The organism is Azospirillum thiophilum (genome assembly GCF_001305595.1).
GTDB classification, from domain to species: Bacteria; Pseudomonadota; Alphaproteobacteria; order Azospirillales; family Azospirillaceae; genus Azospirillum; species Azospirillum thiophilum.
Genome location: NZ_CP012405.1, coordinates 57,672 through 100,000 on the forward strand (window position 1 = coordinate 57,672; position 42,329 = coordinate 100,000).

Below are 42,329 nucleotides of genomic sequence, written 5' to 3' on the forward strand. Positions count from 1 at the left end.
CGGGCGGCCGTGTGCCCGTCGGCACCGGCGGCCCGCAATCTGGCGATGATGCGGTCGCTGATCCGCAGCACATTGTCCATCATCGGAAAGGTGCCGGCATAGAACCGCGCGCCGTCGCGCCGCGATTTCAGGGTGCGGCGGAACTCCACCGCCATCGCTTTCACCCATGCATCCCAGGGCAGCCCGTCGTCGGGCGGCAGCACCATCCCTGCCAGCAGGGCGTCGGCCATGGCGTCCAGCAGCGCCTGCTTGTTGGCGAAATGCCAGTAGAGCGACGGCGCCTGGATGTTCAGCGCCCCGGCGAGCCGCCGCATCGTCAGCCCATCCACCCCGACCTCGTCCAGCAAGGCCATGGCGGCATCGATAATGTCCTGTCGCTGCACCCGCATGGCCGCTTCCCCGCCGTCCTCGTCGTGGTTGACAATCTAACGGCGTTAGGCAAATCTAACAACGTTAGTTTTGCGGAAAGCCATCGAGGAAAGCCCATGGATCCCCATCGCATCCTTACCGTCGAGGCGCTGCGGCAGCTCTACGACATGCCGACCGAGCGCATGCAGAAGACGACCTTCCCGTTCCTGGACGATCACTGCCTGCGCTTCGTCGCGGAATCGCCGCTGGTCTTCGTCGCCACCGCGAGCGGCGGCGGAATGGCTGGCGGTATGGATTGTTCACCCCGCGGCGGGCGGCCCGGCTTCGTCCATGCGGAGGACCGCCGGACGCTGGCCCTGCCCGACTGGCCCGGCAACAACAAGCTGTCGTCGATCACCAACATCCTGACCTCCGACGGGGCCTGCGGGCTGGTGTTCCTGGTGCCGGAGATGGACATCTTCCTGCGGGTGAACGGCATCGCCACCGTCACCACCGACCCGGCGCTGCTCGGACGGCTGACCGAGGAGGGACGCACGCCGAAGGCCGCCATCCGGCTGGCCGTGCAGGAAGCCTTCTTCCATTGCGGCAAGGCGCTGCGCCGGTCCCATCTGTGGCAGCCCGACGCCTGGGTCATCCCGCAGGACATGCCGTCGCCGGGGCAGGTGGTGAAGGACCAGACGGGGCTGGCGGAGCTGTCGGTCGAGCAGATCGATGCGATGTACGAGAAGGCGCTGGCCGAACAGCTCTATCGCGAGTCGAAGGTATGATACCAGCGGCACTGGTCATTGACCAATGCCGCTGGAGGGCCGCGACGGCGGCCCCGCGGGCCCATGCCCGCGAAGCCAAGCGGGCGGACGCCCGCGCCGGCGACTGAGGAAATGGCTTTTGATGGGTCACCAGCAAAAGCCGTTGGTCTGAACTGTCAGGCTGCCGCCCCAGGCCCGGGGACCGCGCCCGGCGGGCATTTGCCGAGGATGATCATGCCCAGCACCTCGTCCTTGGTGACGTCGGCGACGCTGGCGCTGCCGACCAGCTTGCCGTTCTTCATCACATGGATGCGGTCGGCCAGGTCGAAGACGTCGTGGATGTCGTGGGAGATCAGGAAGATGCCGATCCCCTCCTGCTTCAGCTGCTTCACCAGCTCGCCGACCTGCCGGGTCTCGGCCGGGCCAAGCGCCGCGGTCGGCTCGTCCATGATCAGGACGCGGGCGTCGAAATGGATGGCGCGGGCAATGGCGACCGACTGGCGCTGGCCGCCCGACAGAGCCTTCACCGGCTCCTTGAAGCGGCGGAAATGGGGATTGAGGCGGCCCATCACCTTGCGCGCCTCCGCCTCCATCGCGTGGTCGTCCAGCGTGCCCCAGGCGGTCAGCTTCTCCCGCCCGAGGAAGATGTTGGCGGCGGCGTCGACATTGTCGGCCAGCGCCAGCGTCTGGTAGATCGTCTCGATGCCGCAGCGCTTGGCATCGCGCGGGCTGGCTATGTGGACCGGCTCGCCGTTCACCCGGATCTCGCCATGGTCGGCGGCATAGGCGCCCGACAGGATCTTGATCAGCGTCGATTTGCCGGCCCCGTTGTGGCCCAGCAGCCCGACCACCTCGCCGGCGTGCAAATCGATGCTGACGCCGTCCACCGCCTTGATGCCGCCGAAGGCGATGGAGACGTCGCGCATCTCCACCAGCGGCACCGCCTGCGGCGTCGTTCCGAGGCCGGTCATTTCATCCCCCTGCGATAGAGCGTGTCGACATAGACCGCGGCGACCAGCACCACGCCGACGACGATGTTCTGCATCGGCGCGTCCACCCCGAGCAGCACCATGCCGGACTGGAGCGACTGCATCACCAGCGCTCCCAGCATCGCGCCCAGGATGGTGCCGACGCCGCCGGCCATCGAGGTGCCGCCGATGATCGCCGCGGCGATGACATACAGCTCGTCCAACGTGCCGTTGGCGTTGGTGGCGGCGTTCAGCCTTGCGGTGGCGATGCAGGCGGACAGGCCGCACAGCGCCCCCATCAGGGCGAACACCATCACCAGCACGCGGCGGGTGTTGATGCCCGACAGCTCCGCCGCCTCCGGATTGCCGCCGATGGCGAAGACATAGCGGCCGAAGCGCGTGCGCCGCGACAGAAAGGTCACCGCCACCCCGACCGCCAGCGCGATCAGCACCGGGATGGCGAAGCCGTGGGCGATGACCGGCAACTGCCCGTCCGTCGCCAAGCCCTGGGCCTCCATCATCCGCCGCACCACCGGCATCGGCAGCGGATAGGCGTTGACCACCAGCACCGCCCCGACGATGGCGGCGGTCACCAGCAGGATCACCACCCCTTCCGCCCACAGCGGCCGGACGGGAAAGCCGAAGCCGGCCCTGCGCCGCCGCGTCACCAGGATGGCGGCGACCGACAGCAGGATGGCGGCGAGGCCGACCGCCCAGCTCGGGCCGGCGCCGATCGCGCCCTCGAACCCGCCGCCCAGCCGCTTGAACAACCCGTCCATCGGCGCCACCGTCTGGCCGGTCGTCACCCACCAGGCGGCCCCGCGCCAGACCAGCAGCCCGCCCAGCGTGACGATGAAGGACGACACGCCGAGATAGGCGACGATGGCGCCTTGCAGCGCCCCGACCGCCCCGCCGACGGCGACGGCCGCCGCCACCGCCGCCGCCCAGGTCAGCGGATGGTCGAACCCCCAGAGCTCCGGCAGGATGCGGGCCTGGAGCACCCCCACCACCATGCCGGTGAAGCCCAGGATGGAGCCGACCGACAGGTCGATGTTGCGGGTGACGATGACCAGCACCATCCCGGTCGCCATCACCGCGACCGATGCCGCCTGCACCGACAGGTTCCACAGGTTGCGCGGGGTCAGGAAGGCGCCGCCGGTCAGGATGTCGAAACCGATCCAGACCACGGCCAGCGCCCCGATCATCCCGACCATGCGGGTGTCCAGCTCCAGCGCGCGCAGGGCGTCGCCGAGCCCGGCCCGGCGTGAAGCCGGGCCGGCGGTGGACAGGGTGGACGGCTCCGCCATCAGTTGCAGACCTTGACGCTGCCCGGCTTCACGCCCTGGCAGACCACGTCCTTGGTGATCCAGCCGGCATCGACCACCATCCCCAGATTGTCCTTGGTGATGGCGACCGGGGTCAGGAACAGCGAGGTCATCTTCTGCTTCTTCGGCCCGCCGTCGAAGGTCGCGGCACCGGCGATGTCGGTCATCTTCTTGCCGCCGGCGAGATCCAGGGCGATCTCCGCGGCGCGGCGGCCCAGCTCGCGGGCATCCTTCCACACCGACACCGTCTGGGTGCCGAGAGCGATGCGGTTCAGCGCCGCCTTGTCGCCGTCCTGGCCCGACACCGGCACGGTTCCCGCCAGCCCCTGCGCCGCCAGCGCCGCCACCGCGCCGCCGGCGGTGCCGTCGTTGGAGGCGACCACCGCATCGACCTTGTTGGCGGTCTTGGTCAGGATCTGCTCCATGTTCTGCTGGGCGATGGCCGGCAGCCACTTGTCGGTGTAGGCCTCGCCGACATTCTTCACGTCGCCGCGGTCGATGGCGGCCTTCAGCACCTCCATCTGGCCGGCGAACAGGAAGTCCGCGTTGGGATCGGTGGAGCTGCCCTTGATGAAGGCGTAGTTGCCCTTGGGCTTCAGCGCGAAGACGCTGCGCGCCTGGAGCCGGCCGACCTCCTTGTTGTCGAAGGTGATGTAGAAGGCCGACGGGATCTCGATCAGCCGGTCATAGCCGACGACGGGGATGCCTTCGGCCGCCGCCTTCTCCACCGCCGGGCGGATGGCGTCGCCGTCCTGCGCCAGGATGATCAGCGCCTGGGCACCGCGGGAGATCAGCGATTCGATGTCCGACAGCTGCTTGGCCGGCGAGGACTGGGCGTCGGCCGACAGGTATTTGCCGCCCGCCTTCTCGACCACGGCCTTGATCGCCGCCTCGTCGGTCTTCCAGCGCTCCTCCTGGAAGTTCGACCAGGACACGCCGACGGTGGCGCCGGCGGCCAGTGCCGCCGTGGAGGTCATGGTCATGGCGGCGGCCAGCGTCAGGAACAGGCCGGCGGCGGTAGCGGTGAGGCGGTGCTTCATCGTGTTTCCTCCCTGTGTGGCCGCATGGGTTCAGCGGCGTTATGGACGTGAAATCCCCCTCTCCCCCCCGGGGAGAGGGTCGGGGTGAGGGGGATGCACATTCTAGATTCTTGCTGGAGGGCCGCCGCGCGACCCCCTCACCCTAACCCTCTCCCCGGGGGGGAGAGGGGATATCGCTATGGGGTTCAGACGTAGCGGTTGACGATGTTCTCCAGATACTCCTGCCGGCCGGAGCGCGGCTGCGGGGCGAGGCCGCCGGCGAGCGCCCGGTCGGCCAGGGTGGCGAGGTCGCGTTTTCCGGCCAGGATCGCCCGGCCCTCCTCACCGTCCCAGCCGGCATAGCGCTCGGTCAGCGGCCCGGTCAGCGCGCCGTCCTCCAGCATCTGGGCCGCCTGCAGCAGGGCGCGGGCGCAAGTGTCGATGCCCCCGATATGGCCGTGCAGCAGGTCGGCGGGGTCGAGCGACTGGCGGCGGATCTTGGCGTCGAAATTCAGGCCGCCGGTGGTGAAGCCGCCGCCCTTCAGGATGTCGTGCAGGACCACCGTCGTCTCGCCGATGTCGTTGGCGAACTGGTCGGTGTCCCAGCCCAGCAGCGCGTCGCCGCGGTTCATGTCGAGGGAGCCGAAGATGCCGAGCGCCAGCGCCAGCCCCACCTCGTGCTGGAAGCTGTGGCCGGCGAGGATGGCGTGGTTCTGCTCGATGTTCACCCGCACGTCGGCAAGCAGGTCGTAACGCTCCAGGAAGCCGTAGACGGTGGCGACGTCGAAGTCGTACTGGTGTTTTGTCGGCTCGCGCGGCTTCGGTTCGATCAGGATCGGCCCGTCGAAGCCTATCCTGTGCTTGTGCTCCACCACCATCGCCAGGAAGCGGCCCATCTGGTCCAGCTCGCGCTTCAGGTCGGTGTTCAGCAGCGTCTCATAGCCCTCGCGCCCGCCCCACATGACGTAGTTGGCGCCGCCCAGCGCATGGGTCGCCTCCAGCGCGGCGCGCACCTGCCCGCAGGCATAGAGGAAGACGTCCGGGTCCGGGTTGGTCGCAGCGCCGGCCATGTAGCGCCGGTTGGAGAACAGGTTGGCCGTGCCCCACAGCAGCCGCACCTTCGCCGTCTCCATCTTGGCGGCGAACAGATCGGTGACGGCCTTCAGGTTGTCGACGCTCTCGACCAGCGTCTCGCCTTCCGGGGCGGCGTCGAGGTCGTGGAAGCAGAAGAAGGGGATGTCCAGCAGGCGGAACATCTCGAAGGCGACGTCGGCCTTGGCGCGCGCCGCCGCCATCGGGTCGAATCCTGGACGCATCCACGGGCGCAGGAAGGTCTCGCCGCCGAAGGGGTCGCCGCCCGGCCAGCAGAAGCTGTGCCAGTAGCAGGCGGCGAGCCGCAGATGGTCCTCCATCCGTTTGCCCAGCACCACGCGGTCCTTGTCGTACCAGCGGTAGGACAGCGGGTCGCGGCTGTCCGGCCCGCGATAGGCCACCGGGGACAGGTCGCCGAAGAAGGGAACGGTGCTCAAGACGCGAACTCCTTGGCAAGGGGATAGAGCCGGCGCCAGCGCAGCCACGCCTGGCTGTACGCTTCGGCGCGGGCCGGATCGGGGGTGAAGGTCTCAAGACGACGGGGCTTGCGGCAGACGGTGGCGGGAGACTCGCCGGTCGCGGCCATCCGGCCGAGATGGGCGGCTCCCAGCGCCGCCCCGACCTCGCCGTCCTCGATGCGGTGGATGGTGACGCCCAGCGCGTCGGCGCAGATGCGCGCCCACAGCCGCGAGCGGGAGCCGCCGCCGGCAAGGTCGAACGCGGTCGGAGCACCTTCACCCAGCGCCACGAGGTTGTCGCGGGAGGCGAAGGCGACGCCTTCCAGCACCGCCTGGACCAGCGCGTCGCGGCCGGTCTCCGCCGACAGGCCGGCGAACAGGCCGCGCACGGTGGCGTCGTTGTGGGGGGTGCGCTCGCCCGACAGGTAGGGCAGGAAGGCGACCGGCGAGGGGCCGTCCACCGCATCGCCCAGCGGCGCCAGCAAGTCCGCCTCCGGCGCGCCGAGGGTGGAGGCCGCCCAGGCGAGGGAGGCCGCCGAGGACAGCATCACCCCCATCTGGTGCCAGACGCCGGGCAGCGCATGGCAGAAGGCGTGGACCGCCATTGCCGGGTTGGGCAGGAAGCGGTCGGTCGTCCGCCAGACCACGCCCGAGGTGCCGAGGCTGAGAAAGCCGTCGCCGGGCGCGATGGCGCCCAGCCCGACGGCGCTGGCGGCGCAGTCGCCGGCCCCGCCCGCCACCACCGGCGGCTCGCGCATGCCCCAGCGCCGGGCGAGTTCGGGCGACAGCCGGGCGACCGCATCCGAGCCTTCCGCCAGATCCGGCATGTGGGCGCGGGTCAGGCGGGTCGCCGCCAGCAGTTCGTCCGACCAGTCGCGCCGGGCGACGTCCAGCCACAGCGTGCCGGAGGCGTCGGACATCTCCTCCACCATCGCGCCGGTCAGGCGCCAGCGGACATAGGCCTTGGGTAGCAGCACCTTGGCGACGGCGGCGAAGATCTCCGGCTCCTCCTCCGCCACCCACAGCAGCTTGGGCGCGGTGAAGCCGGGCATGGCGATGTTTCCGCTGATCCCGCGCAGGTCGGGCAGCGCCACCTCCAGCGCCGCGCATTGGCGGTGGGCGCGGCCGTCGTTCCACAGGATGGCGGGCCGCAGCACCCGGTGGTCGTGCCCCAGCAGCACCGCGCCATGCATCTGGCCGGAGAAGCCGATGCCGATGACGGCGGCGAGGTCCGCCGGCTGCCGCTCCGCCAGCTCGTCCACCGCGGCGATGGCGGCGGCGACCCAATCCTCCGGCTCCTGCTCCGACCACAGCGGATGCGGGCGCGAGACGGAGCAGGGGCGCGACGCGCCCGCCGTGACCGCGCCGTCGCCGTCGGTCAGCACCGCCTTGACGCTGGACGTGCCGATGTCGATCCCGAGAAACATGACCGGCAACCTCTCTTTCCAAAAACCGAACCGGCGGCCTGCCGCCGCTCAGGGCAAATTGTCGCGCAGGATGACCTGGACCCGGATATGCTCCTGCGCCGCGACGATCTCTTGGCCCGTAACCAGGGCGTGGAGCACCCGCGCCATCGACCGCGCCTCGTGTCCCGGATCCTGCGCCACCAGGGCGGCGACGGTGCCGTCCAGCAGCATGCGGCGGGTTGCAGGCGTCAGCTCGTGTCCGACGCAGAGGATCCGGCGGGTGAGCCCGGCCTCGGCCAGCGCCTCGCCGATGCCGACGGAGCCCTCGCCGGTGTTGTAGATCGCCACCAGCCCGGGCGTGTCGGCCAGCATGCGGCGGACCAGCTCGCGGTTGCGCTCCGGATCGTCGCGGCCCTCGACCGGGGGCAGCAGGGTCAGTTGCGGATATTCCTCCGCCAGCACCTGCCCGAAGCCGAAGCGCCGTTCGGCATGGTCGCGCAGGCTGGCCGAGCCGGTGACGATGCCGACCGAGCCACCCGCCTCGCCCTCCATCTTGCCGGCATGTGCCGGCCCCCAGGGGCCGCAGAGGAAGCGGCCGACCAGCGATCCCGCGGTGCGTCCGGCGGCGATGTTGTCGATGCCGACATAATGCTGGCGGCGCGACGACGGTGCATCAGACACCAGCGTCACCACCGCCATGCCGCCTTCCACCAGATCGTCGATGGCCGCCCGGATCCGGGGATGGTCGAGCGCGACCACCGCCACCCCCTCGAAGCGTCCGGCCAGCCCGGCCAGCTCCGCCGCCAGCCGGTCGGGGTCGAACAGGTCGGTCTCGACGATCTCGACCGCGATGCGCCGTGCGCGGAACCAGCCGGCCTGGGCGCGCACATTGTCGGCGATGTCCATCATGAAGCGGTTGCTGCCGCGCGGCAGGATCACGGCGAAGCGCCAGGACCGCGCCCGCGCCAGCTCGGCTGCCGCCGCCAACGGGCGGAAGCCCAGCCGCTGTACCGCCTCGTGCACCTTGCGCGCGGTCTTGGCGCTGACACCGGGGCGCCCGTTGACGACCCGGTCGGCCGTCGCGAGGCTGACGCCGGCCGCCGCCGCCACGTCGCGCAGGGTCAGGGGAGCATCGGTGATGGGATTGTTCATGTGGCGAACATATTCCGGCGAATTGAGGTGCGCAACTCAAATCTTGATGTTGAGAGGGCCGGCACCCGGCGGCAGTTCTTCCGGGGAGCCATTGCCAAGGCTTGTCCTATGACCGAAGGCTTGGGTTCAAGGTGCGTACATCAGGACAGGAGGCCCGGCCTTGGCCATCGTCGGGCCTGGGCGGCGCGACCCGGTGCCTCCAATGGGGAGGCGGCACTACCCCGTCTGTGGCGCCGATGCCTTCGATTGATCCGATGACCGGACAATGCGCAGCACTTTAGGCTTGCTCCTCCGTTGCGCCACAGCACAGCAGGATGGAATGCCGCAGCTGAGAAGCCATCAGCAACTGGTCGGCGCCATCGCCCAGGCGATCGGCCGGCAGCAGACGGAGGTCCGCGACATCCTGGCCGCGGTGACGCCCGGCGGGGGGAAGTCGCTGCTTCCGGTCATCATGGCGGCGGCGCTGCACGGTGCCGGGCGGATCGACCGGGTCTGCTGGATCGTCCCGCGCGACAGCCTGCGCCGGCAGGCGGAGGAGGCCTTCGTCGATCCCCGCTGGCGCGATGCGCTCGGCCATTCCCTCGCCCTGCGCGCGGCGGAGAACGGGCGCGACCTCTGCCGCGGCCTCGATGGCTACATCACCACCTATCAGGCGGTGGCGGCAGCACCGGACCTGCATCTTCAGGAGTTCCGCCGCCACCGCTACCTGTTGGCCGTGGACGAACTGCACCATCTGCCGGCGGTCTTCGATACCGACCGGATGGCCGCGGTGGAGGAGGAGACGGCGTGGAGCCGCTGCATCCTGCCGCTGCTGGAGAATGCCGCGGCGAGGCTGCTGATGAGCGGCACGCTGGAGCGCGCCGACGGCCGCCCCATCCTGTGGCTGCCCTACCGGGCGCCGCAGGGGGCGCGCAAGTTGCGGGAGATCGACTTCAAGGCGCCGGGCTGGGCAGTCGTCGGCTATTCCCGCCGGCAGGCGCTGGCCGAGAAGGCGATCCTGCCGGTGACCTTCGGCGCCATGGACGGCTCGGCCTCCTGGCTGGACGCCGAGCGCACCAACCGTTGGGCCGAGGCCCTGTCCAAGGCCGGCGAGAACACGCGCGACGCCCTGTTCACCGCGCTGCGCACCGGCTTCGCCAAGGCGATGCTGCGCGAGGCCTACCGCTCCTGCCGCGACCACCGGGCGAAACGGCGGGCGGCGTTGAAGCTGCCGCCGGTGGACGGCGGAGCGGCGCCCGGCCCTGAGTCCGGCCTGGGAAAGCTGCTGGTGATCGCTCCCGACCAGGAGACGGCACGCTTCTATCTCGACACGCTGCATGGCTGGATGCCGCAGGAACAGGCCGGCCGGATGGCACGCCTCGCCATCTCCGAGCGCCGCGACGCGCAGGAGGTGGTCGCCGCCTTCCGCCTGCGTCCCGAACCGGCGGTGCTGGTCTCGGTCGCCATGGCCTATGAGGGGCTGGACGCTCCGTCCATCACCCATGTCGCCTGCCTGACGCACATCCGCTCGCGCCCCTGGCTGGAGCAGGCGATCGCCCGGGCGACACGGGTCGATCCGCTGGCCGGCCCCTACGACCAGCAGCGGGCGCTGGTCTACCACCCCTCCGACGCGCTGTTCGAGCGGTTCCGCACCATGGTGGAGACCCAGCAGGGCACCCGCGCCATGATCAAGACCCGCCGCGCCCAGCAGGAGCTTCCCTTCGAGCGCACGGCGGAGCGCGAGCCGGAGATCATCCCGCTTGAATCCAACGCCACCGCATTGCATTTCGCCGTGGTGGCGCCCGGCCCCGATTTCGCCGCGCAGGCGCGCGATCCGGGCGAGCTGCCGCTGACGCCCAGCGCCGCCGAGCATCACCTGCGCCAGCGCATCGGCCAGCTGGTCGCAGCCCAGGTGATCGAGGACGAGGACAACAACCTCGTCGCCGAGGGGCCGACCGGCTACCACATCTACAACGCGGTGCTGAAGCGCCTGATGAAGAAGGCGCGGTCCGAGATGACGCTGTCGGAACTGGAATCGGCCATCGGCTGGCTGGAGCGCAACCGGCTGTCCGACCACCGCCACCTGATCGCCGACGATCCCCAATTCCAATGGTCGACCCGCCGCCGCGGGCAGCCGGCTCGTCCAACGGCCCGCCAACCGGGCGCCACGAGCGCCATGGCGCCGTCCTCCCGCCGGCGCCCTGCCCCGCGACCCTGACGGTTAGGCCGCCGTCCTGCAGCGCCCTTCCAGCAGGTCGCGCTCGCGCGACAGCGCGTCGGCCATGAAGTCGAGGAAGGCGCGGACGCGGCCCATGTGCCGCAGATCCTCGTGGGTCAGCAGCCACAGCTTGGCATCGGCCTCCGGCACCGGTGCGCCGATGCGCCGGAAGGCGGGATCGCGGTCGACCACCCCGCAGGGCAGAAGGCCGAGCCCGACGCCGGCCCGCACCGCCTCCACCAATCCCGCCACCGAGTTGACGCGGTAGCCGATGGCCGAGGCCGGCACCGTCCGCTTCATCCAGCGGGCGAGGTTGGTGTGGTCGAAGGACTCGTCCAGCCCGACCCAGGGATGGCGGTCGAAATCCTCCGCTTCCGGCCCCTGCCCCAGGAGGCAGGCGGCGCCATAGACGGCGAAGGCCAGCCCGGACACCGCCCGTCCGACCAGATTCTCCGGCGGCCGGTTGGTGGCGCGGATGGCGACGTCGGCCTCCCGCCGGGTCAGGCTGAGCGACGCCTCGGCCGCCATCAGGTCGACGCGCAGGTCGGGGTGGATCCGGCGGAAGGCGGCGATATGGCGGGGCAGGATGTAGAGGGTGAGGATGTCGACGGTGGTGACGCGCAGGCTGCCGCGGATCTGGGTGTCGCGTCCCGACAGCAGCCGGTTGGCGGCGGTCAGATCCTCCTCCATCTTCTGGGCGACGCGGTGCATCTCTTCGCCCGCGGCGGTCAATGCATAGCCGCCGGGCAGCTTGTCGAACAGCTGTGCGCCCATCGCCTGCTCCAGCGCCGTGACGCGGCGCAGGACGGTGCTGTGGTTCACCCCCAGGACGCGCGCCGCCGCCGACAGCGATCCATGCCGCGCCACCGCCAGCAGATAGCGCAGATCGTCCCAATTGTTGCCGCCCACCATTTATTCCCGCTTATTTTTGCAGATGCTTTTTGCAAAACTCGCCAATTCCCGCTCATCAAAGCACAATTTAGGGTTCCGGCCCAAGCATCACCCATTTCGGCCGCACGAATGTCCGACCTTCTGCAAGACCCCTTCGTCCAATCCAGCGTGCTGCCCCTGCTGGTCGGCCTCGTCCTGGTCGGTGTCCTGCACCTGCTGCGGCGCCCGCTGGCCGCCGCCGGGATCGCCGCCGGCTTCCTGGTGGTCTTCGTCATGGTGGTCGGCTTGCCCGCCCTGCCCCCGCCGTCGAGCATGGGCAAGCTGTTCTGGTCGTCCGCGGCCGGGCTGGCGCTGGGCGTCGCCGCCGATGCGGCGGGTGTCCGCGGCCGGGCCGCATCGGCGGCGCTGGCGCTGTGGCTGGCCGGCTCGCTGGTGTGGATCGCCCTGCCGGCCCTGGATTCGGCGGCGGCGGCCCTCAGCCTCCTGGTCCTGCTCGCCACCGCCGCATGGGTCGCCTTTGGTCGCGCTTCGGCGCCCGCCGGAAACCCGACCGCACCGGCGGCCTCGCTGCTGGCTCTGGCGCTGGCCGTCGGCGGCACCGCGCTGATCGGCTCTTCCGCATCCATCGCCCAGATGGCGCTCGCCCTGGCGGCGTCGGCCGGCGGCTTCCTGCTGTGGAACTGGCCGGTCGAGCGCCATGGCTGGGGCCTGCCGGGCCAGGTGGCGCTCGGCATCGCGGTGCTGCTGGCCGGCGTGCTGGCCCTCTTCACCCAGGCGCAGGCCGCCGTCCTGCTGCTGGCGCTGCCGGCGCTGCTGGCCGGCCATGTGCGCCGCCTCATTCCGGCCGGCGACGGCCTTGTCGGCCGTGCCGCCTCGGCGGCGGCGGTCACGGCGGCCGCGGTCGTTCCGGCCCTGGTCGCCATCGGTGCGGCCTATGCGCTGAGCGGCGGCGAAGCGTCGCCCTACTGATCCCCATTCCCCCTCATCGACTTCCATCCCCCGGAGTTCCGTTCATGAAGAAGACCTTGTTCGCCGCCGCCCTGTTCGCCATCGCCGCGGCCGGTTCCGCCGCCCCCGCCTTCGCCGCCCCGGTCAACTACAAGATCGACCCGGCCCACACCGCGGTGAGCTTCATCGTCAACCATATCGGCTTCTCCAACGTGATCGGCCGCTTCAACACGATGGCCGGCGACGTCACCTTCGACAAGGACGCCGTCGAGAAGAGCGCGGTCGCCATCACCATCGATGCCGCCAGCATCGACACCAACCACGCCAAGCGCGACGAGCATCTGCGCTCGCCGGACTTCTTCAACACGAAGGAGTTCCCGAAGCTGACCTTCAAGAGCACGAAGATCGAGAAGACCGGCGACAAGACCGGCAAGTTGCACGGCGACCTGACCATGCTGGGCGTGACCAAGCCGGTCGTCCTCGATGTCACCTTCAACAAGGACGGCGTCAGCCCGGCCAGCAAGCTGGAGACCGCCGGCTTCTCCGCCCGCGGCACGCTGAAGCGCACCGATTTCGGCATGAAGTACGGTGCCCCGGCCGTCGGCGACGACATCCAGCTGCTGATCGAGGTCGAAGCGGTCAAGTCCTGATCGCGGGACGCAGCGGCAAGCTGCATCGGACTGTTGCAGTGTGGAGGGGCCGGCTTGCCGGCCCCTTTTGCCGTGACCATGCCGGCCGGAGGCCACCCGATGCCGCTGCCGCGCGCAACGCCGGTGTCCTGCCGATCGGCCGGGCACCGTGCTTCGACCGGCAACATATTCATGGACGACCGGCTATAGTGGGCGGGCCGATCCCCATCGACGCAGGATGACAGCCATGGCCCCGCCCCTCGATCCCGCCGTGCTGCGCGGCATGCCGCTGTTCGCCGGCCTGGATGCCGATGCCATGGCGGAGGCGGTCGCCCTCGCCCGTCCGCGCCGCCATGCCCGCGGAGCGGCGGTCTTCACCCAGGGCGAGGCGGCTGCTGCCGGGCATGCGCTGATCGACGGGCGGGTGAAGATCGTGCAGACCGGCCCCGATGGACAGCAGGTGGTGATGCGCTTCATCGGGCCGGGCGAGATGTTCGGCACACTGGCGATCTTCACCGACGGTCTCTATCCCGCCGATGCCGTCGCCGTCGCCGACAGCGTTGAACTGTCCTGGCCGGCCGCCGCCATGACCGACCTGATGGAGCGGCATCCCGTCATCGTCCGCAACGCGCTGTCCATCGTCGGTGGCCGGCTGCGGGAGGTGCAACACCGCCTGCGCGAGGTCGCGACCGAGCGGGTGGAGCGCCGCGTCGCCCATGCCCTGCTGCGTCTGGTGCGCCAGGCCGGCCGGCGGGTGGAGACGGGGGTGGAGATCGATTTTCCGCTGTCGCGCCAGGACGTGGCGGAGATGACCGGCACCACGCTCCACACCGTCAGCCGCACCCTGTCCGCCTGGGAAAGCCAGGGCATCGTCGAGAGCGGCCGCCAACAGGTGGTGATCCGCAAGCCCCACGCCCTGGTTGCCATCGCCGAGGATCTGCCGCCGCTCCGCTCCGGGGATTGAAAAGCCGGGGGACGAAGTGGCGGACGCTTGCCGTGGCGCAAAGACCGGCGCCGGCCGGACCGATAGGATCGGCGCATGTCCCCATGCGCAGGAGCACCAGATCATGGACGCGACCACGGACGCCGACCGCCGGCCCCCCCCATCGGGCAAGGCACCGTCCGCCCTCACCGCGGCCCCGACCGGCGCCGCTCCCACCGCCGCTGCGACCTTGGCCGACATGACCATGGCCGGGTTGATGCGGGACCGGCCGGCATCGGTGCCGGTCCTGCTGCGCCGCGGAATGGCCTGCCCCGGCTGCGCGATGGCGCCCTTCATGACGGTGCGCGAGGCGGCGGAGGCCCATGGGATGGATGTGGACGCCCTGCTGGATGCCGTCTCTCCCCTCGGCGGCGCTCTCGGCGGCACCGGTCGATGACCGGTGCCGCCGGCATCAGATCGACAGGCAGTTGGTCGCGCGCCATGCATCGTCCAGCGCCACCGTCACCGTTTCGCCGGCGCGGACCGGCAGCGCGGATGCGGTCGGGCTGAACACCTCGGTCGACCAGATCAGGAAGTCGTCGAACCACAGTTCCTGCACCCACATCACCGCGTTCAGCGTGCCGGCGGACTGGATGGCGAGCGAAGCGTGCTTGGGCAACCGCTCGAACGAAGCGCCGGTGTCGTAGCGGATTTCCTCCACCAGCGCCGGATCCCCCAGGAAGCGCCCGCCCCCGCGCCGATGGCGGTAGCCGCCGTTGGTGAAGCCCGGGGACCAGTCATAATCGCCGAACGTCACCGGGCGGGACCGGTTGTAGCACAGCTCGGTGGTCATCGCGTCAAGCAGGGGACCGAAGCGGAGGCCGTAGCGGTTTTCCAGATCGGCAACGGAGCGCCGCAGATCGGCCATTTCGGAGAATGCGTCGATCTGCGGCCAGTCGCAGGGGATCGCCAAGTAACGGACGCGGTTCGGCACCGTCACGCAGCCCGGCTTGCCGAAGCGGAGGCGCAGGGCGCACACGGCGGCCGAGCGCGGCTCGTCGACGATGACGTGGTTGGTGTAGATGAAGGCGAACAGCACGTCGAACAGGCCGGGCACCTGCGAGGAGTCGACGGTGGCGAGGTCCGCCTCCAGAAAGCGGATGCGGTCGCCGTAGCCATTGGCTTTCGCAAGGGCGCGGGCCAGATCAACATGGTCGCGGTCGACGGCGATCACCTCGGACGCACCGGCCTCCAGCGCCAGGAAAGACAGGATTCCCATGCCGCAGCCGGCATCGAGCACCCGGTCGCCGGGCTTCACGGCCGCGCGCACCGCCCGTTCGATGCTGAAGGTGCGGTCGAGCCGCAGGAGGTTCCTCAGATGCATCGCGACGGAGAAATGGACGTCGCGCACCGGTGGGTTCACCGGCGTATCGGTGGAATGGTCGCTCATGGGTTGCTCGCTCATGGGATGTTCTTCGCCTCAAGCGGTTGCAGATGGTTCTCCAGGCGGTGGCGTTAAGCGCCGGTCGCCGCCGGCTTCATTGCCGATGCCGTCATATCCCAGTCCTCCGCTTCATCCATGATCCGGCCCGTGATCCGGCCCGGCTCAAGATCCGATGCGGCCGGGTCAGATCGCACGCAGCCGGCTGAAGAAGGTGTTGACCTGATCGTTGAGCACCGAAGCTTCGTGCCGCAGGGAGTCCGAGGCGCTGTGCAGGTCGTTGGCGGCGGAGCTGGTGACTTCGGCCGCATCGGCGACGCCGGTGATGTTCGCCGACACCTCGCGCGTGCCGTCGGCGGCATGGCCGATGTTGCGGGCGATGTCCTGGGTCGTGGCGCCCTGCTGTTCCATCGCCGAAGCGATGCCGATCGAGATCGTCCGCATGTCGGCGACGATCGAGCCGATGGAGGAGATCGCCGCGACGGCACGCTGGGTCTCGTCCTGGATGCCGCCGACGTAGGTCTGGATCTCCTTGGTGGCCTGCGATGTCTGGTTGGCCAGCACCTTGACTTCGCTGGCGACGACGGCGAAGCCCTTGCCGGTTTCCCCGGCCCTCGCCGCCTCGATGGTGGCGTTCAGCGCCAGCAGGTTGGTCTGGTTGGCGATTTCCTGGATGACCTGGACGATGGCGCCGATCCGCATCGCCGCTTCGGCAAGCCCCTTCATGGTGACGTTGGTCTGTTCGGCTTCCTGCACGGCGCGTTGGGCGACGTCGGTCGACCGGGCGACCTGATGGTTGACTTCGCTGACCGCCGCCGACAGTTCCTCGGCGGCGCTGGCGATGGTCTGCACATTGCCGGTGGTGTCGCTGGCGGCGTGATTGACGGTGTCGATCATGCTGCGGCTTTGCTTGGCCATGACCGCCAGGTTGCCGGCGTGGGAGCGGACCTGTTCGGCCGCGGCGACGACCGCCGTGACGACTTCGGATGTCCGCTGCTGGAAGTCGGCCAGCGACTGTTCGATCGCCGCCTGCCGGCGCTCCTTGGCCGCATGCTCGATTTCCTGCTCGGCGACCAGCTGGTCGGCTTTGCGGCGGTTGGTCTTGAAGACCTCCATGGCACGGGCGAGCGTGCCCACCTCGTGCTTGTCGTCGATGTGCGGGATGTCGACCGACAGGTCGCCGCCGGCAAGCGCGCTCATGCGCTGGGCCATGGTCGACACCGGGCGGCTGATGCTGCGGGCCAGAAGGAAGGCGAAGCTGCCGCCCGCCGCAAGGACGACCGCGGCAATCCCGATATAGATCACCAGGATGCGATTGTAGATCGTCTCGACATCGTCCAGATAGAGGCCGGTGCCGATGGACCATTGCCACGGCTCGAATCCGGCGGCGTAGGCCAGCTTGTCCACCGCCTCGGTCTGGCCGGGGCGGGGAAAGCGGAAGCTGTAGAAGTCACCGCCGCGCTGCGCCGCCTCGATCTGCAGGCGCACCGTCGGCACCCCGTCGACGGTCTTGAAGTCGATGCGGTTCTTGCCCTCGAAGGCGGGGTTGACATGCACCATGGTGACGCCGTCGAAGCGTGTGGCGAAGAAATAGTCGCCTGCCCCGAAGCGCAGCGGGCGCAGCTGGTCCCGGGCCGCCTGCTGGGCCTGTTCGCGGGTGAGCTGTCCGGACTTTTCCTTCTCGTGCCAACTTTCCACCATGCCGCGCACCACGCCGACGGTCTGCCGGAGCTGCTCCTTGCGGTCTTCCAGCAGGCTGTCCTTCAGGACGCTCAGGCTGAACCCTGCAACGACGACCAGCGTGACCAGGAGAAGGGGAATGAACAGCATCAGCCGATGGGATATGCGGAAATTCTTGAGCATGGACTTCTCTATTCTCGTGCGGATGGAGGCGAGGTTCGATGTCGCCGCCCGGATCTGCATGCCGGCGATGCGACGGAATGGATGCGGCGGGATGCGGCGATCAGGCGGCGGCGACCGGCGATCCGGCCGGCCGCGACTGGGCGACGAGCAGCGCGGGATCGGGCAAACAGGTCTGGGCCATGCCCGCCGGTTCCAGAGAGATCCGGAGTTCCCGGGCACAGGCATCCGCACTGGCCTGGTAGAGGTCCTGGATGCCCATGCGGTCGAGCAGGTCGAGATCGCCGTCGGTGACGGAGCCGAGACCGCGGTCCAGGTAACGATAGCTGCTGCCGGCGCGATGGACTCCCGGCACGAAGTAGATGTCCGGTTCCTTGGTGAAGATCAGGCTCGACTTGTCCGAGGTGAATTCCTCGACTCCATTCCAATCGGTCACCGCGCCGGTGAAGAAGCGGTCGGACAGTTCAAGACGCCTGAAGAGGGCGGCCGCGGCCCTTTCCGGCTGGCGGCTCGCTTCATGAACATAGTGGGTCGTCCGCACGCCCTCCCGGGCGGCATAGGCTTCGACGCGGATGGCGTTCAGGGACGCGATGATGAAATGCTTCAGCAGCCGGCTGCGCGGCACCCGGTCGCTCCATTTGGTGAACCATGACGCGAGTGACAGAGCCGGTTCGCGGTCGAGCATGATCAGATGCAGGCGGTCGGCCGGATAACCGGCCTCGATCAGGATCTGCAAGGGAATGAACAGGCATTCGGCCATCAGGTAGGGGCCGGCCACCTCCTTGCTGAACAGATGGGGCTGGTCGCTGGCCGACGGCAGTGCCCAAGGCGTCTGCGGGCAGTCGGTGAGAAAGTTGCGCATGGCCGCCTTCACCGGTTGGAAATAGGCGGGTATCCCGGCAACGCCGAACAGGTTGGCGAGTGCCGTCGATCCAACGCGGCACCGTCCCCAGCCGTAATGCAGCATCGGAAATTCGTCCGAAGGGACTTGGCGGAAGACCTCGGCCAGCGATCCGGCGATGCTGTTCGTCATCTTGTCGAGCCGGATTCGGCGCAACTGATACCTTCCATCGGGCTCAAGCCACGATTTAAGAATGGAAGGATCGTCTCGGCGCATGAGTTCTGTAAAACGACTCAGATCGCCAAAACGTGTCGTAAGGATACTCATGGCTAGGTCTCCTTTATATTGGGACGTTTCGCCGTCGAGAGCCTCTTAATATATTGATCATCAATTAGACCGTAGATAATTTATTTCAATTATAAACGGATTTAGCTTTTACCATAATCATATTCCGTATGTATGAAACGGTGACGGCATGGCAAATAAACAATCTGCCTTTTCTATTAACAATTAGTTATTAAGACATATTTTTTCCAAGAAACATCGCATTTTAATGGAATTATTTCATCAGTCATTATGGATGTGGAAGTGCATATTCGCGTACTCATTTATAGATTTGTTGATTTCATAAGGTGCTAAAATAGCTAAATAAGCGTATTAGAAAAATTATCATGTCATGGTTGTATTGCCGATTCACAAAACTATATATTCTAGTCCTGTAATAATGTTTCACTCGACAAAGTGAGGGAGAGGGCGGCCTGTTGCAGGCATGTGGCCGCTATCGCAGGAGAGGCTCCGCTCCCGCCCTGATCTGTCTCCATGCCGCACAAATCCAATGCCGTTCGCCACCGCATCCCACTGCCGACGCGGTGCGCTCTCAACGGAGCGCGGGGTACGATGCTGCACGCGGTGCTGCGTCTGGCGTTGCGCCAGACCGAAGGGCAGATCGCTTCCACGCGACATGCCCGCACCGGCCGGCAGCGGCGCGACCGGCGATCTTTCGGATGTCTGATTGCTGTGGCGCAACGATGGCGAGCCGGCCGGCCGGCATCCTGGCTGCAACGCCGCCCCTTCGAGGCGGCACCGGTTGGAGACAGATCATGGCCAGCGTCACCGTCAGCACCACCCTTTATCGCGATCACCATGCGAGCGTCGGCCAGTTGGTCGACCGCATCGAATCGCAGCTCGCGGCGCCGTCGGTGGCGTCGGACCCCGCGTCGCTCATCGCCACGGTCCGCGAACTGTTTGGCATCTTCGCCGTCCATCTGTCGCTGGAGGACAGCGCGCTCTACCCGCGCCTGCTGGCCCATCGGGACACCCGGCTGCGCAGCACGGCGGCGCGTTTCCAGGCGGAGATGGGCGATCTGCGGGGGCGCTTCGACCTCTACCGCACGCGCTGGCCCGGCCCGGTCGCCGTCGCCAAGGATCCGGCCGCCTTCGTCCGCGAAACGCGCGACGTCGTCGCTGCGCTGAAACACCGCATCGGCCGCGAGGACCGCGAACTCTACGACCTGATCGACCGGGCGGGGCTGGCCAGCGTCGCCTGAGGCCGGGATTTCCAGCTTGAACTTGACAGAGGTCAATGACGGCGGGCGGTTACCGGCTTTCATGGGTGCCGGAATGACCGATAAGGAGGGAATCCGCCGATGCGCGATCCCGATGTCACACCGACCGTGAATGCAGACGATCGAGCCCGCCGTTTCGAGACCGGCCTCAGCCTTGTCGGGCTCGGGCTGGTGCCGCGGTTGGGGGAGCGGGTCAGCGACGCGCTGCTCGCCCGCCTTCTCCGCCAGCTGGCCGCCCGCCATCCGCGCGCCTTCGACGCGCTGCGGGAAATGCAGGATGCCCGCGTGCTGATCGAGCCGGTGGATGCACCGGTCGCGCTGATGATGCGCGTTGGGCCGAACCTGTCCCTGCACGCACTGCGCCGCGAGCCGATCGGGGCCTGTGCATTGGCTGGGCTTGGCGAGGCCGATGCCGTCATCCGCGGCCCCTATGCCCGGCTGCTCGACCTGCTGGAAGGCCGGATCGATGGCGACGCCCTGTTCTTCCGCCGTGAGTTGAGCATCGCCGGGGATACCGCGCTGATCCTCGCCCTGCGCAACACGCTGGATGGCGAGGAGATGGATCTGATGGCCGACGCGGCGTCACTCGCCGGACCGCTGGCCGGCGTCCTGCCGGTCCTGCGCCGGAACGCCGGCCCGGTGCTCGACCGCATCGAGGCGGCACGCCGGCTGCTGCCGCCGCCGCTGCGCCGCGGGGCCGCACGGCTGGAGGCGCGGCTGTCCGGGCTCGTGCCGGGCGCCGGGCCGGGAGCCGCATCGTGACGACCATGGACAATTTCGAGCTGATCTGCCCGGCGGGCACGCCGGCCGCCCTGCGTGCCGCCGTCGATGCCGGCGCCGATGCGGTCTATCTGGGCTTCCGGGACGAGACCAATGCCCGCAACTTCCCCGGCCTGAACTTCACCCGCCAGGACGTGGCCGATGCCGTGGCCTACGCCCATGCGCGCAAGGTCGAAATCTTCGTCGCCATCAACACCTATCCGCAGGCCGGCAACCTCGACCCGTGGCGGAAGGCGGTGGACGATGCGGCGCGGCTGAAGGTGGACGCCGTCATCCTCGCCGACCTCGGCCTGCTGGAATACGCGGCCAAGCGCCACCCCGACCTGCGCCTGCATCTGTCGGTGCAGGCATCCGCCGCCAATGTCGAGGCGATCCGGCTCTACTGCGATGCCTTCGGTGTGCGCCGCGTCGTCCTGCCGCGCGTGCTGACGGTGCCGGAGATCGCCAGGCTGAACGCCGAGATCGACATCGAGACCGAGGTGTTCGTGTTCGGCGGCCTCTGCCCGATGGCGGAGGGGCGCTGTTCGCTGTCCTCCTACGCCACCGGCCTGTCGCCCAACAAGCAGGGCGTCTGTTCGCCGGCCAGCCATGTCCGCTACGAGCCGCGGGGAAGCGCGCTGGCGTCGACGCTGGGCGGTTTCACCATCAATGTGTTCGGCGAGGGCGAGCCGGCCGGCTATCCCACCCTGTGCAAGGGCCGTTTCGTCGCCCGCGACACCCCGGCCTACCTGTTCGAGGAGCCGACGAGCCTCAACGCCATGGATCTGCTGCCCGAGCTGAAGGCGGCCGGCGTCCGGGCGCTGAAGATCGAGGGGCGGCAGCGCGGCAAGGCCTATATCGGCGCGGTCGTCCGCGCCTACCGCGAGGCGCTGGACTCCTTCGCCGCCGGCCGGCCGGTGCCGCGGATCGACCTGCAGGCGATGGTGGAAGGCGGCACCCAGACCACCGGCGCCTATACCCGCGCATGGCGATGAGCCGATCGGGCATCGAGCCGATCGGACATTGAGGAGCTTTACCGAATGACTGCGTCACTCACTTTGGGACCGGTGCTGTTCAATTGGCCGGTCGACCGCTGGCGCGATTTCTACGCCCGTATCGCCGACGAGGCGCCGGTGGACACCGTGATCGTCGGCGAGATCGTCTGCTTCAAGCGCGCCCCCTTCTTCGCCCAAGCGATGGGCGAGGTGGTCGAGCGGCTCACCGCCGCCGGCAAGACGGTCTGGTTTGCCAGCCCGATCCTGGTCGGCAGCGAGCGCGAGCGCGTGGCGATGCGCGACCTCGTCGAGGCGGATGCCGGACTGGTCGAGGCGAACGACATGGGGGCGCTGGCCCTGCTTGCGGGGCGGCCCCATGCCGTCGGCCCGATGATCAACGTCTATAACGAGGCGACGCTGGCATGGCTCGCCGGGCGCGGCGCGGTGGCGGTCTCGCTGCCGGCCGAGCTGCCGGCGGCCGCCGTCGCGGCGCTGGCCAGGGCCGGCCGAGAACTGGGCGTGGCCGTGGAGGTGCAGACCTGGGGCCGGGCGCCGCTCGCCATCTCGGCCCGCTGCTATCACGCGCGCGCCCACGGGCTGCACAAGGACGGCTGCCAGTTCGTCTGCGGCAACGATCCCGATGGGCTGGCGGTGACGACGATGGACGGCCAGCCCTTCCTGACCGTCAACGGCACCCAGACCATGTCGCACGGCTGCCTGTGCCTGGCGGAGGAGATGGCGGAGCTGTCCGCCATGGGCATCGCCCGGTTCCGGCTGTCGCCGCAGGCGATGGACATGGTGCGGGTCGCCGAGGCCTTCCGCGCCGTGCTCGACGGCCGGCGCGGCGGTGCGGAGGTGGCGGCCGAGCTGGGCGGCCTGATCGGCGCCCCGCTGGTCAACGGCTTCTTCCACGACACCGCCGGGGCGCGGCAGGTGGCGGCGGGGGCCTGAGCAGGTTTCTCCGGATCGGGCAACCGGCCCGGCCTGGAGAAACCAGCGCATTCTATGGCTTTGCAAGTGACCGCTCGGCTGCAGCGTCAGGCGGGCAGCCAACTCCCATCCGATTTTTGCACCGACGTCCTTCGCGAACGCATCGATGACGGCCCTGCCCTGCCGGGCAACATCTTTATTGGACAGACTCCTGCGGCACCGGACCTTGCCGCAGGAAATCGGTGAGTTTTCCGCCTTCCTGGATGTTGTGTAGTTCCGACAGGCGTCCGGCCTCTTCAACCCGCCCTTGCAGGATCGCTTCGACGATCGGGCGATGCTGGTCAAGGATCTGGTCGGGTTCGGGGATCAGCGCATCGCTGGAGTGGATGTACATGCGGATTTGCTGCTCGATCAGCGCATATTGCCGGGCCAACCGCTTGTGTCGGGTCAGGTCTATGATGGCTTTGTGCAGGCCGAAATCGGCCTCCGCGATGGCGTCGGCATCGTTGCCGCGGCACGCGGCCACCAGCGCCTCGTAGGCCGCGGACAGGATGGGCTTGCGGTTTTCGGCCGTCGCAGCGAGTTCGGCGGCCAACCGTTCGACGCTCGACCGCAACGTGTAGAGTTCCCAAGCGTCATGCGCCGACAGTGAGGTCACCGTCCATCCGGTATAGGGAACCAGAACGATCAGCCCCTCGGCCGCCAGCTGATGCAAGGCGGTGCGGATGGTGGCCCTCGACAGCTTCAACTGGTCGGACAGCTGGATTTCGGTGATCCGCGCACCCGGTGGGATCGATCCGGTTACGATCGATTCGCGCAGAGCGTCCGCCGCCTGCATCTCAACCGGCATCTTGACGACGTCGCGGACCTTCAACCTGCTCATTCATACCCTCTCGCACGGCCGGGACAGCGTGGCCCGCTGCACCGTTCTGGGCCAAATCTGCCCAGAAATCCAGCAATGATTGATTGTCGGCAATCGACGTGGAGCGCGATCGGTTCATGCGAAAGCCGCTTGACCGATTGTCGACAATCGGTAATCATCTATTCGTCACAAACATGCCGACCGAATGAGGGTTGCAATGTCAAGGAAGATCACGGACATCCGGGCGCGGGAAATCGTCGATTGCCGCGGGTGGCCGACCGTTCAGGCCGATGTCTATGTCGACGGCGTTCTCGCCGGCCGCGCCGACGTGCCGGCCGGCCGGTCGACCGGCCTGCATGAAGCGTTCGTGCTGACCGACGGCGACCCGAAGCGCTATCGCGGCCTCGGGGTCCGCAAGGCAGTCGCCAATGTGGAAGGCGAGATCCGCGACGCGCTGGTCGGCCTCGACGTAAGCGAACAGCGCAAGATCGATCAGACGATGGTCGAGTTGGACGGCACGCCGAACAAGAAGCGTCTCGGTGCCAACGCGATCCTGGGCGTCTCGCTCGCGGTGGCGCGGGCCGGCGCCGCGACGGCCGGGATGCCGCTCTACCGGTACCTGAACCCGTTCGGCCATGTGCTGCCGGTGCCGCTGATGAACTTCCTGAACGGCGGCAAGCTCACCGCCAACGAGCTGGAGATTCAGGAATTCATCATCATGCCGGTCGGGGCGGACAGCTACGCCCATGCCCTGCAGATGACCACCGAGATCAACGAGCAGCTGCGCGAGCTGGTGATCACCAAGTACGGGATCCTGGCGACCAACACCGGCGACGAGGGCGGCTTCGCCACCCCGATGAAGGGCATCTGGGAGCCGTTCGAATTCCTGCAGAAAGCCACGGAGCTGGCCGGCTACAGGGTCGGCTTCGGCGAGGACGTCGTCTATGCGCTCGACTGCGCCTCCAGCCACTGGCACGACAAGGCGACCGGCCTCTACACGCTCGACGGCAAATCCTACGAGCGCGACGGGCTCATCGACCTCTACAAGCAGGTCGCGGCGAAATACCCGCTCGCCTCGATCGAGGATCCGCTGGACGAGGAGGATTTCGAGGGCTTCGTCAAGGTTACCCGCGAACTGCCGCAGACCCAGATCGTCGGCGACGACCTGTTCGTCACCAACGTCGAACGCCTGCGCCTGGGCGTCGGGCGCGGCGCGGCCAACGCCATGCTGTTCAAGGTCAACCAGATCGGTACGCTGAGCCAGGCCTTCGAATCCGCGGAGTTCGCCTATCGCCACGGCTATGGCGTGCAGGTTTCCGAACGGTCGGGCGAGACCGAGGACGGGCTGATCTCCGATCTGGTGGTCGCGCTCAACAGCGGGCAGATCAAGACCGGCATGCCGATCCGCGGCGAGCGGACGGCCAAGCACAACCGCCTGCTGCAGATCGAAGGCGAGCTGGGCGCAACCGCGCAGTATGCGGGCCACGCCTTCCGCCGGCCCCGCTGACGTCCGCGGCCGGGCCGACCGATACTGAAAGGAGCAAAAGGCGATGGGCTACATCAAGAACCGGGAGCTCCTGCTTTCAGCCGGCGAAGTCGAACTCCGTCGCCTGGCGCTCGACATCGCCGAGGCCGGCATCGCTGCCGCCGATCCGGGGGTCGCCGTTCACCGGCACCTCCGCCTTGACGGCAATCGGGGCGGCAGCCGGGACGACAATCGGGACGATGGCCGGCTGATCGTCGGCGACCGCGTGTTCGATCTGTCGGGCGGGCGCCGCATCTTCGTGATCGGCGCCGGCAAGGCGACGTTTCCGATCGCCAAGGCGCTCGACGACATCCTGGGGCCCCGCATCCACAAGGGGCTGGTGACCTGCAAATACGGGCAGGGCGGCACCCTGGCCCACATCGCGTTGCGGCTGGCCGACCATCCCATCCCGGACGGATCGTCGCTGGACGCGGCGACGGAAACGGCAAAGCTGCTGCGCGAGGTGCGGCCGGGCGACATCGTGCTCGCCTGCTTCACCGGCGGCTCCTCGTCCCTGTTCGTCTCCCCGGTTCCCGGCGTCCCGCTGGCGGACAAGGCGGCGGCCGGCCGCATCCTGCTGACCTGCGGCGCCAACATCATCGAGATCAACGCCGTCCGCAAACATCTCAGCACCGTCAAGGGCGGCCGCCTGGTCCGCTCGCTGCCGGCCGGCGTGACGCTGGTCAACCTGACGGTCTCCGACGTGATCGGCGACCGGCTCGACTACATCACCGACCCGTCGGTTCCCGACACGTCGAGCTTCGCCGATGCCCAGGCGACCCTCGACAAGTATGGGCTGTGGGATCGTCTGCCCGCATCGGTCGCCGCGCATCTCCGCGCCGCGCCTGCGGCGGCGGCGACCGTGGACGCCGGGGGGCTGGCCCATCTCGACCGCATGGATCTCCTGCTCGTCCACAATGACGCCGCCTGCACCGGTGCCGCAGCCGCGGTGCGGGCGCTCGGCCTGACCCCGCTGCTGCTGTCCACCGTGTTCGAGGGCGAAAGCAGCACGCTGGGCCGGACCATGGTCGCGGTCGCCAAGCAGATTCAGGCCGACGGCAATCCGGTCCCGGCTCCGTGCGTTTTGATCGGCGGTGGAGAAACCACCGTGACCATCGCCGGCAATGCCGGGGAAGGCGGGCCGAACCAGGAGTTCGCCGTCGGTGCCGCGGTCGAGCTGGACGGCATGCGCGGTGTCGTCGCCATCGGCCTCGACACCGACGGCACCGACGGGCCGACCGGCTATGCCGGCGGCCTGGCGGACGGCCGGACCGTTTCCATCGCCCGCTCCGCCGGCCACGACCTTCACCGCGCACTGCGTCTGCACGACGTGACGCCCGCGCTGCGGGACTCCGGTCACATCCTGTCGACCGGCGCCACCGGCACCAACGTCAACGATCTCAAGCTCGTCGTGGTCGTCCCATCCGCGTGACGCCGCCTCACTCGACGCGGGCCGTCGGGTGGATGATCCGGCCGTCAGCCCTTCTCCTCCAGCCTTTTCCACCGCTGTGGAACCGATCGGAACGCCGGCTGACGGCGTCCGGCTTCACCGTCAAGAGCGGCCGGCCATTGCACCTCTTGCGGCCGGAAACCGCCTTCCCGCATCTCCTCGAACAGGAAGGACCGAACGTAATGCGCACATTCCTGCGTAGCATGATGCTGTCTTGTGCGGCCGCCATGCTCCACCTGACCACCCAATCCGCCGCAGCGGCCGACATCACCGTCGCCGTCGTCGGCCCGATGACCGGACAATATGCGACCTATGGCGACCAGCTTCGCCGGGGAGCCGAGAAGGCGGTCGCCGACATCAACGCCAAGGGCGGGATTCTGGGAAGCAAGCTGCAGCTCATCGTCGGCGACGACGCCTGCGACCCCAAACAGGCGGTCGCGGTGGCCAACCAGATGGTGGCGCGCGGAGTGGCGCTGATCAACGGCCATTACTGCTCCTCGTCCTCCATCCCGGCCTCCGCGGTCTATGCCGATGCCGGCACCCTGCAGATCAGCCCGGCTTCGACCAACCCCCGCTTCACCGACGAGGCGGCAGCGAAGAAGTGGATCAACATCTTCCGCATCAGCGGGCGCGACGACGACCAGGGGGCGACCGCCGCCCGCTACATCGCCGAGCATTTCAAGGGCAAGCGCCTCGCCGTGATCCATGACAAGACGGCCTATGGCAAGGGGCTGGCCGACGAGATGAAGAAGGCCGCCAACGCCCTTGGCATCCAGGAAGTCCTCTATGACTCGATCAATCAAGGCGAGAAGGACTTCACGCCGCTGATCTCGCTGCTGAAGCAGAACGCCATCGACGTCGTCTATTTCGGCGGTTACCACGCGGAAGCGGGATTGATCGTCCGCCAAGCCCGGGAACAGGCATTCGCCACCCGCTTCATCGGTGGCGACACCCTGATGACGGAGGAATTCTACACCATCTCCGGGCCGGCGGGTGATGGGACGCTGATGACCTTCCACCCCGACCCGCGCAAGAATCCGGTGGCCAAGCCGCTCGTCGGGCAGTTCCAGGCGCAGGGCATCGATCCGACCGGTTACACGCTCTACAGCTACTCGGTGCTTCAGGTCTTCGCCGAGGCGGCGAAGACGGCCGGTTCGGTCGATATGGCGAAGCTGTCCGCCGTCCTGAAGAGCGGCAAATCCTTCGACACGGCAGTCGGCACCCTGTCCTTCAACCAGAAGGGCGATGTCTCCCGGCCCGACTTCGTGTTCTACGAATGGAAGAACGGCGCGTTCTCCCAGCTCTGACGGCACCGGCCCGAACGGAACCATGTCCGGGCGCTCGCCCGGACGTGGTTTTCCCAGAATCCATCGCCCACAACCCATCGAGGGAATGGCGGCGATGCCACCGTCGGGAAGCCGGGAGAGCGCAGCTTGGATTATTTCATACAGCAATTGATCAACGGCCTGTCGCTCGGGGCGATCTACGGCCTGATCGCGATCGGCTATACGATGGTGTACGGCATCATCGGGATGATCAACTTCGCCCATGGCGAGATCTACATGATCGGTGCCTTCGTGGCGCTGATCACCTTCCTGGCGATCGGGGCGCTCGGCATCACCTGGGTGCCGCTGGCGCTGCTGATCATGCTGGTGGCCTCGATGCTGTTCACCAGCGTCTATGGCTGGACGGTCGAGCGCATCGCCTACCGGCCGCTGCGCTCCTCGCCCCGGCTGGCGCCGCTGATCTCGGCGATCGGCATGTCGATCTTCCTGCAGAATTACATCCAGATCCTCCAGGGCGCCCGCTCCAAGCCGCTGCAGCCCATCCTGCCCGGCAACCTCACCCTGATGGACGGTGCCGTCTCGGTCAGCTACGTCCGGCTCGCAACCATCGTCATCACCCTCGTCCTGATGGTCGGCTTCACCATCCTGATCAACCGCACCTCGCTGGGCCGCGCCCAGAGGGCCTGCGAACAGGACAAGAAGATGGCGGGGCTGCTCGGCGTCAATGTCGACCGCGTCATCTCGCTGACCTTCGTCATGGGCGCCGCGCTCGCCGCCGTCGCCGGCATGATGGTGCTGCTGATCTACGGCGTCATCGACTTCTACATCGGCTTCCTCGCCGGCGTGAAGAGCTTCACCGCAGCCGTGCTCGGCGGGGTCGGCTCGCTGCCCGGCGCCATGCTCGGCGGCGTGGTCATCGGCCTGATCGAAGCCTTCTGGTCCGGTTACGTCGGCTCCGAATGGAAGGACGTCGCCACCTTCTCCATCCTCGTCCTCGTCCTGATCTTCCGCCCGACCGGCCTGCTCGGCCGGCCCGAGATCGAGAAGGTGTAAGCCCATGACCTCCCCCTCCAACACCCTCTCGCCGTCCAAGGCCGGGGCGCCGGCCCGCGGCGTCGACTGGGCCGCCACCATCAAGGACGCCGCGCTCGCCGCCTTCGTCGCACTTCTGCTCACCGTGCCGCTGGTGGGGCTGCGCACCGTCGACCGCCCCACCGGGCTGGGCATCGAGGCCCGGCCGGAGGAGGTCGTCGCCTCGCTGCTCCTGGTCTTCCTCGGCCGGCTCGGGCTCGGGCTGATCCGCCAGGGCATGGCGCTGCCGGTGCTGGTCCTGGCGGTCCTTTGCGCCGGCATCGGGCTGGTGTTGCCGATGCCGACCCAGGTGCTGCGGCTGGTGCTGGTGCTGGGCGGCGGCGTGATCGCGCTGCGTGCCGCCATGACGGTGGCCACCGGCCGATCCAAGCTGTCCCAGGCCGACCGCGACCGCCGCATGGACCGCGTCGCCGCCCGCGTCCAGCATGCCAGCCGCTACATCGGCCCGGTCGCCGTCGCCATCGCCGTCGTGCTGCCGATGACGCCGCTGGCCGACCGCATGCTGCTGGACATCGGCATCCTGCTGCTGACCTACATCATGCTGGGCTGGGGCCTGAACATCGTGGTGGGCCTGGCCGGCCTGCTCGACCTCGGCTATGTCGCCTTCTACGCCGTCGGCGCCTATTCCTACGCCCTGCTCGCCCATTATTTCGGGCTGAGCTTCTGGCTCTGCCTGCCGCTGGCGGGGGTGCTCGCGGCCTGCTCGGGCGTGCTGCTGGGCTTCCCCGTCCTGCGGCTGCGCGGCGATTACTTCGCCATCGTCACGCTGGGCTTCGGCGAGATCATCCGCATCATCCTGGTCAACTGGTACCAGTTCACCGGCGGCCCCAACGGCATCTCCGGCATCCCGCGGCCGAGCTTCTTCGGCATCGCCGAGTTCTCGCGCACGCCCGCCGACGGCATGGCCGCCTTCCACGAGATGTTCGGGCTGGAATTCTCGCCGCTGCACCGCATCGTCTTCCTCTATTACCTGATCCTGGCCCTGGCGCTGGTGGTCAACGTCTTCACGCTGCGGGTGCGCAAGCTGCCGCTGGGCCGGGCGTGGGAGGCGCTGCGCGAGGACGACATCGCCTGCGCGTCGCTCGGCATCAACCGCACCAACATGAAGCTGGCGGCCTTCGCCATCGCCGCGATGTTCGGCGGCTTCGCCGGCTCCTTCTTCGCCACCCGCCAGGGCTTCATCAGCCCGGAGAGCTTCACCTTCATCGAGTCGGCGATCATCCTGGCCATCGTCGTGCTGGGCGGCATGGGCAGCCAGATCGGCGTCGTGGTGGCGACGCTGCTGGTGATCGGTTTGCCCGAGGCGTTCCGCGAGCTGGCCGACTACCGCATGCTGGCGTTCGGCGCCGGCATGGTGGTGATCATGCTGTGGCGTCCGCGCGGCCTGCTGGCCCACCGCGACCCGACCATCCTCCTGCATGGCGGCAAGACGCCCGCCGCGACGGGAGCCGCGAAATGAGCGCCGCGATGACTGAAAAGCCCCTGTTGACGGCCCCCCTGCTGACGGTCGAGCACCTGACCATGCGCTTCGGCGGCCTGGTGGCGAACAACGACGTGTCGTTCGAGGCGCGGGCGGGCGAGATCACCGCGCTGATCGGCCCGAACGGCGCCGGCAAGACGACGCTGTTCAACTGCGTCACCGGCTTCTACACGCCGACCGTGGGGCGGCTGTGCCTGCGCCACCCGGAAGGCAGGGAGTTCCTGCTGGAGCGGATGCCGGGCTACCGCATCGCCCAACTGGCGGGGGTGGCGCGCACCTTCCAGAACATCCGGCTGTTCGGCGGGATGAGCGTGCTGGAGAACCTGATCGTCGCCCAGCACAACAAGCTGATGCGGGCGTCGAGCTTCGCCATCGGCGGGCTGCTCGGGCTGCCGTCCTACCGCCGGGCCGAGCATGAGGCGGTGGAGCTGGCGAAATACTGGCTGGAGCGGGTGCGGCTGACCGAGTTCGCCGACTGGGAGGCCGGCAACCTGCCCTATGGCGCCCAGCGGCGTCTGGAGATCGCGCGCGCCATGTGCACCGAGCCGGTGCTCTTGTGCCTGGACGAGCCGGCGGCCGGGCTGAACCCGCGCGAGTCGGGGGAGCTGGCCGAGATCCTGACCTTCATCCGCGACGTCCGCACGCCGCAGGGGCACCGGACCGGCGTTCTGCTGATCGAGCATGACATGAGCGTGGTGATGCGGATTTCCGACCATGTTGTGGTTCTGGATTATGGCCGGAAGATTTCCGACGGCGATCCGGAGCATGTGAAGAACGACCCTGCGGTGATCCGCGCCTATCTGGGCGAGGACGAGGACGAGGCGTTGCCGCCGGAGGTGGCGGCCGACCTGCACCTGCCGCCCACCGCGGGCCAGACCAGCGCGCAGAAGGGAGCCTGAGCCATGCTGAAGGTATCGGGCGTGCACACCTTCTACGGCGCGATCGAGGCGCTGAAGGGGATCGACATCGAGATCGGCGCCGGCGAGATCGTGTCGCTGATCGGGGCCAACGGGGCCGGCAAGTCGACGCTGCTGATGACGATCTGCGGCAGCCCGCGGGCACGCCAGGGCCGGGTGTTCTTCGAGGGCGAGGACATCACCGACCTGCCCACCCACGAGATCGTGCGGCGCGGCATCGCGCAAAGCCCGGAGGGGCGGCGCATCTTCCCGCGGATGACGGTGCTGGAGAATCTGCAGATGGGCTCGATCGTGGCCCAGCCCGGCAGTTTCGAGCGCGAGCTTGAGCGGGTTCTGACGCTGTTCCCGCGTCTGAAGGAGCGGATCAACCAGCGGGCCGGCACGATGTCGGGCGGCGAGCAGCAGATGCTGGCGATCGGGCGGGCGCTGATGAGCCAGCCGCGGCTTCTGCTGCTGGACGAGCCGAGCCTGGGTCTGGCGCCGCTGATCGTGAAGCAGATCTTCCAGGTGATCAAGGAGATCAACCGGGAGCAGAAGATGACGGTGTTCATGGTGGAGCAGAACGCGTTCCACGCGCTGAAGCTGGCGCACCGGGCCTATGTGATGGTGACGGGGAAGATCACGATGACGGGGACGGGGGCGCAGCTTCTGGCCGACCCGGAGGTGCGCGCCGCCTATCTGGAAGGGGGGCATTGAGATGGAGACGATCCTGGGGTCGTCGGTTCCGGTGTTCGTGTTCCTGACGGTGCTGGTGTTCGGCGGCTGCGGGGTGCTGACCGGCCAGACGCTGGCGGAGGGCTGGAAGCCGGTGTCGAACGTGCTTGCCTATTCGCTCTTGCTGGGGGCGGGCGACCGTTTCCTGGCCTGGGGGCTGTTCGGCGAGCAACTGCTGGCTCCGTGGGGCTTCCTCGTCCACACGGTGGTGATCGGGCTGATCACCCTGACCGCCCACCGCATCGCCATCGCACGCCGCATGGTCAACCAGTACCCGTGGCTCTACGAACCCGCAGGGCCCTTCGCTTGGCGCGAACGCAACCCCGCCCGCGGGTGAGCGCCCGACCACAAACGCATCGATCTCAAGATTGCTTATTGTCGACAATCGTCATTGTTGATAGTGTCCGAGAGCCGATCCGGTTCGGAACCGCCACGACCATGCCGGTACGGCGACGTGCCGTGTTCTTCCCAGCGTTTTTCCAGCGATGTGCAAGCCAACCCGGCCTTCCCGGCCGCAAACGGAGTTACACTTGAAATGACCACAGGAAACCGGCCGAACTGGTTGACGTTCGATTGCTATGGCACGCTGATCCAATGGGATGAGGGGCTTCTGGCCGCCGTGGAGGCGATCCTTTCCCGTCATGGTGCACGCGATCGGGTCGAACCGGAAACCCTGATCCACATCTATGACAAGTACGAGCATGAGCTGGAGCAGACGCCGCCGCACCGTTCGTTCCGCACCGTCGCCGGTACGGGATTGCGGTTGGCGATGGAGGAGCTGGGGCTGCGCTATGACGAGAAGGACATCGATCTTCTCACCTCGAGCATTTCACGGATGCCGCCATTTCCCGAGGTGGTGCCGACGCTCCGGCAGCTGAAGGACGCCGGCTTCAATCTCTGCATCATCTCCAACACCGATGACGACATCATTGCCGGCAACGTGGCCCAGATGGGCGGCTGCATCGACCGTGTCATCTCCGCGCAGCAGGCGCAGGCCTACAAACCCTCCGCCACGATCTTCAACCATGCCCATCGGGCCTTGAATGTCGGCAAGGAGGACATCGTCCATATCTGCGCCAGTCCTCATCTCGATCTGGTGGCTGCGAGAGAGATGGGGATGCGGTGCATCTGGGTCGACCGCAACACCGGACGCAAGCCCCTGCCGGACTACGCTCCGATGGCCGTCGTGCCGACGCTGGACGGCGTCATCGCGCAGTTCCGGGATCATGGCTGGATGTAAACGCCGACGGGCGCAAAGCCCGGCGGCACAGCGCGCCGTCACCCCGTCGAGGCCGGCGGCCTGAAGATCGCCGACAGGTCCGGCCGCTCGCCGCTCGGCATCTTGAGGCGCAGGCGGGTCTCGATATGGCGGAAATGGTCGCCGGACAGCGCGATGGCGCGCGCGGTGTCGCGGGCGCGCAACGCCTCGACGATGGCCGCATGTTCGTTGGCGCCACAGATCGAGTCCGCCGCCGCCTCGAACACCGACACCATCACCGAGGAGCGCGACAGCAGGTCGCGCAAGGCTGCCGACAGTTCGGTATTGCCGAGCGAGTCGGCGATCAGGAGATGGAACTGCCCGGACAGCCGCACCGAGGCGGCTCGGTCGCCGTCCGCCGCCGCCTGACGCTCGCAGGCGACATGGTCGGCCAGCCTGCCCAATAATGCGTCATCCAGCTGGCTGGCCAGTTCCACCAGGATCCCGGCCTCCAGCACGCGGTGGGCCTGATAGATCGCCCGCACGTCGTCCGGGGTCGGGCAAGGAACCCGGACGCCGCGGTTGGTCACCGCCTCCAGCCGCCGCTCCGCCACCAGCCGGTGCAGCACCTTGCGGATCCGTTCGCGCGACACCCCGAAAAGCTCGGCCAGCGGGGTTTCCGCCAGCTTGGTCCCGGCGATTAGACGCCCGGCCAGGATGGCGTCGAGGATCGCCGTGTAGACGGCCTCGTCGGTTTCGATGTCGCCTTTGGGCGGGCGTTTGCTGGCGCGCGTCGTCATTCCTCGACCCATGCTGAAAAATGTGCGCATTCATCAGAAATAATGTGCACATTATGCCGGGCGCGGTTTGAAGCCTTGCCCCAGGACCTGTTTTAAGCCCTTGATTTCAGGGCGCAAGACAAAATGTGCACATTTGGCACGGGGATTGCGAAAGGGCTCCTGTCTTCCCCCCGCTCGGAGCCCTTCCCATGCGCCCTGACGATTTGTCCCGCCGCACCCTGCTGACGGCCGGCGGAGCCCTCGCCGCGTCGCTTGCAATGCCGTCCATCCTGCGCGCCCAGAGCAGGGAGATCGTCATCGGCGGCCCGGCCGGTGCCGCCAAATACTTCAACGAGGCGGTGTTTCCGGCGATCCGGGCGTCGCTCGGCGTCACGATCCTCTATGAAGGCTCCAACTCGCTGACCAACTTGCAGAAGATGCAGGCCGACCGGGGGGCGCCGAAATTCTCCGTCGTCATTATGGACGACCCGGTGATGATCAAGGCGGCGGACGAGGGGCTGATCGTCCCGATCACCGCCAAGGGCAGCCCCAACCTCGACCGGCTGGTCGCCAGCGCGGTCCATCGCGACGGGATGTGGGCGAACTACCAGCGCCCGTGGGCCGGCATCGCCTTCAATTCGAAGACCCCTGCCCCGGCCTCCTGGACCGATCTGTGGGCGCCGGCCAGCAAGGGCCGGGTCATCGTCCCGTCGATCCAGAACACCGAGGGATTCTGGACCCTGCTGGTCGCCGCGCATCTGGAGACCGGCAAGCCCTTCGCCGAGGCGCAGTACGCCATCGACGCCGGCTTCAAGAAGCTGAAGAGCTTGGTTCCCAGCCTGCTCAACGTCTACACCAACGCGCCGCAGGCGATGAACCTGCTGGAGCAGGGCGAGGCGTCGATGATCGGCGGCCAGTTCTCCGCCTATACCCTGACCCGCAAGGCGGAAGGGGCGCCGGTCGACCTCGCCATTCCGAAGGAGGGCGGCTTCGCCATGCCGTCCGGCATCGCCAAGGTCAAGGGCGGGCCGGCCCCGGAACTGGCCGACGCGGTGATCGACGCTTTCCTCGGCCCGGCGGTGCAGCAGATCCTGGTGGAAAAGGCGGTGGTGGCGCCGACCAACACGGCGACTCCGCGCCCCGCCGGCTTCCCCGACCCGGCCACGCTCTTCGCCCCCGACTGGGCCTTCGTCGCCAGGGAACGCGGCAAGTGGGCCGAGCGCTGGACGACGGAGCTGATGTGATGGAGGGCGGCGGCATGGCGGCCCATCTGTCGGTGCGGGGCGTGTCCAAGCGCTTCGGCGCCACGCCGGTGCTGACGGACATCGACCTGCGGATGGCGAGGGGTGAGCTGGTCACGCTGCTCGGCCCCTCGGGCTGCGGCAAGACCACCCTGCTGCGGGTGATCGCCGGGCTGACCCACCCGGACAGCGGCGTTCTGGAACTGGCCGGCCAGGACATCACCCGGCTGCCGCCCTACCGCCGCAACGTCGGCGTCGTCTTCCAGAACTACGCGCTGTTCCCCCACCTCGACGTCACCGGCAACGTCGCCTTCGGGCTGAAGCTGCGCAAGCGCCCAAAGGCGGAGATCGACGCCGCGGTCAGGCGGGCGCTGGAGCTGGTCCATCTCGGCACTCTGGCGGACCGGCCGGTCCGCGCCCTGTCGGGCGGCCAGCAGCAGCGGGTGGCGCTGGCCCGCGCCATCGCGGTCGAGCCCAGCGTCATCCTGTTCGACGAGGCGCTGTCGGCGCTCGACCGCAAGCTGCGCGAGACCATGCAGGGCGAACTGCGCCGCCTGCTCCGGCAGGTCGGCGCCACCGCCATCTTCGTCACCCACGACCAGGAGGAGGCGCTGACCATGTCCGACCGCGTGGCGGTGATGCATCGCGGGCGGATCGACCAGCTCGCCGACCCCCGCACGCTCTACGACCGGCCGGCCACCGCCTTCGCCCTGTCCTTCGTCGGCCAGTCGCTGAGGCTGTCCGGCACCGTGGTCGCCGCCGATGGCGACGGCTCCATGGTGGAGACGGCCGTGGGGCATGTGCGGGCGCCGCGCCGCTTCCTGCCCGGCTCGCCGGTGATCGTTGCCACCCGGCCGGAGCATGTCCGCCTTGCCGAGGGCGAGAACACCCTGCGCGGCACCGTCACCGGCGTCACCTTCCAGGGTCCGCGCAGCGTCGTGGAGATCGATGCCGGCGGCGCCGTCCTGATCGCGGAGCTGTCGGGCCGCCAGGCGCTGCCCGACCCCGGCACGCCGGTCGCCATCGGCTGGCCGGTCGCCGAAACCCTGCTGTTCCCGGCGGAGGAAGCGGCATGATCGCGCTGCTCCCCCGGGTCGACCGGGACCGCCGAGTTGCCCTGCTTTTGTCGGGACCGGCCGGGCTGATCCTGCTGGCGCTGTTCGCCCTGCCGCTCGCCCTGCTGTTCGCGGTCAGCCTGCAAGCGCCGCCGGGCGGGCCGCCGGGAGGGGGGCCGGGGCTGAGCCTCGCCGCCTACGAGCGGCTGCTGACCACGCCGCACCATCTCGGCGCGGTGTGGAATTCGCTGAAGCTGTCGCTGGCCGTCACCATCATCACCCTGCTGGTCGGCTATCCCGCCAGCTTCGCCATCGCGCGGGCGAAGGGGGGATGGCGCAGCCTGATGCTGGGCTGCCTGTTCCTGCCGCTGGCCGCCAGCGTCATCGTCAAGGCGTTCGCCTGGACCATCCTCCTGCGCTCCAGCGGGGTCATCAACACTGTGCTGCTGGGGCTCGGTATCGTCGATGCGCCGGTACGGATGATCTTCACCGAGACCGCGCTGATCGTCGGCGCGGTCAACGTCTTCCTGCCCTTCATGATCCTGCCGGTGTTCGCCGTGGTGGCCCAGCTCGACCCCCGTTTGTCGGAGGCGGCGGCGACGCTCGGCGCCAATCCGGTGGCCGGTTTCCTGAAAGTGACGCTGCCGGTGACCATGCCGGGGATCGTCGCCGGGGTGGCGCTGGTCTCCTCCCTGTCGGTCTCGGCCTATGTCGTGCCGACCCTGCTGATCGGCGAGCGCTATCCGACGCTCGCCTCCACCATCGCCAAGGCCTATCTGCTGAGCCGCGAGCCCGCATTCGGTGCGGCGGCCGGCGTGGTGCTGCTGGTCATCGCGGTCGCCATCGTCGTGCTGTCGAGCCGGGTCTCTGGCCGGGTCGGCAGGGAGGGCCGGGCATGAGAACCGCCGCACTGGCCTTTTCCTGGGCGATGGCCATCCTCGCCTGCCTGTTCCTGCTGGCGCCGCTGCTGGTCATCGCCGCCGCCAGCCTGTCGCCCACCCCGGTCTTCGACCTGCCGGTCGGCGGCGCGTCGTGGAAATGGTACGGGCGCATCGCCTCGCTGGAGGGCTTCTGGCCGGCCCTCTGGCTGTCCCTGCAGATCGCCCTGCTCTCCACCGCCCTGTCGCTGGTGGCCGGCACCATGGCGGCGGTCGCCATCGTGCGCGGCCGGCTGCCGGGTGCGGAGGCCTTCGCCGCCGCGCTGGTCTCGCCGCTGATGATGCCCGGCCTCGTGCTCGGCATCGCGCTGCTGCAGTATTTCCGCGGCGTCGGCTTCACCGCCAGCTGGCCGGCGCTGCTGCTGGCCCATCTGGTCGTCACGCTGCCCTATGTGGCGCGGACGATGATCGCCGGCCTGTCGCGCTTCGACTTCACCCTGATCGAGGCCGCGCTGACGCTGGGCTGCACCTGGCCGCAGAGCGTGCTGCGGGTGATGATCCCGGCGCTGGCGCCGTCCTTCCTGGTCGCCGGGCTGTTCAGCGTCCTGGCCTCCTTCGACAACTACCCGGTGTCGATCTTCCTGACCGACGTCCGCACCAAGACCCTGCCGATCAAGATGCTGCAATATATCGAAGAGGCGCCGGACCCGACCCTGGCGGCGCTGTCCACCCTGATCCTGCTCGGCACGCTGGTCCTGCTGGTGATCGCCGACCGTGCCGTCGGGCTGTCCCGCATGGCCGGAACCGCGGAGTGACCGGCATGACCCGCAGACTGTCCGGAGCCGGTCCCTTGCGCGACTTTCGCGGCTATGCCGGGCGGCCGGTCGATCCGAACTGGCCGGGCGATGCGCGGCTCGCCCTGTCGTTCGTGCTGAATTTCGAGGAGGGGGCGGAATTCTCCGTCCGCGACGGCGACCCGGTCAACGAGGCGGTCTATGAGGTGACCGACCGCCGCGCCGGACCCGATCCCTGCATCGACAGCCATTTCGAATACGGCACCCGTGCGGCATGGTGGCGGATCATGGAACTGTTCGACCGCTACGGCGTCCCGCTGACGGTCAGCGCCTGCGGCCGGGCGGTGCAGCGCTCCCCCGAGCTGGCCCGCGACGCGGTGGCCCGCGGGCACGAGATCTCCGCCCATGGCTGGCGCTGGGAAAGCCACGCCGACATGGCGGAGGAGGAGGAGCGCCGCGCCATCGGCCGCGCCGTGGCGGCGATCCGCGAGGCGACCGGCGAGCGTCCGGTGGGCTGGCACACCCGCTCATCCGCGTCTCCCAACACCCGCCGGCTGCTGGTGGAGGAAGGGGGGTTTCTCTATGACAGCGACGCCTACAACGACGACATCCCCTATGACCTGGAGATCGGCGGACGGCGTCATGTCGTGCTGCCCTATGCGTTCGACACCAACGACATGCATTATTTCCACACCCAGCGCTTCGCCGGGGCCGATTTCGCCGGCTACGTCACCGATGCGATGGACTGGCTGCATGGGGAGGGCGGGCGGATGCTGTCGGTCGGGCTTCACCTGCGGATGATCGGCCGGCCGGGCCGCATGGGGGCGCTGGAGCGCATCCTGCGGCATGCGGCCGAAAAGCCGGGGGTCTGGGTGGCCCGCCGCGCCGACATCGCCCGCCATTGGCTGACCGTCTTTCCGGAGCCGCACCAGCCATGAGGAGCTGGCCATGAGGAGCTGGCCATGAGGATCCTGATCGCCAACCCCAACACCTCGGCCCGCATCACCGCCCGCATGGTCGAGGCGGCGCGGGCCCTGGTGGGTGGCGGCGCGACCATCGTCGGGGCGACCGCCCCGTTCGGTGCGCCGGCGCTGGAGACGCCGGCCGATCTGGCGATCGCCGAACTGGCGGTGCCCGCCATGCTCGGCGCCCATCCCGATTGTGACGGCGCCATCGTCGGCGCCTTCGGCGATCCCGGGCTGGCGCAGGCACGGACCGCCTTCGGCAAGCCGGTGCAAGGGCTGGGCGAGGCCGGCCTGCGGGCCGCCGGGACGGGAGGACGCCGCTTCGCCGTCGTCACGCTGGGCCCGGCCATGCGTCCGGCGATCGAGGCCAGGGTGAGCGACCTGGGCCTGGCCGACCGGATGGTCGGCATCGCCTTCCTCAGCGGCGGTGTCCTCGATCTGGCGGCCGAGCCGTGGCGCTACCATGGCGAGATTCTGGACGCGGTCGCCGCCGCCCGCGACCGCGGGGCGGAGGCGGTCCTGCTGGGCGGCGCCCCGTTTTCCGGCTGGTCGGGCCGGCTGCGGGCCAGGGCGGCGCTTCCCCTGCTCGACGGGCTGACCGCGGCACTGGACGGGCTGGTGCCGGACGGGAGTGCCATCGGGGGCTGAAGGGCGCCCGTCAGAAGGTCGGCGGCGAGTTCAGCCACAGCACGGAGGCGCGCACCGAGCCGGGGTTGGCGTAGCCATGCGGGATGTGGGAGGCGAAAAAGGCGGAATCGCCCGCCGCCATGCGGGTGATCTCCCCGTCGAGAATCAAGTCGATCTCACCCGCCGGCACATAGATGAACTCCTCGCCGGGATGGGTGATGCAGCCGTCGGAGCGGCCGCCGGCGTCGACATGGTGGATGTTCACCTGATAAGGAGCGACAGGGCCTCCAGCTCGACGCCGTCCCGGCCCCGCAACAGGCCGTTGGACAGGATCGGCCGCTCGCCCCGCCGGACGATGGTCGAGGGCTGGTTCCGGTCCGTTGGCACGAGAAGCCCGATGTTGGGTCCAGCGCCAGGGCGATGCGGTGCAGCGTGTTGAGCGACGGGTGCGCCTTGCCCTTCTCGATCTTCGACAGCAGCGCGATCGAGCAGTCGCAGATTTGCGCCAGCGCGGACAGGGTCATGTTCCGCGAGACCCGGAGCTCGTGGAGGCGTCGGCCCAGACCTTCGGACAGCGACGGATCCTGCATTCTGCTTTGGTTTTCGATGCGTGTGCGGCGGGGCGAATCCCCGGATGGCCATACTACCCCGCCATGGTGGCGACGGGCTACAGTATCAACAGCTTAAAGGCGACGGCCTACGACGCGAGGGCGCAGGCGGCGACGGCACCGGCGAAGACGGCACGGGCGAAGACCCGGGCACCCAGCACGATATGCTCGGGGGCGGTGTCCTCCACCGGCGTGTGGCTGCGGCCGCCGATGCTCGGCACGAACATCATCGCGGTCGGCACGCAGGGTGCCAGCACCACGGCGTCATGAATGGCGCCGCTCGGCAGCGGCATGGCGGGCGCGCCGAGCGCGGCGGCGGCATCGGCAATCAGGCCTCGCAGGCCGTCGTCCATCGCCACCGGCTCCAGCCGGCCGCGCTCCTCCATGGCGACGCCGACGCCGCTGCGGCCATCGGACACGGCGACCAGATCGGCCATCGCCTGTCGAGAAAGGCAAAGGGGGAAACGGCGTTCTCCACCGGGCCGATCCCGGGGTCGCCGAGACGACCCAGGGCGGCGAACGGCTGCAGCCTCATTTCGTTGCGCAGCACGAAGCCGGCATCGACGCTGCCGTCGTTCAGCGTATAGCCGCGGGTGGCGTACAGTCTGCCGGCGCTGTCCTGGGATGTTGCAACGAATCTGGGGGGCAGGCTTAGCGCTTGCCGTGCGACGGTCGGGATGACGATCCGCCCGGTGTGGCTGGCATAGGATGGCCGGCTGCTTCCCGACAGTCTCAGGAAGCCCGGAGCGGAGCCCGGTTCGAACACCCCGTTGAACTGGCGGTAGGGGAAGCGGTTGAGCCAGTCGAGATCCTCCGAAATGCGCTCGGCCTCGATCAGTCCGCCGGCTGCGGTGCCGTCCACCACCCTGACGCGGAGTTGCGGCACGCCCGCGGTGATTTCCTGGAACTGACCGAGGAGCGGGCCGAGCGCGTCGGCGATGCGCTGCCGGTCCAGCCCCTCCACCCCCGATGACGTGATGCCCGCCGGAGGATCGGGCATCACCCGAGCGGTCAGCCCGATGAGCCGGATGCCCTTGAGGTCGACGCCGAGCGGGGTGTCGTCGGCATCGGCTGCCGGGCCGCGGCCATAGCGCAGGCCGCCGCCCTTGCCCGAGACCGCCGACGGCAGGTTGCGCTCCACCGGTACCGGCACCTGCGCCACCGCCGCGTCCGGAGACAGCGCTTGCAGCAGGACGAGCAGGGGTGCCGGAGCGGCAAGCCATCGTAAGGGTCCGGCCGGCCGGCCGAACGCCCTGGGCGTCACCCTGCTGTCCTTGCTGATGGTCTTCCATGAAGCGCCGATTGGACTGGCAGATGCATGCCCTGCCGGAGGGGGCCGGCTAGTCGTCTTCGACCGCGCTGGAGCTGTTCCGCCTGCTTCAGGAGGCGACGATGAACGCCGCCAGGCATTCGGGGGCGGATTGGGGGACGACCGGGATTCGGCCGACCGACGACAGGGTGCGCGTGGTGGTCGCCGACGAGGGACGCGGCGGCGCGCCCGACCGCCCCGGCGACTACGGCCTTGCCAACATGCGGCGACGTGCCCTGGCCATCGGTGCCCGGCTTGCCATCGTCTCCGATCCGGACGGTATCCGCATCATTCTGGATCTGCCCAGACCGGCAGCCAGCCAGCCATAAGGCAGCAACTCAACATGTTGCATTGGAGGCGGGCGCGTTCGGTGAGCGCATAGCCAGGTGCCCGGTGAGGAGGAGTGCCAGCCACGGCGTGGATGCCGGGCTGCCTATGGGCCGCGTTGACTTTGTCGGCCGCTTTGGCGCAGCCTGCAGGCAAATTTCAGCCACGGTGGGAAGCCATGCCGATCATCACGTCAGCCAGCACGAAAGGCGGACCGGGCAAGACGACCTTGTCGCTGTGTCTTGCCGACCATTGGCGCCGTGCCGGGTATCGGGTCGAACTGCTGGACATCGATCCCAACCGGAACCTGACCCAATGGATCAAGGCGGCCGGGGCGCCGATCCCCTGCACCACCGTGGACGAGGACGATATCATCGAAGCGGCGACTGCCGCCGAGCAGCGGACGGACTGGGTCGTCATCGACGTCGCCGGTGCGCTTGCGCGCGGGCTGGTGCATGCCATCGGCATCGCCAACGCGGTGGTCATCCCGTCCCGTCCGGACCTGAAGGACGCGTTGGAGGCCGCGCGGACCTACCAGCATGTGGTTGCGGAACAGAAGATGGCGCAACGCCGCGATCCCCAGGCCCGCATCCCTGCCGCGGTGGTCCTGATGCAGGTGAACCGCCGCGCCCAGGCGGCGGGGTTCGCCCGGGAACAGCTCTCCGCGTTGAAGGTGCCGCTGCTGTCGGCCGAGATCCCGCTGCGGGCG

The 42,329-nt window shown here is 68.5% G+C and carries 43 protein-coding genes and 1 pseudogene (2 of these 44 cut by a window edge); 27 read left to right on the top strand and 17 right to left on the bottom strand.

Annotation, left to right across the window (positions count from 1 at the left end; all coding sequences use genetic code 11):
- On the bottom strand, positions 1-389 hold the 5' portion of the coding sequence (locus AL072_RS26280) for a TetR/AcrR family transcriptional regulator C-terminal domain-containing protein (protein WP_045585760.1). 271 nt of this gene lie to the left of the window's left edge; the window shows 389 of its 660 coding nt (coding positions 1-389); it begins with the start codon at positions 387-389; its stop codon lies off the left edge, out of view.
- Between the two features lie 96 nt (positions 390-485).
- Between AL072_RS26280 and AL072_RS26285 the strand changes: the two genes are divergently transcribed.
- Complete coding sequence (locus tag AL072_RS26285; RefSeq protein ID WP_045585761.1) at positions 486-1,136, top strand: MSMEG_1061 family FMN-dependent PPOX-type flavoprotein; 651 nt, start codon at positions 486-488, stop codon at positions 1,134-1,136.
- 155 nt (positions 1,137-1,291) lie between these two features.
- On the opposite strand, the gene AL072_RS26290 is transcribed toward AL072_RS26285, so the two are convergent.
- The 6 genes from AL072_RS26290 to AL072_RS26315 all read right to left on the bottom strand — a co-directional run bounded on the left by AL072_RS26290 (position 1,292) and on the right by AL072_RS26315 (position 8,535).
- A complete protein-coding gene (locus AL072_RS26290) occupies positions 1,292-2,086 on the bottom strand; it encodes an ATP-binding cassette domain-containing protein (protein ID WP_045585762.1) in 795 nt (264 codons plus the stop codon).
- On the bottom strand, positions 2,083-3,390 hold the full coding sequence (locus AL072_RS26295; RefSeq protein ID WP_045585763.1) for a sugar ABC transporter permease: 1,308 nt from the start codon (positions 3,388-3,390) through the stop codon (positions 2,083-2,085). Before AL072_RS26295 ends, AL072_RS26290 begins: the two co-directional genes overlap by 4 nt.
- A complete protein-coding gene (gene xylF / locus AL072_RS26300) occupies positions 3,390-4,448 on the bottom strand; it encodes a D-xylose ABC transporter substrate-binding protein (protein WP_200909940.1) in 1,059 nt (352 codons plus the stop codon). Before xylF ends, AL072_RS26295 begins: the two co-directional genes overlap by 1 nt.
- A 185-nt stretch (positions 4,449-4,633) precedes the next feature.
- Positions 4,634-5,956, bottom strand: a complete 1,323-nt coding sequence (gene xylA, locus AL072_RS26305; protein WP_045585764.1) for a xylose isomerase — start codon at positions 5,954-5,956, stop codon at positions 4,634-4,636.
- Positions 5,953-7,404 (bottom strand): xylulokinase, encoded by a 1,452-nt coding sequence (gene xylB, locus AL072_RS26310; RefSeq protein ID WP_045585987.1) that lies wholly within the window; start codon positions 7,402-7,404, stop codon positions 5,953-5,955. The genes xylA and xylB overlap by 4 nt, the downstream gene beginning before the upstream one ends.
- A gap of 48 nt (positions 7,405-7,452) precedes the next feature.
- Positions 7,453-8,535, bottom strand: a complete 1,083-nt coding sequence (locus tag AL072_RS26315) for a LacI family DNA-binding transcriptional regulator (RefSeq protein WP_045585765.1) — start codon at positions 8,533-8,535, stop codon at positions 7,453-7,455.
- Between the two features lie 319 nt (positions 8,536-8,854).
- On the opposite strand from AL072_RS26315, the gene AL072_RS26320 reads away from it, so the two are divergent.
- Complete coding sequence (locus AL072_RS26320) at positions 8,855-10,732, top strand: DEAD/DEAH box helicase (protein ID WP_045585766.1); 1,878 nt, start codon at positions 8,855-8,857, stop codon at positions 10,730-10,732.
- Between the two features lie 3 nt (positions 10,733-10,735).
- Here the strand turns inward: AL072_RS26320 and AL072_RS26325 are convergent, their stop codons facing one another.
- Complete coding sequence (locus tag AL072_RS26325; RefSeq protein ID WP_045585767.1) at positions 10,736-11,644, bottom strand: LysR family transcriptional regulator; 909 nt, start codon at positions 11,642-11,644, stop codon at positions 10,736-10,738.
- A gap of 108 nt (positions 11,645-11,752) precedes the next feature.
- Here AL072_RS26325 and AL072_RS26330 point away from each other — a divergent pair, with 108 nt between their 5' ends.
- The 4 genes from AL072_RS26330 (at position 11,753) to AL072_RS35790 (ending at position 14,579) form a co-directional block, all read left to right on the top strand.
- Positions 11,753-12,592: a hypothetical protein gene (locus AL072_RS26330; RefSeq protein ID WP_045585768.1), complete on the top strand. Its 840-nt coding sequence runs from the start codon at positions 11,753-11,755 to the stop codon at positions 12,590-12,592.
- A 44-nt stretch (positions 12,593-12,636) separates the two neighbouring features.
- Entirely contained in the window at positions 12,637-13,221 is a 585-nt protein-coding gene (locus AL072_RS26335) for a YceI family protein (RefSeq protein WP_045585769.1), read from the top strand.
- Positions 13,222-13,447: 226 nt separating this feature from the next.
- Complete coding sequence (locus tag AL072_RS26340) at positions 13,448-14,164, top strand: Crp/Fnr family transcriptional regulator (protein ID WP_045585770.1); 717 nt, start codon at positions 13,448-13,450, stop codon at positions 14,162-14,164.
- 103 nt (positions 14,165-14,267) lie between these two features.
- Positions 14,268-14,579: a DUF1858 domain-containing protein gene (locus AL072_RS35790; protein WP_245637036.1), complete on the top strand. Its 312-nt coding sequence runs from the start codon at positions 14,268-14,270 to the stop codon at positions 14,577-14,579.
- Positions 14,580-14,594: 15 nt separating this feature from the next.
- On the opposite strand, the gene AL072_RS26350 is transcribed toward AL072_RS35790, so the two are convergent.
- The 3 genes from AL072_RS26350 to AL072_RS26360 form a co-directional block, all read right to left on the bottom strand.
- Positions 14,595-15,587, bottom strand: a complete 993-nt coding sequence (locus AL072_RS26350) for a methyltransferase domain-containing protein (RefSeq protein WP_045585771.1) — start codon at positions 15,585-15,587, stop codon at positions 14,595-14,597.
- A 162-nt stretch (positions 15,588-15,749) separates the two neighbouring features.
- Positions 15,750-17,426 (bottom strand): methyl-accepting chemotaxis protein, encoded by a 1,677-nt coding sequence (locus AL072_RS26355; RefSeq protein WP_045585772.1) that lies wholly within the window; start codon positions 17,424-17,426, stop codon positions 15,750-15,752.
- 100 nt (positions 17,427-17,526) lie between these two features.
- Entirely contained in the window at positions 17,527-18,591 is a 1,065-nt protein-coding gene (locus AL072_RS26360; RefSeq protein WP_200909941.1) for a sulfotransferase family protein, read from the bottom strand.
- Positions 18,592-19,364: 773 nt separating this feature from the next.
- Here AL072_RS26360 and AL072_RS26365 point away from each other — a divergent pair.
- From AL072_RS26365 to ubiV, 4 genes are all read left to right on the top strand, one after another.
- The gene (locus AL072_RS26365; protein WP_045585773.1) at positions 19,365-19,811 is read left to right on the top strand and encodes a hemerythrin domain-containing protein; all 447 of its coding nucleotides are present in this window, start codon (positions 19,365-19,367) and stop codon (positions 19,809-19,811) included.
- Between the two features lie 99 nt (positions 19,812-19,910).
- Complete coding sequence (ubiT, locus tag AL072_RS26370; RefSeq protein ID WP_045585774.1) at positions 19,911-20,591, top strand: ubiquinone anaerobic biosynthesis accessory factor UbiT; 681 nt, start codon at positions 19,911-19,913, stop codon at positions 20,589-20,591.
- 5 nt (positions 20,592-20,596) lie between these two features.
- On the top strand, positions 20,597-21,583 hold the full coding sequence (ubiU, locus tag AL072_RS26375; RefSeq protein ID WP_045585990.1) for a ubiquinone anaerobic biosynthesis protein UbiU: 987 nt from the start codon (positions 20,597-20,599) through the stop codon (positions 21,581-21,583).
- 45 nt (positions 21,584-21,628) lie between these two features.
- The gene (ubiV, locus tag AL072_RS26380) at positions 21,629-22,534 is read left to right on the top strand and encodes a ubiquinone anaerobic biosynthesis protein UbiV (protein ID WP_045585775.1); all 906 of its coding nucleotides are present in this window, start codon (positions 21,629-21,631) and stop codon (positions 22,532-22,534) included.
- A 175-nt stretch (positions 22,535-22,709) separates the two neighbouring features.
- Here ubiV and AL072_RS26385 read toward each other — a convergent pair whose 3' ends face one another.
- Entirely contained in the window at positions 22,710-23,387 is a 678-nt protein-coding gene (locus tag AL072_RS26385) for a GntR family transcriptional regulator (RefSeq protein ID WP_200909942.1), read from the bottom strand.
- Positions 23,388-23,592: 205 nt separating this feature from the next.
- Here AL072_RS26385 and eno point away from each other — a divergent pair, with 205 nt between their 5' ends.
- From eno to AL072_RS26430, 9 genes are all read left to right on the top strand, one after another.
- On the top strand, positions 23,593-24,882 hold the full coding sequence (gene eno / locus AL072_RS26390) for a phosphopyruvate hydratase (protein WP_045585776.1): 1,290 nt from the start codon (positions 23,593-23,595) through the stop codon (positions 24,880-24,882).
- 43 nt (positions 24,883-24,925) lie between these two features.
- Positions 24,926-26,332 carry a glycerate kinase type-2 family protein gene (locus tag AL072_RS26395; RefSeq protein ID WP_045585777.1) on the top strand — a complete coding sequence of 469 codons (1,407 nt, stop codon included), beginning with the start codon at positions 24,926-24,928 and terminating at the stop codon, positions 26,330-26,332.
- A gap of 245 nt (positions 26,333-26,577) precedes the next feature.
- On the top strand, positions 26,578-27,657 hold the full coding sequence (locus AL072_RS26400; RefSeq protein WP_245637037.1) for a branched-chain amino acid ABC transporter substrate-binding protein: 1,080 nt from the start codon (positions 26,578-26,580) through the stop codon (positions 27,655-27,657).
- A 126-nt stretch (positions 27,658-27,783) separates the two neighbouring features.
- Positions 27,784-28,689, top strand: a complete 906-nt coding sequence (locus AL072_RS26405; protein ID WP_045583514.1) for a branched-chain amino acid ABC transporter permease — start codon at positions 27,784-27,786, stop codon at positions 28,687-28,689.
- A gap of 4 nt (positions 28,690-28,693) precedes the next feature.
- On the top strand, positions 28,694-30,187 hold the full coding sequence (gene livM / locus AL072_RS26410; RefSeq protein ID WP_045583515.1) for a high-affinity branched-chain amino acid ABC transporter permease LivM: 1,494 nt from the start codon (positions 28,694-28,696) through the stop codon (positions 30,185-30,187).
- A complete protein-coding gene (locus AL072_RS26415) occupies positions 30,184-31,107 on the top strand; it encodes an ABC transporter ATP-binding protein (protein WP_045583516.1) in 924 nt (307 codons plus the stop codon). The genes livM and AL072_RS26415 overlap by 4 nt, the downstream gene beginning before the upstream one ends.
- 3 nt (positions 31,108-31,110) lie before the next feature.
- Positions 31,111-31,821, top strand: coding sequence for an ABC transporter ATP-binding protein (locus AL072_RS26420; protein WP_045583517.1), 711 nt, complete (start codon positions 31,111-31,113; stop codon positions 31,819-31,821).
- A gap of 1 nt (position 31,822) precedes the next feature.
- Positions 31,823-32,176: a DUF6867 family protein gene (locus AL072_RS26425; RefSeq protein ID WP_045585779.1), complete on the top strand. Its 354-nt coding sequence runs from the start codon at positions 31,823-31,825 to the stop codon at positions 32,174-32,176.
- 198 nt (positions 32,177-32,374) lie between these two features.
- Entirely contained in the window at positions 32,375-33,079 is a 705-nt protein-coding gene (locus AL072_RS26430; protein WP_045585780.1) for a haloacid dehalogenase type II, read from the top strand.
- A 38-nt stretch (positions 33,080-33,117) separates the two neighbouring features.
- On the opposite strand, the gene AL072_RS26435 is transcribed toward AL072_RS26430, so the two are convergent.
- Positions 33,118-33,837, bottom strand: a complete 720-nt coding sequence (locus AL072_RS26435) for a GntR family transcriptional regulator (RefSeq protein WP_045585781.1) — start codon at positions 33,835-33,837, stop codon at positions 33,118-33,120.
- A gap of 188 nt (positions 33,838-34,025) precedes the next feature.
- On the opposite strand from AL072_RS26435, the gene AL072_RS26440 reads away from it, so the two are divergent.
- From AL072_RS26440 to AL072_RS26465, 6 genes are read left to right on the top strand one after another with little or no spacing between them, the layout of a single operon-like run.
- A complete protein-coding gene (locus AL072_RS26440; RefSeq protein WP_045585782.1) occupies positions 34,026-35,060 on the top strand; it encodes an extracellular solute-binding protein in 1,035 nt (344 codons plus the stop codon).
- A 14-nt stretch (positions 35,061-35,074) separates the two neighbouring features.
- Positions 35,075-36,133: an ABC transporter ATP-binding protein gene (locus AL072_RS26445; protein ID WP_045585992.1), complete on the top strand. Its 1,059-nt coding sequence runs from the start codon at positions 35,075-35,077 to the stop codon at positions 36,131-36,133.
- Positions 36,130-37,011, top strand: a complete 882-nt coding sequence (locus AL072_RS26450; RefSeq protein ID WP_045585783.1) for an ABC transporter permease — start codon at positions 36,130-36,132, stop codon at positions 37,009-37,011. Before AL072_RS26445 ends, AL072_RS26450 begins: the two co-directional genes overlap by 4 nt.
- On the top strand, positions 37,008-37,805 hold the full coding sequence (locus AL072_RS26455) for an ABC transporter permease (protein WP_045585784.1): 798 nt from the start codon (positions 37,008-37,010) through the stop codon (positions 37,803-37,805). Before AL072_RS26450 ends, AL072_RS26455 begins: the two co-directional genes overlap by 4 nt.
- Positions 37,806-37,810: 5 nt before the next feature.
- Positions 37,811-38,722: a polysaccharide deacetylase family protein gene (locus AL072_RS26460; RefSeq protein ID WP_045585993.1), complete on the top strand. Its 912-nt coding sequence runs from the start codon at positions 37,811-37,813 to the stop codon at positions 38,720-38,722.
- Positions 38,723-38,746: 24 nt separating this feature from the next.
- Entirely contained in the window at positions 38,747-39,397 is a 651-nt protein-coding gene (locus AL072_RS26465) for an aspartate/glutamate racemase family protein (RefSeq protein ID WP_045585785.1), read from the top strand.
- Between the two features lie 10 nt (positions 39,398-39,407).
- On the opposite strand, the gene AL072_RS34555 is transcribed toward AL072_RS26465, so the two are convergent.
- The 4 genes and pseudogenes from AL072_RS34555 to AL072_RS26480 form a co-directional block, all read right to left on the bottom strand.
- Positions 39,408-39,641, bottom strand: a complete 234-nt coding sequence (locus AL072_RS34555) for a cupin domain-containing protein (protein ID WP_052710453.1) — start codon at positions 39,639-39,641, stop codon at positions 39,408-39,410.
- Positions 39,638-39,763 carry a hypothetical protein gene (locus AL072_RS36060; protein WP_281178704.1) on the bottom strand — a complete coding sequence of 42 codons (126 nt, stop codon included), beginning with the start codon at positions 39,761-39,763 and terminating at the stop codon, positions 39,638-39,640. Before AL072_RS36060 ends, AL072_RS34555 begins: the two co-directional genes overlap by 4 nt.
- A 77-nt stretch (positions 39,764-39,840) precedes the next feature.
- Positions 39,841-39,966, bottom strand: a pseudogene (locus tag AL072_RS36365) (hypothetical protein); the annotation flags it as partial.
- Between the two features lie 107 nt (positions 39,967-40,073).
- The gene (locus tag AL072_RS26480) at positions 40,074-41,276 is read right to left on the bottom strand and encodes a M20/M25/M40 family metallo-hydrolase (RefSeq protein ID WP_082109406.1); all 1,203 of its coding nucleotides are present in this window, start codon (positions 41,274-41,276) and stop codon (positions 40,074-40,076) included.
- 100 nt (positions 41,277-41,376) lie between these two features.
- On the opposite strand from AL072_RS26480, the gene AL072_RS26485 reads away from it, so the two are divergent.
- Together AL072_RS26485 and AL072_RS26490 are read left to right on the top strand one after the other, a co-directional pair.
- A complete protein-coding gene (locus AL072_RS26485; protein WP_045585788.1) occupies positions 41,377-41,622 on the top strand; it encodes a sensor histidine kinase in 246 nt (81 codons plus the stop codon).
- A 176-nt stretch (positions 41,623-41,798) separates the two neighbouring features.
- Positions 41,799-42,329, top strand: partial view of a ParA family protein gene (locus AL072_RS26490; protein WP_052710454.1) — the 5' portion only. 105 nt of this gene lie beyond the right edge of the window; only the first 531 of its 636 coding nucleotides appear in the window; its start codon is at positions 41,799-41,801; its stop codon lies off the right edge, out of view.

Bases quoted from the DNA above. Each gene is read 5' to 3' on its own strand.
- AL072_RS26315 (WP_045585765.1), bottom strand. From the start codon at position 8,535: ATGAACAATCCCATCACCGATGCTCCCCTGACCCTGCGCGACGTGGCG.
- AL072_RS26420 (WP_045583517.1), top strand. From the start codon at position 31,111: ATGCTGAAGGTATCGGGCGTGCACACCTTCTACGGCGCGATCGAGGCG.
- AL072_RS26465 (WP_045585785.1), top strand. From the start codon at position 38,747: ATGAGGATCCTGATCGCCAACCCCAACACCTCGGCCCGCATCACCGCC.
- ubiU (WP_045585990.1), top strand. From the start codon at position 20,597: ATGGACAATTTCGAGCTGATCTGCCCGGCGGGCACGCCGGCCGCCCTG.
- AL072_RS26350 (WP_045585771.1), bottom strand. From the start codon at position 15,587: ATGAGCGAGCAACCCATGAGCGACCATTCCACCGATACGCCGGTGAAC.
- AL072_RS26480 (WP_082109406.1), bottom strand. From the start codon at position 41,276: ATGGAAGACCATCAGCAAGGACAGCAGGGTGACGCCCAGGGCGTTCGG.
- xylB (WP_045585987.1), bottom strand. From the start codon at position 7,404: ATGTTTCTCGGGATCGACATCGGCACGTCCAGCGTCAAGGCGGTGCTG.
- ubiT (WP_045585774.1), top strand. From the start codon at position 19,911: ATGCGCGATCCCGATGTCACACCGACCGTGAATGCAGACGATCGAGCC.
- AL072_RS26445 (WP_045585992.1), top strand. From the start codon at position 35,075: ATGGCGGCCCATCTGTCGGTGCGGGGCGTGTCCAAGCGCTTCGGCGCC.
- AL072_RS35790 (WP_245637036.1), top strand. From the start codon at position 14,268: ATGGACGCGACCACGGACGCCGACCGCCGGCCCCCCCCATCGGGCAAG.
- AL072_RS26325 (WP_045585767.1), bottom strand. From the start codon at position 11,644: ATGGTGGGCGGCAACAATTGGGACGATCTGCGCTATCTGCTGGCGGTG.
- AL072_RS26455 (WP_045585784.1), top strand. From the start codon at position 37,008: ATGAGAACCGCCGCACTGGCCTTTTCCTGGGCGATGGCCATCCTCGCC.
- AL072_RS26295 (WP_045585763.1), bottom strand. From the start codon at position 3,390: ATGGCGGAGCCGTCCACCCTGTCCACCGCCGGCCCGGCTTCACGCCGG.
- AL072_RS26330 (WP_045585768.1), top strand. From the start codon at position 11,753: ATGTCCGACCTTCTGCAAGACCCCTTCGTCCAATCCAGCGTGCTGCCC.
- AL072_RS26430 (WP_045585780.1), top strand. From the start codon at position 32,375: ATGACCACAGGAAACCGGCCGAACTGGTTGACGTTCGATTGCTATGGC.
- AL072_RS26415 (WP_045583516.1), top strand. From the start codon at position 30,184: ATGAGCGCCGCGATGACTGAAAAGCCCCTGTTGACGGCCCCCCTGCTG.
- AL072_RS26435 (WP_045585781.1), bottom strand. From the start codon at position 33,837: ATGACGACGCGCGCCAGCAAACGCCCGCCCAAAGGCGACATCGAAACC.
- eno (WP_045585776.1), top strand. From the start codon at position 23,593: ATGTCAAGGAAGATCACGGACATCCGGGCGCGGGAAATCGTCGATTGC.
- AL072_RS26440 (WP_045585782.1), top strand. From the start codon at position 34,026: ATGCGCCCTGACGATTTGTCCCGCCGCACCCTGCTGACGGCCGGCGGA.
- livM (WP_045583515.1), top strand. From the start codon at position 28,694: ATGACCTCCCCCTCCAACACCCTCTCGCCGTCCAAGGCCGGGGCGCCG.
- AL072_RS26320 (WP_045585766.1), top strand. From the start codon at position 8,855: ATGCCGCAGCTGAGAAGCCATCAGCAACTGGTCGGCGCCATCGCCCAG.
- AL072_RS26285 (WP_045585761.1), top strand. From the start codon at position 486: ATGGATCCCCATCGCATCCTTACCGTCGAGGCGCTGCGGCAGCTCTAC.
- AL072_RS26450 (WP_045585783.1), top strand. From the start codon at position 36,130: ATGATCGCGCTGCTCCCCCGGGTCGACCGGGACCGCCGAGTTGCCCTG.
- AL072_RS26355 (WP_045585772.1), bottom strand. From the start codon at position 17,426: ATGCTCAAGAATTTCCGCATATCCCATCGGCTGATGCTGTTCATTCCC.
- AL072_RS26400 (WP_245637037.1), top strand. From the start codon at position 26,578: ATGCTCCACCTGACCACCCAATCCGCCGCAGCGGCCGACATCACCGTC.
- AL072_RS26395 (WP_045585777.1), top strand. From the start codon at position 24,926: ATGGGCTACATCAAGAACCGGGAGCTCCTGCTTTCAGCCGGCGAAGTC.
- AL072_RS26335 (WP_045585769.1), top strand. From the start codon at position 12,637: ATGAAGAAGACCTTGTTCGCCGCCGCCCTGTTCGCCATCGCCGCGGCC.
- AL072_RS26360 (WP_200909941.1), bottom strand. From the start codon at position 18,591: ATGAGTATCCTTACGACACGTTTTGGCGATCTGAGTCGTTTTACAGAA.
- AL072_RS26365 (WP_045585773.1), top strand. From the start codon at position 19,365: ATGGCCAGCGTCACCGTCAGCACCACCCTTTATCGCGATCACCATGCG.
- AL072_RS26425 (WP_045585779.1), top strand. From the start codon at position 31,823: ATGGAGACGATCCTGGGGTCGTCGGTTCCGGTGTTCGTGTTCCTGACG.
- xylF (WP_200909940.1), bottom strand. From the start codon at position 4,448: ATGAAGCACCGCCTCACCGCTACCGCCGCCGGCCTGTTCCTGACGCTG.
- ubiV (WP_045585775.1), top strand. From the start codon at position 21,629: ATGACTGCGTCACTCACTTTGGGACCGGTGCTGTTCAATTGGCCGGTC.
- AL072_RS26290 (WP_045585762.1), bottom strand. From the start codon at position 2,086: ATGACCGGCCTCGGAACGACGCCGCAGGCGGTGCCGCTGGTGGAGATG.
- AL072_RS26460 (WP_045585993.1), top strand. From the start codon at position 37,811: ATGACCCGCAGACTGTCCGGAGCCGGTCCCTTGCGCGACTTTCGCGGC.
- AL072_RS26485 (WP_045585788.1), top strand. From the start codon at position 41,377: ATGAACGCCGCCAGGCATTCGGGGGCGGATTGGGGGACGACCGGGATT.
- AL072_RS26340 (WP_045585770.1), top strand. From the start codon at position 13,448: ATGGCCCCGCCCCTCGATCCCGCCGTGCTGCGCGGCATGCCGCTGTTC.